Origin of the sequence: Alcanivorax sp. IL2 (assembly GCF_047495475.1) — a bacterium.
Lineage (GTDB): Bacteria > Pseudomonadota > Gammaproteobacteria > Pseudomonadales > Alcanivoracaceae > Alcanivorax.
The window spans coordinates 1,937,124-1,994,794 of the sequence record NZ_CP179932.1 but is presented as its reverse complement, the minus strand read 5'-3'; the positions used below and the strand labels follow the sequence as shown (position 1 = coordinate 1,994,794).

Below are 57,671 nucleotides of genomic sequence, written 5' to 3'. Positions count from 1 at the left end.
CTTCCTGCCACTCTTCCAGGCATTCCATCAGCTGCTTCTCTTCCAGTCGCTCTTCCAGATAGTCTTCCATTTGCTTGCCCTCCTTGTCTTTTTCAGTGTTGTGGGCCTGAAATTAGACAGGGTTTAGGTGACAAGTTCATGAAATAGAACGCATCACGCCTGATGCTCGACGTCGAATGCAATAAAACAGAGCAAGGCACAACGCACAGCCGCAATAGATCAGGCGTCAGACAAAGGATGACAGGGGAGCAGAAACAAAAAAGGCCCCCATAAATGGGAGCCTTTAATGCTGAATAGTGGCGGAGCGGACGGGACTCGAACCCGCGACCCCCGGCGTGACAGGCCGGTATTCTAACCAACTGAACTACCGCTCCACTTTTCCTTACGGAACTCTTCACTTACAAAATATGGTGGGTGGTGACGGGATCGAACCGCCGACCCTCTGCTTGTAAGGCAGATGCTCTCCCAGCTGAGCTAACCACCCGCATCGCGCTGCGAAGTGGGCGCCATTTTAGGGATTGGGCCGGGGGTGTCAACGGCTTTTTGCAGAAAAAAGTCCGTTTGCCTAGAAAATGGGCGGAACGGGCAAATCTTGCACAGAATAGCCAGAACAAAGCCGCTGCAGCTTGCCGTTTCAGCTTTCTTCCGCCTCCAGCGCCTCAATCTTCGCCTTTGCCTGCTCCAGGGTGAATCTGCCCGGTACCGCCTGCCCGCTCGGTTTGGCAATCAGGTAATGATGCACATCCAGCGCCCAGGTCTGACGGTTAAGCTCTCCTTCCTCGATAATGGAGTACCCGCTCTGTCCCCAGCCGATGGCATTACCGATCATGCTCACCCACCACACGGGCCAGAATAATGTCCGCCAGGTCATCCAGGGTCAGGGAACCGTCCCGATCAAACCAGTTGGGCGCCCAGCCTGTCATACCGGTTAGCAGGCGGCGAACGATGAAGGGATCATCCCGGAACGCCCCCTGCGTATGTAGCGCATTGAGCGCATCAAGCCACAGTTGCTCATAGATGGCGCGCAACTCCAGGGCTTTGCGCTGCCTGTCCTCACCGAGACAACGCCACTCTGTCACCAGCACGGTCATGGCTTCAGCGGTATCGCCGACAATAGACTGCAGTTCCGCACGGATCAGTGCCCGCAGTTGCCCCTTCGGTGAGACTTCAGCTGCAATAGCCCGGCGCAGGCGATCCGTATTGAACTGGATCACCTCTTCCATCACCGCAAAAAGGATATCTTCCTTACTCTTGAAATGATGGAAGATGGAGCCGCTCTGGATGCCCACGGACGCAGCGATATCCCTTACCGTGGTGCGATCAAAGCCCTTGTCGCGAAACAGGTGGGCCGCCGCACTGAGCAGGCGCCCGCGGGGAGAATCATCGATTCCATTAATTGCCAGTGACTCAGCCATTGGTATCCTCTTTTTTGTATCCCCGCATTATCCCGAGTCTGCCCTGCAAGCTGCAAGCACAGCACAATCACCATGCGCCCACTAAAAACCCCGTAGGAGCGCCGCTTGGGGCGCGAACCACACAGGTTCGAATTGCAGGAAGCGAGTTCCGCCATTCGCTGCTCGCGACTCGCATCTCTGCAAAGCCCTTCGCGCCTCAAGCTGCGCTCCTACAGCGGCTTCGAATAAATGCTCAGCAAGACATCTGGCTCTTTACAAACCAAGCGCTTGCTTGGTAGCTTACGAGACCACGCTTATACACGCAAATGGAGCCACCATGACCGAGCCCGTTCGCATCGGCTGTGCCGCCGGATTCTGGGGCGATACCAACAGCGCCGCTTTCCAGTTGGTCAAGCAGGCCGAGATCGATTATCTGGTGTTCGACTATCTGGCCGAGGTCACCCTGTCGATCATGGCCGGTGCCCGCATGAAGGACCCCAGCGCCGGTTACGCCCACGACTTCGTCAATAATGTCATGGCGCCGTTGGCCAAGGATATCAAAGCAAAGAACATCAAGGTGGTCAGTAATGCCGGTGGGGTAAACCCCCGCGCCTGCCGGGAGGCCCTGGAGAAGGTGTTCGAGGCCGCCGGGATCGAGATGAAAATCGCCCTGGTAGAAGGCGACGACCTGAACCCGCGCCGCAACGACTTTGCCGATGTGACGGAAATGGACACCGGCGCTCCCCTGCCCCCCATGACAGTCACCATGAATTCCTACCTGGGCGCCCTGCCCATCAAGGCAGCTCTGGATGCCGGTGCCGATATCGTGCTCACCGGCCGCATCGCAGATTCCGCCGTGGTACTGGGCCCCCTGATGCACGAATTCGGCTGGGCTGAAGACGATTACGACAAACTGGCCCAGGGCTCCCTGGCCGGCCATGTGATCGAATGCGGCGCCCAATGCACCGGCGGCAACTTCACCGACTGGCGCGATGTGCCTGACTTCCACAACATGGGCTTTCCCATTGCCGAATGTTTTGCGGACGGTCACTTCGTCATTACCAAGCCTGACAATACCGGTGGCCTGGTCAACACGGCCACCGTCGGAGAGCAGATCGTTTATGAAATCGGCGACCCCCGTGCCTACATGCTGCCCGACGTGGTCTGTGACTTTACCCAGGTAGAACTGGAACAGGTCGGCGACAACCGGGTTCGCGTCAGTGGCGCCCAGGGCCTGCCCCCCACCGACAGCTACAAAGTCTCCGCCACCTACCCGGACGGCAATCGCATCACCGCCTCCTTCCTGATGGGCGGCATCGACGCTCCGCAGAAAGGCCAGGTGGTCGCCGACGCCATCCTGAAAAAGGTGGCCGGCCTGTTCAAGCAACTGGGCATGGCACCCATGCGCGAGACCAGCGTGGAAATTCTCGGCAGCGAAACCACCTATGGCGCCCAGGCCCGTCGCGGTGACACCCGCGAAGTGGTGGTCAAGATCGGCGCTCTGCACGATGACAAGAAAGCCCTGGGGTTGTTTGCCAGAGAAATTGCTCAGGCCGCCACCGGCATGGCACCGGGACTGTCCGGCCTGGTAGGCGGACGCCCCAAGCCGTTCCCGCGCATTCGTCTGTTCTCCACCCTGGTCAGCAAGAACAGCATTCCGGTTACCGTGGACCTGGGCGGCGACACCTTGCCGGTGACCATCCCGGCCGGTACACCGTTTGATGCCAACACCCTGCCAGAAGACAACCGGGGCGACATCGCTACCGGCGAGGTGGCCGTGCCACTGATCAAACTGGCCTGGGCGCGAAGTGGCGACAAGGGCAACCACGCCAATATTGGCGTCATCGCCCGCCAGCCGGAATACCTGCCGTACATCAATGCCGCCCTGACGGAAGACGCCGTGGCCGACTATATGCAGCACGTGCTCGACCCGGACACCGGCAGCGTCAGCCGCTGGTCACTGCCGGGCATGAATGCCTTTAACTTCCTGCTGAAGAATGCCCTGGGCGGCGGGGGCATTGCCTCCCTGCGCATTGACCCGCAGGGCAAGGCGTTTGCGCAGCAGTTGTTGGATATGCCGGTGAAAGTGAGTGAAGAAATCGCCAAGACACTGACTGACAATTGATGATGTTGTGGGAAGTCATGCTGTGCATGACGAATCGGCGTTAACAGCAGTCAACGTTATTCGCGATGCAAGCATCGCTTCCCACAAGGAATGAACAAACCAAGGATTAACGACAATGTCATACCGTTCCGTATTCAAGCCCGACCTGTTTGCCGGCCAGAACATCATCGTCACCGGCGGTGGCTCCGGCATCGGTCGCTGCACCGCCCATGAACTGGCTTCCCTTGGAGCCCGCGTGGTATTGGTCGGTCGCAAACAGGAAAAACTGGATGCCGTGGCGGCGGAGATCGAGGAAGACGGCGGCCAAGCCATCGGCTTCACTTGCGACATCCGTGACGAAGAGGTGGTCAAGGCCACCGTTGCCGAGATCTACAAAGCCGTGGAGGTAGTTCACGGCCTGGTCAACAACGCCGGCGGCCAGTTCCCCTCGCCACTGGCGCTGATCAACCAGAAAGGCTGGGAAACCGTGGTGCGCACCAACCTCACCGGCGGCTTCCTGATGGCCCGGGAAGTGTTCACCCAGGGCATGAACCGCAACGGCGGCGCCATCGTCAACATCGTCGCCGACATGTGGGGCGGCATGCCCGGCATGGGCCACTCCGGCGCCGCCCGGGCCGGCATGGTCAACTTCACCCAGACCGCTTCCTACGAGTGGGGCAGCTGCGGGGTGCGCGTCAATGCCGTGGCACCGGGCTGGATCATGTCCAGCGGTATGGACACCTACCCGGAAGGCTTCAAGCAGACCCTGAAAACCCTGCGTGCCGCCGTACCGCTCAAACGCATGGGGAACGAATCCGAAGTGTCCGGTGCCATCTGCTTCCTGCTCAGCGATGCCGCCGCCTTTATCAGCGGCGACACCCTGCGCATCGACGGCGCCGCCAGCCAGGGCAATGTGGCGATCTTCCCGCTACCCGACCACGACAAGAGCGAGCCGTTTGACGGCTTCCACCGTGCCACCACCCCCGATGTCTTCAAGGACCTGTAATGTCAGTCATTGAATCCGCACTGGACCCGAACAGCGAGGAATACCAGCAGAACCGCGACGCTCTGCTGGCAGCCGTGGAAGAGTTCCGCGCCATTGAGCAGGCCGTGGTGGATACCGCTGAAGGCAAGCGTGCCAAATTCGAGAAACGCGGCCAGCTGCTACCCCACGAGCGTATCTCGCGCCTGCTAGACACCGGCTCGCCATTCCTGAGCCTGATGAACCTGGCCGGCTACAAGATGCACGACGACAAGGACGGCACAGAAGCCGGCGGCGGCACCATTGCCGGCATCGGCTATGTGTCCGGCGTGCGCTGTCTGGTCACCGCCTCCAATTCCGCCATCAAGGGCGGCACCATTTCGCCCTCCGGCCTGCACAAGACCCTGCGCCTGCAGCGCATCGCCATGGAGAACAAGCTGCCGGTAGTCAGCCTGGTGGAATCCGGCGGCGCCAACCTGAACTATGCGGCAGAAGTATTCGTGGACGGCGCCCGCACCTTTGCCAACCAGGCACGACTGTCCGCTGCCGGTATCCCGCAGATCACAGTGGTTCACGGCAACGCTACAGCCGGTGGCGCCTATCAGCCCGGGCTGTCTGACTATGTGGTGGTAGTACGCGAGCGCGCCAAGATGTTCCTGGCCGGCCCGCCCCTGCTGAAAGCTGCCACCGGCGAAATCGCCACCGATGAAGAGCTGGGTGGCGCCGAAATGCACGCCGGCACCGCCGGCACCGCCGAATACCTGGCGGAAAACGATGCGGACGGCATTCGCCAGGCCCGGGATCTGGTCAAGCTGCTGGGCTGGCGCCGGGCAGCACCGGATAGCGACGACATTGCGCCGCCCCGCTACGCAGCCGAGGAATTGCTCGGGGTGGTGCCCGCCGACGCCAAGAAACCCTACGACGTGCGTGAGATCATCGCCCGCATCGCTGATGGCTCCGACTTCCTGGATTTCAAAAACGACTGGGACAGCGCCACTGTGTGCGGCTGGAGCACCATCGAAGGCAAGCCCGTGGGCATCATCGGCAACAATGGCCCGATCACCCCGCGAGGCGCTGCCAAGGCCGCCCAGTTCATCCAGCTCTGCGACCAGACTCGCCGACCATTACTGTTCCTTCACAACACCACCGGCTTCATGGTGGGCACCGACGCGGAACAGAACGGCGTCATCAAGCACGGTTCAAAAATGCTGCAGGCTGTGGCCAACGCCCGGGTGCCGAAAATCTCCATTGTCGTCGGTGGCTCCTACGGCGCAGGCAACTACGCCATGTGCGGGCGAGGCCTTGATCCGCGCTTCATCTTTGCCTGGCCCAACTCCAAGGTTGCCGTCATGGGCGGCCAGCAGGCCGGCATGGTGCTGCGCATCGTGGCTGAGGCCAAACAGCGAGCCAACGGCATTGAGCCTGACGAGAAGGTGCTCGACATGCTTCAGCAGACCACCGCCCAGAAACTCGACAGCCAGTCCACCGCGCTCTACGGCACGGCCCGGCTATGGGACGACGGCATCATCGACCCCCGCGACACCCGCCGCGTGGTCGCTTATGCCCTGGACATCTGCGCCGACGCTCAGCAGCGCGAGCTGCACCCGAATGCGTTCGGGGTGGCGAGACTTTAGAGGCAATTAATAATTAAGAATTAATAGTTAATAACGTGAAAACCACATCCCGTTTTCACCAAACGAAAGGCCTCAAAGGGGTCTCGTTATTAACTATTCACTATTAATTATTAATTCACGCACCGGCATCGCCAGGTAGCACAGGCACAACAGAACACAACGTACTTCATTGAACAAAACAGGACGCTTCCCATGCTTTTCACTCAAGAACACGAAGAACTGCGCCGCACAGTACGCAACTTTGTCGAGAAAGAACTGAACCCCCACGTCAAGGAATGGGAAGAAGCCGGGCGCTTTCCCATCCATGAGGTGTTCAAGAAAATGGGCGATCTGGGTCTGCTCGGGGTGACCAAGCCGGTCGAGTTTGGTGGCATGGGGCTGGATTACTCCTATGGCATGGTGATGGCCGAAGAAATGGGGCGCACTCACTGCGGTGGTGTCCCGCTTTCCACCGGGGTGCAGACCGACATGGCCACCCCGGCCCTTGCCCGTTTCGGCTCCGACGAGCTGCGTCAGAACTACCTGGCCCCGGCCATTGCCGGTGACATGGTGGCCTCCATCGCCGTATCCGAACCTCATGCGGGCTCCGATGTGGCCGCCATCAAGACTACCGCCACCAAGGACGGCGACGACTACGTGATCAACGGCACCAAGATGTGGATCACCAACTCGCCCAGCGCCGATTGGTTCTGCCTGCTTGCACAAACCTCAGACGGCAAGCCGCACATGAACAAGTCATTGATCATCGTGCCGAAGGACGCCGCTGGCATCACCGTGGACAAGCCCCTGCACAAGCTGGGCATGCGCTCCTCGGAAACCGCCCAGGTGTTCTTCGACAACGTGCGCGTGCCCCAGCGCAACCTGATCGGCCAGGAAGGCATGGGCTTCATGATGCAGATGATGCAGTTCCAGGAAGAGCGCCTGTTCGCCGCCGCCAACAGCCTGATGGGCATGCAGCACGTGATCGACGAAACCATCGCCTATGCCAAGGACCGCCAGGTGTTCGGCATGCCACTGATCGACAACCAGACCGTGCACTTCCGTCTGGCGGAACTGCAAACCGAAGTGGAATCCCTGCGCGCCCTCACCTACCGGGCCTGCGAAATGTACATCAGCGGCAAGGATGTGCTGCAGCTGGCGTCCATGGCCAAACTGAAAGTCGGTCGTCTGAGCCGAGAAGTAGCCGATGGCTGCCTGCAGTACTGGGGCGGCAACGGCTTCATGTGGGACAACCCCGCCGGCCAGCTTTACCGCGATGGCCGTCTGGGCTCCATCGGCGGCGGCGCCGACGAAGTCATGCTGGGCATTATCTGCAAGACCATGGATATCCTGCCAGGCAAGAAAAAATAACAGGACACCCCGGCCCCGGAATACTGCCCGCTGTAGGAGCGGCGCTTAAGCCGCGAAAACCCAGGAGCGAGAAGCGAGTTACGAGAAGCGAAATGCACAACCGAACCATCGTGTTTCAGGTTTTCGGGCCTCGTAACTCGCGCCTCGCAACTCATATTCTGTTCGCGCCTCAAGCGGCGCTCCTACAGCGGCCCTGTAGACATGTTGAGAGGAGCGCATGATGACGCTACCGAAAACAGACACCTTACAGCTGAACCAGGACGGCCCGGTTCTGCATATCACCCTGAACCGCCCCGACAGCCGCAACGCCATGAGTCTGACCATGGTCAACGAGTTGATGGCGGTGTTCGAAGCGGTGAAGGATGACACCGGCGTGCGCGCTATCGTGCTGCGTGGCGCTGGAGGTCACTTCTGTGCCGGCGGCGATATCAAGGATATGGCCGGCGCACGCCAGCAGGCTGCCAGCGGCGACAGCGATGCCTTTGAGAAACTGAATCGCCGTTTCGGGGAAATGATCACCGCCGCTAATCATCAGCCCCAGGTGCTGATTACCGTGCTGGAAGGCGCGGTACTGGGCGGCGGGTTTGGTCTGGCCTGCATCTCCGATGTGGCCATCGCCCACAGCGGCGCCACCTTCGGCCTGCCGGAAACCGGCCTGGGGGTGATTCCCGCCCAGATCGCCCCCTTTGTCGTAGAGCGTATCGGCCTGACCCAGGCCCGGCGGCTGGCCCTCACCGGCATCCGCTTCCAGGGCGAAGAAGCCCGGCGACTGGGCATCGTTCACGAAGTGGCAGCTGACGCAGACGGCCTGGATGTCCTGCTGCAAGACACCCTGAACGCGGTGCGCAAATGCGCACCCCATGCCAACCGGGTGACCAAACAGCTGGTGCTGAACGTGGGCCATGAACCCATGGAGGTGTTGCTGGACCAGGCGGCGAAGGATTTCGCCGCCGCCGTGAACAGCGAAGAAGGCCAGGAAGGCACCATGGCGTTCGTACAAAAACGCCCTGCGTCCTGGAACAGTTAAGTGCTTGCCTCCAGAGAAGCACTGTCTTTGTGGGAAGCTATGCTTGCATAGCGAATGAGGGTGCCACCCGCTTCATCATGCAAGCATGATTTCCCACAAAAACCAGAGCCTCCCGGCCAACATGTTTTCTCCGGGGCCGCCCGGATTACGGTAAGGAACCACAATGAGCTTTGAAAAAATCCTGATTGCCAACCGTGGCGAGATTGCCTGCCGGGTCATCGCCACCGCCCAGTCACTGGGCTACCGGACCGTGGCGGTCTATTCCGAGCCGGATGGCGGTGCCCGTCACGTGCAACTGGCCGACGAAGCCGTCTGTGTAGGCCCGGCACTGGCCAGCGCCTCCTACCTGAATGTGGATGCCCTGCTGGATGCCTGTCGCAAGACAGGCGCCGATGCGGTGCATCCCGGCTATGGCTTTCTGTCTGAAAACGCCGGGTTTTCCAAGGCCTGCAAGGATGCCGGTATCACCTTTATCGGCCCCGATGAAGATGCCATCCACTTGATGGGCTCCAAGCGCCTGTCCAAGATCGCCATGATCGAAGCCGGCGTGCCCTGCATTCCCGGCTACGAAGGCGAAGACCAGAGCGACGCCACACTGCTCAAGGAAGCCGAACGCATCGGCCTGCCGCTGATGATCAAGGCCAGTGCCGGCGGTGGCGGTCGCGGCATGCGCGTGGTCACCGATGCCAGCGAGATTTCCGCCCAGCTGAAAAGCGCCCGCCAGGAAGCGAAAAGTGCCTTCGGCAGCGACGAGCTGATTCTGGAGCGCGCCGTGATGCAGCCACGCCATGTGGAAATCCAGGTATTCGGCGACCGCCATGGCAACGTGATCCATCTGGGTGAGCGGGACTGTTCGGTACAACGTCGCCATCAGAAGGTGGTGGAAGAGGCCCCCTCTCCGGCCGTGGACGAGGCCCTGCGCCAACAGATGGGCGAAGCCGCGGTCAATGCCGCCAAGGCCTGCAACTATGTGGGGGCCGGCACGGTGGAGTTTCTGCTGGCGCCGGAAGGTGATTTCTTCTTCCTGGAAATGAACACCCGCCTGCAGGTGGAGCATCCGGTTACCGAGTTGGTCACCGGCCTGGACCTGGTGGCCTGGCAGATCAAAGTCGCTCGCGGCGAGCCCCTGCCCTTGAGCCAGGACCAAGTCACGCTCACCGGCCATGCCATGGAGGTGCGCCTGTACGCGGAAGACCCGGCGCAGAATTACATGCCGCAGACCGGCCCGGTACTGTGCTGGCAGCCAGCCAGCGGCGATGGCGTGCGCATCGACCACGGCCTGACGGAAGGCTATGAGGTGGGCAGCCACTATGACCCCATGCTGGCCAAGATCATTGCCGTGGGCGATAGCCGTGAAGACGCCCGGCGACGCCTGATCCGTGCTGTGGAGGACACCGTATTGATGGGAGTCCGGGATAACCGGACCTTCCTGGCCGCTATTCTGCGTCACCCGGTATTTGCCCAGGGCGAAGCGACCACGGCATTCATTGGGCAGGACTTTGCCGACGACGCCAGCATGGCCGGCGAGGCTCCTTCCAGCCAACTCTGGGCCCTGGCCGCCCTGCTCCGCTGTGAAGTGGAGACACCGGCAGCCGAGCTACGTGGCTGGCACTCCAGCACCCTGGGGGCTCAACCGGTCCAGCTTCGCTGTGGTGAACACGAACAAACCGTATATATCCGCTATCGCGATGACCATGCCGAGCTGATGGTCGGCGAGAACAACCACCACATCGAGCCTCTGGGCCCGGGCCTGGCCAGCATTGACGGCATTCGCCAGCGCTACCAGATGTTCCAGGATGGCAAGCAAAGCTGGCTGCAATGCCAAGGCCACAGCGTCTGTTTCGAGGATGCTACCCATAGCGCAGCGGGCGCCAGCGATCAGGCCGGCTCCGGCCAGATCCGCGCGCCCATGGATGGCGCAGTGATCGAGGTATGCGCGAAGGCCGGTGAGGCCGTGCAGCGGGGGCAAGTGCTGGTAATCATGGAAGCCATGAAGATGGAGCATAGTCTCAAGGCGGACTGTGATGGCACCGTGGAATCAGCGGATCTAGCGGTTGGCAGTCAAGTGAAACGCCAGCAACTACTGGTCAGCATCAAGGCGGACAACCCGGAGTCATAATCCGTCAATGACATTTTACGAACGGAGAGGGACACTCCACTGTGATTCAATAGTTTGCACCGGGCAGATAAGGCCAAAACGGACCGCCGCAATCTGCCCTGGCACTGCGGCCGGGCAAGGCTCTTGCCCTGCCCTGGTGCTACGGTTAAGGTAAGCGCCCGCTTGCCAATACTGGGTTCCCGGCTGAACAGCCTTCGGATAACCGCTTACATGCCGTGATCGAATGACTGGCCTGTATCGACTCATCCTGTGGTGTTTTGTGCCTGGGCCTTCCAAGAACACAGACTAATGGAGATCCTATGAGCAACGCCGACATCATCACGTTGCCCAAGCTTCTGTCCAAGGTTCCCGAGGTGGTCAGCAATCTGCCAGGCCTGATCAAGGGCTCGCGGATGGCCAAGATCACTGACACGACCAAGCCTCTGGGGCTGGGCATGGCCATCGAGCGAGCCACCGGCATGAACCCCAACGGCGCCGCCCTGATCTACGAAGACACCGAGCTTACCTACAAGCAGTTCAATGCCTGGGCTAACCGACTGGCAGATTACCTGGCCTCCATCGGCCTGAAAAAAGGCGACACTATCGCCGTCAACATCGAAAACCGCCCGGAACTGCTCGTCACTGTAGCCGCCTGTGCAAAACTGGGCGTCTGCGCTGCGCTGATCAATACTTCCCAGCGTGGCAAGGTACTGGTCCATTCTTTCAATCTGGTGAAACCCAAGGCCGCCATTATTGGTGAGGAATTGGTAGACGCCGTGGAAGAGATCCGTGGCGACCTGGACCTGAAGGACAATTTCTTTTTCTTCGCCGACCAGGACACTCTGGAAAACCCGGGTGAGGCTCCCGCCAGCTACAAGAACCTGGCCAGCGAAATCAAGGACTGCTCCAGCGAGAACCCGGCTTCCAGCAAGCAGACTTTCCTGCGCGATCCGCTGTTCTATATTTATACCTCCGGCACCACTGGCCTGCCCAAGGCCGTGGTGTTCAACCACGGTCGCTGGGAAAAAGCCTACGGTGGCTTCGGTTATTCAGCGGTGCGTCTTAACGCTGACGATCGCCTTTACACTACCCTGCCCTTCTACCACGCCACCGGCATGGTCATCTGCTGGGCGTCTGTGCTGGCCCCTGCCGGCACACTGGTACTGGCGCGCAAGTTCTCCGCCAGCGGCTTCTGGGAAGATATCCGCCGCCACGGCTGTACCGCGTTCGGTTATGTGGGCGAACTGTGTCGCTACCTGCACGAACAACCGGAAAAGCCCAACGACCAGGACAACAAGGTTCATACCATTGTCGGCAACGGCCTGCGCCCGAGCATCTGGAAAGAGTTCAAGGATCGTTTCGGCATTGACCGCGTGGTAGAGCTGTATGCCTCTTCCGAAGGCAACGTGGCCTTTACCAATGTGTTCAACTTCGACAACACCGTAGGTTTCTCTCCGGTCAGCTATGCCATCGTCAAATACGACAAGGAACGGGACGAGCCGGTACGCGACAGCAATGGCAACATGATCAAGGTGGGCAAAGGCGAATCCGGCCTGATGCTCGGCGAGATCACCGACAAGACGCCGTTCGACGGTTACACCGACCCGGAGAAGACCGAGAAGTCCATCTTCCGTGACGTCTTCAAGAAAGGCGATGCCTGGTTCAACACCGGTGACATGATGCGCGATATCGGCTTCCGCCATGCGCAGTTCGTGGACCGTCTGGGTGACACCTTCCGCTGGAAAGGCGAAAACGTGTCCACCACCGAAGTAGAGCAGATTCTGGATGGCTATGACGGCATTCAGGAGTCCGTGGTCTACGGGGTAGAAATCCCCAACACCAATGGCCGGGCCGGCATGGCACAGGTTCGTCTGACCTGCCATCACAGCGAATTCGACTTCCAGGGGCTGTGTGCCTACCTGAAGCGTGAGCTGCCCCATTACGCCATTCCCGTGTTCCTGCGGATCAACGAGCAGGCCATGGAGACCACTGGCACCTTCAAGCACCAGAAGAACAAACTGAAAGAGCAGAAGTACGACCTGAGCCAGCAGGACAATGCGGTCTACGTATTGCTTCCCAAGGCCAACTGCTACCAGCAGCTGGACAAGGAGAGCCAGGAAAGCATCGATAACGGCGAGCACCGTTTCTGATCTTTCTCTTGCTGAAAAAAGGGTGCCTTCGGGCACCCTTTTTTTTGTTCATCATGGACTAGCGGGAACGCAAACGACCCGCTCCTGGGTAAGAATTCGAGCGTCTTGCCCCTCGCCCCCTTTCGGATACCGAACCTCAGATCTGGATCACCGACGCCACGCATTGCGTAGTGTGCACTGGGCCCAAGGCGAACTGCACACCACATCCAGGAAGCCGCCGGTGCTTGCGGCCATTTAGAGACTCATCTCGGCCTTGAGGGAGAGGAATCATGCAGCACGTTATTCTCCTCGCTCACGCGGCACCCGGGAGAGCAATTTGCCTTTGGTAGACGTCTCGCAACACAAACCCCACCCCCATAACCAGCCGCGCTGGACAACGTCCTGCACCAACGCACAACAGAGATAATTCTTCCACACCCCAACAACTATCCCCATGCTCTGTGGACAACTCTGTGCAGGACCTCAGGAAAACACTCTACAGCCCTCTTATAGCAAGCACTTCAGCTGTTTGCATGATTTTCCACCAGGACAGGGATTGACACTTTCCTCAACTCTCGGAGCGCATCAGCACAATCACAGGGGATTACTCACAAATTCTGTGGATAAAATTGTGGAAAAGCTGAGAAGAACCGTCTGTAGCCCCCGGCAAAAGGCCTTTCTCACTTAATGGTGGATAATTACACATATCGTAAATCTTATTATTCTCAGCAACTTAGCGGTGATTTTTTAGCCATGCCAGGTGACAACCGGATGACAGCCAGTTGCATGCGTCCGATAACAGCCTTGTGTAAAAACGCCATTTTCTTGTCGTAAGCAGGCCGTTCAGCTAGCCGATCATTACCACACATCGGCACAATCCTAACTTCTGAATTCTTTTCCACAGAAGCTGTGGATAACCCTGTGCATAGCCGGTACACAACCGCCCTATCTCACCGGTTTTTCACGGCTATTGACGACATGCCTATTTTTTAACCAATCAATAAATTCATTATATTTCATGTAGTTACGCTGTTTTTTATGAGCTATTCACGGGTTTGTCATATTTTATTGCAGAAAAAGCCCATTGACAGAAACCTGTGAACAAAATTGGGGCATGAAGACGTTACCAAGGGTGACAGCGTGGCACAGTCGTTCCGAGTCAATCAGGGCCGCACCCGCGATGAAAGCATCCCTCACCAACGGTCACTGAGACAGAGCGTCTGTACCTATGGATATCCTGCCTGGGCGACGCTTCGTCGCGAGAGAGCTTATTTCGAACATAAAAAAAACGGGTACCAAGGGGGTACCCGTCAAAAGACACCACTAAGGGGTTAGCGGTGTGCGCTACAACACTGTTTGGACGCCTCAGCTCTTCTTGCGGCTGCGGCGTTTTGGAGTGTCGGATTCAGAGGAAGCACTGACATCTTCCTCGGCTTTGCTCAGTGCACTGGTAAGCTCGTGAACCCGTTTCTCCAGCTCTTCGACTTCCCGTTTGTTGGGGAGCCCCAAGCGGGACAACGCCTTGTTCAGGCGATCGTCGAAGGCCTTCTCCATCTTGTCCATGGTCTCGCCGGTATGATGGCGAACCCGTTCCTTAATCTCTTCCACCCGGGACTCGGTCTTGTCCTTGGTGTGACGTTCCACTTCTCGGCCTGCTTCAACCAGGGCATCAAAAAAGCCGCTACCCTCTTCCTCGGCCCGTGCGAACGCCCCCAGACCGGCAAGCCAGATCTGGTGGGTATACTTGCGAATATCTCGTGAAGCTCCACTAAGAGCCTTCAGCGGGCTAGGATTCCGCTCTTCTTTTTCGTTCTGCTTATCGTCGGACATGATCCAAACTCCGAAGGTAATTCCACGAGCAGATGCAGCGCAGCAACAAGCAACGGCATCAACGCGAGGGAGTAAATTATAGGGGGGTAGTAAAGCAGGTTTGCACAGGTTTGTCTGACAATTGCTCAATGATCGTTTATGTGATCAATTTCTCATCAGATCAGGCTACTGTTCATCCAGATCATCATTATCATCCGGCCGCCGATTGCCGATCAGGCCCATGCCCCGGGCCAGATCCCGGGCGCTGTTGCGGATCACTTCCCGGGAGCGGCCGGTAAGCAGATCGACAATCCGCTTCCTCAGGCGCTCTTCCAACTGGTTGGCACCCTCTTCAAGACGGCGATCCACCTTGCGTTCAATTTTGGGCCCCAGATAAAAATGGCCAATCAAGCCCATGAGGGCCAGGGTCAGCAGAGAAGACGCTCCCGCCGCTGCAAACAGCAGCCACCCCAGAGTGGCTATATCTATCTGCAGCGTTTCCATCAGGCCGCTCCGAACATGAACAGCAGCTGCCCGACCCCGGCCATGGCACCCAGAAAGCCGCCTACCACGATCAGAATCCACTCATCTTCCTGGAAGGCCGGCCGCAGCAGGTCCTGGAATTCTTCCGAGCTGAGCGCCTGCATCCGTTCAGCCATGAGCCTCTCGACAATCAGGCCCCGCTCTTTGTTGAAGCCCTGATCTTCAAACGGCTCCACGGCAAGATCCACTGCTTTGTCTTCCACCGCTTTCTTGAGATCCGCGTAACCCTCAGGGCCCACCGTCAACTGGGCAGCCGTGCGCACCACACCACCATTGAGCAGTGGTTTGAGATGGCGTTTGATCAGGGCCTTGGTGCGATCTCCACGGGGACCGTTAACCACCTGGTACATGATATTGCGTAGGGTGATCACTTCATCCGTCGCAAGGCGCGCGAAGGATTCGGCCACATCCTTCTGCCGCTTCAGGAACAGCCCCTGAATGCGGAAAGGGCCGATTTTTACCGGATTGAGCGGCCGGAAAATCAGGTTGAGAGCCAGCCAGTTGGTGGCAATACCAACGATAAAACCAAAGAACGGCAGCACCCAGTTTTCCGGCACAAAGATGAACACCGGCACCTGAATCAGACCGAACAGGAAACCGAAGTAGAAACCGGAATTGGTAATGAAACGAAATTCAGGATCACCCACTTCCTGGAACATCTGCACCATGAGCGCTTTGTCTTCGCTCATCTGCGTGATGACCATGTGCTTCATGTCCACCAGGCTGTCCAGATTGCGGCTGATGTCATCAACCACATTGTCCATGACCGCTGGAATTGCCCGGCGTGCGCGGGCGTAGACACGCTTGCGCACCAACAGAGGCAGATTCTCCCAGAGCACAGCATTGCGCTCGGTCATCACCTCGTCGGTGTACTCTTCAATTCGTAGCTGGATGGTGCGGGTGAGGTGGGCGGATATCTTTTCCGGCTCCATCTCGCGAAAGAACTCGTCCAGACTGCCCAGTTTGGAAAGGGCCTTGTCGACAACTATACCTGCCATCTTCTCGACCTTGGAGGGAATGATCCCCTGCCAGCCGAAAATGGGCCGAATACCAATGAATTCCAGTGGATAGAACGTCATTTTGACGGCCATCCAGTTGGTGATCCACCCTACGGCACCGGCGATAAAAGGTATACTGACGTACTTCCAGAAGTCCGGGTACGAAAGCAATGATTCCAGCATTGAAAAACAACTCCCCTCCAAGGGCTTATGCACTGTAACGCGACAGTGCCAAGACAAACATATCCCGCTTTCGCCAATCCCGGTCTAAAAAGCCAATGTCGTTTTAAGGCAGCAACCTATCATGGGAGGTGCCCTTTATTATAAAAGTGCCTAGTATAGGTAGCTGGCACCCTAAATATAAGCAAGATAACGTAATTTTTGGCAACAAATCGGGACCCGAAGCGACAGCGCGGCCCCATTTCAGGACAGGATTTTCCGTCACTTATGCCTCAGACCGGTAGTTTTCCCCAGCTGATTGTGCTTGGTGGTTTGGAGAGCGCGCTCAATCAAGCGCTCACAGGTAGCCAGCCCGGCCGCGACAGGTTAGCCGCTCTGCACGGCACTGTCGTGCGGATTCGTGCTGAGCGCCCGCTCTGGGTGCTCTATGTGCTGATCTATGAAGATGGCGTGGAGCTGCTGACCGACTACGAAGGCAACGTGGATATCCGTGTCCGCGGCCCTATGGGAGCTATGGTGCACTGGCTGTTTGCCAGCGAGCCACTGACCGATCATGAATCCCTGCGCGTTACCGGCAGCGACAGGCAAATCGCCCAGCTCACCGACCTGATTGAAAATTTCAGCCTGTGGCCACTGGTTCGCAACTGGCTCGACGACCATGTCCGGCTCAAGGAGTTGCTCGACCTGCTGCGCCGTGAAGACCCGGTGTGGCTGGAGAAACTGGCCACCCTGCCTCAGCAAGTCGGAGAACTGGCAGAACAGGTGGCTCGTCAGCAGCTGATTCAGGAAGACATCCTCGAGGAGCTGCGTCACCTGCGCGGCGAATTACGACGAGCTCGCAAGCTGGACCAGTTCTTCACCCTCACCGGTACCCTGCTGATTCTGCTGTCGCTACTCAAGGCCTCCTCACTGTGGGAAACCACCTTGCAGGCATTGCAGCAGGATGTGTTGTCCCTCGCCATGCTCAGCCTTGGTATTGCCTTCCTGCTGGCTCGACTGCTTCCCGCCAGGGGCAGGCTGTAGCACTGAACGATGAGCTGCGAGGCGGGTTAGGCCAAGGCCTATCGTTCTTTCTGGAACCTGTCGAGCGCAGAGATTCCTGATCGCCCTGCGGGCGATATCCTTGCTGTGCAAGGTTCGCGGCTCAAGCGCCGCTCCTACAGCAGCTTCGTAGATATCTCTGGCTTGCCCTATCCAACCCGTGTAGCTCGTAGCTATCGATTCTTCTTCGGTGCACCAAAAATCTGCCCGAGGCGTTCGCCGACCAGCTCCGCGCTGGAACGGGCCAGGCTGCGGCTGGCGCCTTCCAGCACTTCCCGGGTATCAAGATTACGGACGCCATCCACCAGGCCGCGGCGCACTCCCTCTTCCACCCGCGAAGAAAGCACCTCAGCGGCTTTTTCCACCTGCTCATCCAGCTCTTTTTGCATGTTGTCACGCAACCGCGGCTGAAAGTAGAAACGCCCCCAAAGCGCCACCACCGCCAGTGTCATGGCCGAGCTCAACACCGCCGTCGCGATCACCAAGATTATGGACATGTCCTCACTCCTTCTTTCCATCCGCTCTAATTGGCTGATTAACAACCGGTTTTGGTAACAGAGCAAGACAATGTTGTTAAATAAAGTATGCGCGCAATGCCCACCCCAAGGGAATTGATTAGAGTAAAAACCAAGGGAAAGGATGCCCACTGTTAAGAGCCCGTACACGCTCCCACGAATGGAACGTCATCTTAATGTGTGGTCCCGAGGTACCCAATGACTGCCGTGACAACCAGCAGCAGCACAAGCAGCCATAGCCAGCAGATGATTCACCAGGCGATGTCTCTGTGTCGGCGACATCAGCAGCCCCTCAGCATTCTCGCTATCCGATTTCAGGAGCTGGGATCCGTCAAGGCGGATATCGGTGCCGAGCGAATTCAACGCCTGCTTGCAAAAGTTCTGCATCAAATGCATGCCACCAAACGCTGTGAAGACGGTCTGGTGAGCTGCCAGTCAGGGCAATCCCTGTTCGTAGTCTTGCCGGCCACCGCCGTGGACGGCGCCATGGCAATGGCGCAACGCCTACAACAGTGGTTCAGCAGCCAGGAATTCGAGCTGGATGAGTTCTGCATTTCCCTGCCGACACGCATCGGCGTGCATTGTGCCAGCCAACGGGAAGAGGAAGGCGTGGTGCAGCTGCTTAATCGGGCATTCAATACCCTGGAAGACACCACGGAAACGACTCATATTGCATTGAGTGGATCAGCACACAAACAACTGGCCGCGCTGCAATCCGCCCCCGAGGCAACCGGCCAACTGTCCCGGCAGCTGCTCGAGTTGGCCAATGACACCGATCAGACCTCGCTCATGGAAGTGCTGTCTCCTGCCTTATCCGTTCTGGATGAACGTCTGAGGCTAAAGCTGGTAGATCAGTTACTGGAAGCATCGACCCAGGCGAAGGCGATCTGAAAAGAGTGACAATATTGCCGCTGCGCTCATCGCGCCCTGCAAAGACCGCCCCTCCTGCCTCAGTCATTGGGCAAAGAATGCTATGCGCTTTTATGGTAAGGATTTTCTCTATCTCTGGCTTGCACAGCAGGTCAGGGTTTGCGGGCAATGAGCACGGCCCGGCGAGGCGCTGGATAACCTTCCCGGGTCAGGGTCGGGTCGTCCGCGTCCAGAAAATCCGGTAACGACTGGAACCGCATCCAGTCCGTGGCTCGCTGCTCTTCAACCGTAGTATCGCTCTCATCCACACAGCGAATATCCACAAAACCACAGCGCTGTAGCCAGCGCTCGAGCATCGCCACGGAAGGCAGGAAAAACACATTGCGCATCGCCGCGTAACGGTCCTCGGGCATCAGCACGGTCTGTGCATCACCCTCCACCACCAGGGTTTCCAGCACCAGCTCTCCCCCTTCGCTCAACACCGCTTTCAGTTCCAGCAGGTGATCCAGCGGGGAACGGCGATGGTAGAGCACGCCCATGGAAAACACCGTATCGAAATTCTCCGTCTGCGTCGGCAACTCTTCCATCCGCAACGGCAGAAACCAGACCGCGGTGGAAGGCGAAAAGCGGCGCACCGCTAGGTACTGCACCAGAAACAGGATGGTCGGATCGATTCCCACCACCTGCTGCGCACCGGCCGCCGCCATTCGCCAGCAGTGATAGCCGCTGCCACAACCCACATCCAGCACACGCCGCCCGGCCAGGGGTGACAAATGCGGCGCCACCCGCTGCCACTTCCAGTCAGAGTGCCACTCGGTGTCGATCTGCACGCCGAAGAAATTAAAGGGCCCCTTACGCCAGGGAATCAATCCCTCCAGGGCGCCTTTCACGACTGCCGGATCAACCTCACCGGGCTTTCCAATGCGCAGGGTATCCGCCGCGAGATCACAGTCCGCCGGCCCCTCGGGCAGCGCGTTGAGCGCTGCCATCCAGCGGGGCAAATCACCATGGGGCTTGTCCAGCAGGCGCTGCCGGCACAGGGCCATTAGCGTGTCCCGCTGGGGCTGGGCATAGAGTTCCCGCAGCGCGGTGTCGCACTGCTGCAGATAATCCTTCAGCATCAGCGCACCGCCAGCAGAGAGATGAAATTGAAGCAGCGGAACCAGACATGGATCTCCCGATAACCCGCCTGGCGCAGGCGTGCTTCATGATCCGCCAGGGTTTCCGGTATCAGCACGTTTTCCAGCGCGGTGCGTTTCTGGCTGATCTCCAGATCCGAATAACCATTGTTACGCTTGAAGGCATGGTGCAGCTCGGTCTGCAGGGCATTCTCCGCATCATCGGCAAAGCGGATCTTTTCCGACAGCACCAGAATCCCGCCAGGGACGGTAGCGTCGGCAAGGCGCTGGATCAGGGCGTCGCGCTTGTCCGGTGCGATGAACTGCAAGGTGAAATTGAGCACCGCCATGGAGCACGGCTCGAAATCCATGCTGGCCACATCGCCCTCCAGCAGACTGACCCGCTCGCTTTGCCCGGTTTGCGCAATCAGTGTGCTGGCCTGACGAATCATGGCCGCAGAATTATCCACGGCAATCAACCGGTTGCCCTGATCTGCCGTTAGCGTTGCCATGGCCGTGGTCGCTGCACCCAGAGAGCAGCCGAGATCATAGAGGCAGGTATCCGGCTGGGCATAACGAGCCGCCAGCACCCCTATCATGTCAATGATAGTGGGGTAGCCGGGCACAGAGCGGCGAATCATGTCCGGGAAGACACGCACCACGGTGTCATCGAACGAGAAACGGGTCACCTGCTGGTGCGCCGTGGCGTAAATGCGATCCTGCTGATCAGACATAGGGGTTCCGGTATCACAATGCGGGGCGAATTATAGCGGGTGATACCGGTGGGTAGAAATGGGGACAACACAGATCGCAATCAGTGCAGCCCCTTCAGTTCTCTGTGGGAGCGGTCGTTCGACCGCCATAGCTTCGGGCAAGGGTCGCGGTCGAACGACCGCTCCCACAGCAAAGCCAGAATTTGCCTTACTTCAGGCTGATCCGCAGGTTCGGGTTGAAATCTTCGTCGGCCAGGTCGCTCAGGTAGCTTTGCACAAAATCCTGAACGTCGCTGTCACCCTGCTCGCCAAGGCGCCGAAGGGCTTCTTTCAGGGGCAGGGTCTGCCCATGGAGCGCTACCTGGGAGGCGCTCAGGTTAAGGCCCAGGTCAATCACTGCGTACTCCAGATTCTCTGCCTGACGGGCCAGCACCATCTTTTCCAGCACGCTGCTGCCATCTTGGCAGGACAATGAGAGCACTTGCTCACCGGAGGTTAGCGCCAGCTCATCGCTTTCAATCAAATCATCGACCAGGGCGCCGAAAGCACTCTCCTGGCTCGCCGCCAGACACAGCCGCTCGCTCATGCCGCTACTGATTTGTGCATGGGCCGGCAGCGCCAGCACGACAAACAGGACAAAAGACAAATAACGCATGCAGGAACCCTCTATCCCAAAACCCGGAAGACACAATCGTCAGAGGCGGATTATACGAATTAAACACTACATAAGTTAACCACCCTCACACATAAAGATGGCAAAAAAGTGACGAAATGCAATATTCTGGCTTCATACGGCAGTCATTAATCCTTCCTAGAATCTCTGACAAAACAGGCATAACTATTGCTTAGGCTATCAAACAAGATCACTTGCACGATTGGAGATATCGATATGCCCGCTTTCCGCAAGCATGACTCCGCCAATGCCCTGACCTGCGGAGCCCTGCTTCTGATGCTATGTGGAGTGATGCTGGCTTTACAGGATGTGCAGTGGCAACTGGTGAGCATGGCCAGTTTCCATGCCGGCGTGATTCTGACCGCCGTGGCTCTGTGTTTTCATGGATGGCGGCGTCATCGGGCCTGGCGCCTGGAACTCCTGGTGCTGATGACACTGGGGTTACTGGTAACAGTGGCACCCTTGATGCCTCTTCCCTTTCAGGATTTTCTCGAATACCTCACGCCTTGATGTCCATGTACCGAGAAATGGCATCGCGCATAGCGGTCAAAGAAAGCGGTTTGATCAACTGGCCGTTCATTCCTGATCGCTGTACCCGCCCTCCCAGCTCGGATACCGCATGGGCGCTCAGCGCAAGAATCTGGCAAGGAGGCCAGTGTTCGCGTTCTTCACAATCGCGCATTCGCCCGGCACTGGTGAACCCGTCCATCACCGGCATGTCCAGGTCCATCAGTACCAGGTCATAAGCACCCGCAGCGTCCTGGAACATGTCCAGCGCACGGGCGCCATCCTCGGCAATATGAATCAGGCTGATTCCCAGCCGCTCCAGATACCCCTTTGTCACCATCTGGTTTACCGGGTTGTCCTCCACCACCAGCACCCGCAGTGCGGCAACGGCTTCTTCCCCTTCCACCTGTGAAATAATCGGAATACTACTGGGCATCTGTCGACCCAGTAACTGCTTGAGTTCATTGACTGTAAGCACCGACCGCCGCAGCAAATGCACCTGTGGGGGCAGCCAGTCGGGAGCGTGCGAGCGCATCCCGGTAAGCAGCAGAATCTGCAGTGGCACCTGACTGAGGCGCACCAGCTGCAGGGTTTCTTCCAACAGATCTCGGTCAGGCATACCGTTGATCAACAGAACCCCAGCCCCTTCCAGTGACCCCAGCGCCGCCAGTTGCGAGCTGTTACTGACCCGCTGAACCGCCTGAAACCGCCGGTCCGCCAGCATCCAGTCCGCCAGATTACCCTGCACATCCCACAACCAGGCCGGTGGCGCCTCCTGCTCCATCGTGGGCACATCCACCTTGTCCGCTGGCATCTGAACGCTGAAGCTGAAACGAGCCCCCTTACCGGGGGCACTTTCCACACGGATGTCTGCCCCCATCAGGGCCACCAGTTCACGGCTGATCGACAATCCCAGCCCCGTGCCGCCAAAGCGTTTCGCCGTATCCGCCGAGGCCTGGGCAAAATGCTGAAACAACCGGGCTTGCTCTTCCTGGCTGAGGCCAATGCCGGTATCGGTCACGGCAAAGCTGAACAAGGGCTGTTCATGACTCACCTGACGATAGGCCAGAGACAGTACCACTCTGCCGTTACGGGTGAATTTGACCGCATTGCCCAACAGGTTGATCAGCACCTGGCGCAGCCGGGTAGGATCACCCACCACCCGGGAAGGCGTATTGCTGTCCATATCGAGCAGCACCAGGGTACCGTTATCACTGGCGGGCAGATTGAACATCTGGGCGCACTCGGCCATCAGCAGGGGCAGATCAAACGGCTCTTCCACCAACTGCAATTTGCCGGCCTCAATCTTGGCGAAATCGAGTACATCATTGATCAGCGCGGTGAGGGTGCGCCCGGCACTGTCGATCAGGCTGATGTATTCCTGCTGTCGGGGCGTAGGGTCGGTTTCACGTAACAGCTCTGCCAGACCGATCACCCCATTGAGGGGAGTACGAATTTCATGGCTCATGCGAGCAAGGAACTGGCCCTTGGCCAGACTTTCTGCCCGAGCACTGATGGCGCGGGAATTGGAGCGGTAAACCAGCAGCGCCAAACCCAACACCAGGGCATAGAGCAACAGCACCGCCAGCATCAGGAAAATGCTGCCTCGCAGTTTCTCCTGGCGAGTGTGCTCTACCAGCTGTACTGACAGCTCTACCAGGTTGTCAGACAAGCCATCCAGGGACTGCATGGCGTGGCGGCTGCGATCGTAGGCCTGTTCCCAGCTTACCTGGACCCGGGGCGCCAGAATCAGCTCTTGTTCAGACCATAATAGAAACCGTTGCAGTTCGTCCTTCACCAGTCGCCACTGCTGTTGCAGCTCAATGGCGCCGGTTCTCGCGGACAGCGCCTTGATCTCGCTGTCGATGACCGAGAGCTGCTGCTGCAGACGCTGCCAGGCATTTTCCAGACGACGGGCGTCGTTATCCCCCAGGTATCCTCCACGCTGGCTGACATAAAGCGCCAGGGCACGAATCAACCCGATGTCATTTTGTGCCTGACGAAACGAGCCCAGCGTCAGGGACAACACTTCATTGGGCTCCAACCCCTCCCCCACAGACATATCCGAAGCGATCAGTACTGAGGAAAGGGCATTGCCCAGACGCTGGGCAATGCGATTGACGTTATCGTAGGGGCCCGCCACGTCTTCCAGGGGAATCCCGGTTTTCACCGTCAGGCCAGACCAGGTTTCGCTGAGCAGCCCTGCCTGATCATTCAGGCCGGGAATATCCCGTTCACGCACCTGCTCCAGAAAGGCCTGTAAGCGGCTGTCCGCTCTCGCCCCGCTAAGTTCAAAGCGGGACACGATCTCCGGATGCTGGGTATGAATCATCACCGGAGCCAGGTCACGCATGTCATCCAGGGGCGAAAAGGCAGCCAGACCACTTTCGAACAACCTGAGATCGCCCTGCATGGTCTTGTAACCCGACAGCAGATCCAGACGGTGTTGAACCATCAGGAAAGACGCAATCGCAAAGGGGACGGTAATAATGGCAAACAGCAATGCCATTGCAACGCCAGTGCGCATACCGTTATGTGATGGTTTTTCCATCCGCCTTTCCCTATAAAGGGTATCCTCATCGGGTAACTTGTATTGTGCCACCAGAAAATCGCCGCCACATCAGGAAAACCCGGAACACCTTGCCTCATGATGACAAAGATGAATGTAAAAGTTTGCTATCTGTTGCCGCTGATCGCTGTGCTGGGCCTGGTTTCTTGCGCCACACAGCCCAACCGGGAGCAACCCCCCACGGCCCTGAAGCTGCCAAAACTCAGCACTGAATCAAGCGACCAACAACGCCTGCCGGTGACGCCAACCGCCCAGGCCGTGGACCTGTCGCACTTCCAGGCTCCCCAGCACCTGGCCGGTCTGAAACTGGACGGGGAAATCAGTACCCAACGGGGTCGCACCCTGCACTATCGAAGCGAAGATAAAAAAGAACAGTTATCGCTGACCCTCAGCGGCCTGCCTGCGGGCTGGGATAACATGCCGGCACAGCGTGCTGTCGCCAGTTACTACAGCGAGGTACGACAAAGACGGGTGAACCAGGCCCTGCAAGACAGCGCCAATGCCTTGACCATCGTCAGCGAAACCCTGCTGGATCTGGAGGGTCAGCCCTCCGCCCAGGCACAAATGCGCTGGGTGGAAAAGGGAAGGCCGATCCAGAACCAGTCCCTGCTGGTAACGCTGATCGATGGTGTTTACATCCGCATCAACAATGCCAGCTACCAGCAGAGTCCCCGCTGGCTGCTGCAGCATGGCAAACGGGCGCTGGCCGAGTTCAAGGCGGCACAGAAGGCAGTTGGCAGCTGATAAACCCGGTCCGAGCCTGCGAATCGTTGCTGGCGCTATCTCACCCCAGCCTCCATGCCTGTTAATGGTGAGACCCGCAAGGTATCCTGCCTTCCCTACAGGCACCAACAGCAGACCAATCCCGGCTCGCGATGACACCCCCAACCTTCTCCCCCATCCAGCCGGCCACCGTTGACTGGCAAGAGACCACCCCGGTGGCGGTGGATTTTGACGATCCCTATTTCTCCCGTCAGGACGGCATGGCCGAGAGCGATTACGTGTTTCTGCAGGGCAACCGACTGCCGGAGCGCTTCCGGGCACTGGGCGCCGGCGCCACTTTCGTTATCGGTGAAACCGGCTTCGGTACCGGTCTGAATTGCCTGCTGGCAGCGCGGGATTTTCTGGAACATGCCCCGGACAGCACCCGGCTGCACCTGATCTCCGTGGAAAAGCACCCGCTACGCAAAGCGGATCTGGCCAGGGCCCTGGCTCACTGGCCTGCCCTCTCCTCTCTGGCAGACACCTTGCTGACAGAGTATCCGGCACCCGCACCGGGCTTTCACCGTCTTCAGCTGCACCCTCGTGTGCAGCTGACCCTGCTCCATGGCGATGCTCTGGCGTTGTGGCCACAATTCCACCACCCGGTGGATGCCTGGTTCCTGGACGGCTTTGCCCCGGCCCGCAACCCGGACATGTGGCAGCCAGAACTGTTCGCCCAACTGGCCAGACTGAGTCGGCCCGGCACCACCCTGGCCACTTTTACGGCCGCCGGGGTTGTCCGTCGTGGATTGGCCGAGGTCGGCTTTGTCATGCACAAGCGCGATGGTTACGGCCACAAACGGCATATGTTGGTTGGCGAGATCGAGGGCCTGCAAGCCCCCCACCCCGCACCGGCATCAGGGCACATCCTGGTCGTCGGTGCCGGGCTCGCCGGGTCCACCACAGCCCGGGCCCTGGCCGAGCGGGGCTGCCGGGTAACGGTGCTGGACCCGGATGGTGTCGCCAACCATGCGTCCGGCAACCTGGCCGGGGTGGTCTACAGCACCCCCAGCCCCCATCTCACCTCCCAGAACCGCTTCTATCAGCAAAGCTACGGCCACGCCCTGCGCTGGTTGCACCGCCACGGATACCCGGCACAACCGGAAGACGGCAACCTGAACGGGGTGATCCAGCACTACGTGGATGAGCGCCAGCGAGACAAGCTGGAGCAGGCCATGACAACCAGGGCCTGGCCACAGGAGCTGCTTCAGCCCCACGGCGATAATGCCGTGCAACTGCTCGGCGGCGGCTATCTGCGGCCGGACCGCTGGTGCCAGCATTTGCTGAACCACCCCGCCATCAGCCAGCTGTCAGCCCGGGTGGTGTCCCTGGAAGAAGGCGCCCCGGCGCGGGTGACGCTGGAACACGGGGAGACGCTCAGTGCCGATGCCGTCGTCCTGTGTACCGCCGGGCAAAGCGAGTCCCTGCCTGGCCTGGGCTGGTTACCGCTCAAACATATCCGGGGGCAGGTGAGCTATTGTCGGGCCACCGAGGCATCCCGGCGCTGGCAACAGGCCCAATGTCATGGCGGTTACCTGACCCCGGCCCTGAACGACCTGCACTGCGTCGGCGCCACCTTCAAGCTCCACGAAGATCACACCCATGCCACCGACAGCGACGATGCGGAAAACCTGGCCCAGCTGAAGCACTACCTCCCCACCCTCTGGCAGGAGCTGGGTGGCGACCACATCCAGATCGTCGACCGGCGTGTCGCATTCCGTTGCCAGAGCATCGATTTCCTCCCCCTATGCGGCCCGTTGCCCGTGGCCACGGACAATCCCCACCGCCCGGCACAAGGGCTCTACCTGAATGTGGCACACGGCAGCCGCGGCATTACCGGCAGCCCCTTGTGTGCGGAGCTGATCGCCGACATGATCTGTGGCCAGCCGCTACCGACGGATCAGGAAATGATTGACGCCCTGGCCCCGGCCCGGTTTATTGTCCGCAAACGCAAAAAACAACCCGAGTGGATGCCATGACCCTAGTCAGCTTGCCGATTACCGCCCTCTACGCCGCCCTCAGCGGCTTCCTGATCATCGCCCTGGCCGCCAACGTGGTGCGTCTTCGTCTGGGCAAGAAAGTCTCCCTGGGCGATGGCGGCCACAAGGACGTAAGCCGCGCCATCCGCGCCCACGGCAACACCATTGAATACATTCCGCTAGCGCTGATCCTCATGGCCCTGCTGGAAATCAACGGCGGCGGCAGTACCGCCCTGCACCTTTACGGCATCCTGCTGGTAGGCGGCCGAGCCCTCTACAGCTACGGCATGCTAATCCCCCGCAGCAGCGCCAACCTGGCTCGCCAGCTGGGCGTGGTGACCTCCTGGCTGGTGATACTGGGTGCCGGTATTCAGCTGCTGGTGATTTGAAGACCCTTTCCGTAGGAGCGGCGCTTGAGCCGCGAAGCATTTGGAGCAATATTGCCGAAGCACTCGCGGCTCAAGCGCCGCTCCTACGGAATAAATGCCTCAGTCAACATGGAATCTTATGCCTCCCATCATCGTCCCCTGGAAAGACCTCCCACCCGACACCCTCACCAACCTGATCGAAGAGTTCGTCACCCGAGACGGCACCGATTACGGTGATCAGGAAATCCCCACCTCCACCAAAGTGGAGCAGGTCCGCAATCAGCTAAAGAAACAGGAAGCGTTTGTGGTATTCGATGAGGTGACGGAGAGCGTGTCGGTGATGGGCAAGGAGCAGGCTAATGAGGCAGTTAACAGTGAATAGTGAATAGTTAACAGCTACGCGAAACCGCGTTTATTGTTCTGAAACGAAAGAGGCCGCGCCCAAAGTCTGGACGCGGCCTCTTGCGCTTCAAAAACCTGAAAAACCAGCCCGCGACGCTACTAACTATTCACTATTCACTGTTAACTGCCTTCAAGCGATCGCCCCTTCACGCGCCCACTCACAGCGCACTCTCAGCGGCGCCTCGGACGGTTCGTGGCAGACTTCTGCACTGTCCCAGACAAAGGTGTGGAAGCCGGACAGCTCGGTTTCCAGGTGTACCACCGCATTCACCCAGTACATGTTCTTGAGCAGGGATTCGAACTTGGCGATCCAGTGCTCCCACTCATACTCCACCGCCCGGTAGGACATACCGAAGTGGATCACCTGGGTCTGGAAGGTACCTCCCATCAGGTCATCGCCGGGTACAGAGAACATTTCCCGGCACAAGAACGGCCATTCATCGGCCTGCGGGAGCTGGCGAACGGCCCGGCGGTTATGAAAGCAATGGGTCTTGCGTTCCTGCAAGCTGCCAAACGGCAAATGTTTTATACACCCGTAAACGATGGATTCGTTATCCAAGCTGCCCCCTGACTGCACTGCTCATCTGACCCGCACTTTAGCAAAGCCATCCGCTTTTGTGAGCGGTAAATCGTTGAAACACGTGAAATTGCTGTACTGAACGCAAATCAGTAAAGCAGAGACACCGCCCATCGCATAAATAACGAGATGCAGATCACATTCCACTGCACACATGGCAGTATCGCTTTCAATATAAGGCCTGAGGCGCGATTGGGGTTGTCCAGGCTTACATAACACTCTTGTCCATCCGCTTAAGGGAATGACACCATGACAATCAAATTCTTTGTACCGGCTATCTTCTCCAGCGCCCTGCTTGCCTCCGGCCTGGCCATGGCTGCATCCGATGGCAGCATGGGAACCGGCGCCAGTGCCTCGTCCACTGGTACTGCCGTGATTACCCTGAACGTGCCAGACCTGATCAAGATCAGCGACATGAACGACATGACCATCAACCAGGGAAACAGCTTTTCCGCCACCGATAACGTGTGCGTGTTCCGTAATCTGGCCGGTGGCTATGGCGTCGTGGCGCAGAGCAGCAATGACGCTAACGGAGCCGGTACCAGCGGCGCTTTCACTCTGAGTGACGGCGGCACCAGTGAGGTCAACTATTCTGTAACCTGGGATGGGACTACGCTGACCGAAGATACCGCCGAAACAGGCCTCACGAGCAGCAATACCACCGAAGCCAACTGCCAGACCTCTGGCCCCAATGTGGCCCTCGGCGTCAGTGCTACGGAGAATCAGGTGGGTGCAGCCACTACTGCTACCGATCACACCGATACACTGACCGTGATCATCACTGCGGAATAAGCACCAGACAGATGGGCCGGAAACCCCGGCCCATCTGCTATAGTGCTAATTTTACGATAAAGAGAACCCTATGTGGTTGCGTATTATCGCAAGCAGCATGCTGCTTTTTTTCACAGCACATGCTCAGGCCCACATCCGCACCGATCCAAATGCCTTTACTACCACCTTTACCTGGAACGGCGGCGATCTGAATCACAGCTTTGAACTGTGTGTCAGCTCCGTGCAGCAACCCAATCCGCAAGGCAACACACCGATTGATTATGCCGTCGAGGCTCAGGGCCCTTTTGAGGTAGTTTCCGGCGCCGACAGCATTCCGGTTACGCTGTCGTGGGACGACCTTGTCGGTGGCCAAGCAGCGACACTGCAACCAAACCTCTCTACCGCAGAAATCTTTACTGGTGCTGCGCGTTACTGCCCCGGCGGCAATAACGCCCGTCTGGACGTATATGCCAGTGGCACAGACATCCAGGCCGTGCCCCCTGGTACCTACACTAGCCAGTTCAATTTCACCGCCACCAACTCAGGCAGGGGCAAGTCTTCCGCCAACTTCACCGTCAGCGTGGATATCACCATCCCCAACTCCATCCAGGTCACCCAGATCGATGACATCGCCCTGGGGACGTTCGATGGCAACAACAATATTACCCGCTCCGAAACCCTTTGCGTTTACCAGGCCAATGGCGGCCAGTACGCGGTTACCCTCACCGGCAGCGGCAACGGCGGCGCCTTTGAGCTGATATCCGCTGGCAGCAGCGTGCCCTATGCGGTGAGTTGGAACGATGGCAACGGCGCCCAGACCGCCACCGCCGGCATCCCCCTGCCCGGCATGGGTAACAGCCGCAGCGGCGACCCACAATGCAATGGTGGCGCCAGCAACAATGCCACCGTCAGCGTTGACGTACTCGCTACCGATATGAGCGCCGCCACTGCATCCGGCACCCACAGCGGCGTGCTGACGATCATGGTTGAAATGCAGTGAACAGTTAACAGTGAATAGTGAACAGCTTCGCGGGACCGGCTTGTTGGTTCTGAACGCCAAGAGGCCGCGCCCAAACTCTGGACGCGGCCTCTTTGTTTTCAACACACAACCAATTTTCACGCGCAGCTATTCACTGTTAACTATTCACTGTTAACTGAACAAACCACCGCCCCCAACCGCGCCACCCCGTGCTGGATCTGCGCCGCCCCGGTCTGCAGGGTGCAGCGACCTTCAGCGGTTTCCACATAAAGGCTGCCCAGACTGGATTCCGGGAGTTCCAGCTGGAAGTAGCCATCCTCGTCGGTGAATACCAGATTGTCGAAACCGGGACCCTGAATGCGGGCACGGGAAAGGATATTGCCTTCGCTATCCTGCAGACGCCCCAGGGCCACCATCACTCTTTGCAGCTCCCAGGCCAGCATCGCCACATTGCCCGGGTACAGCACCACGTCGCGGGGCGTGCTATCCAGATTCACAAAGTCGGTACCGCGATCACGCAGGGCGATCTTGTGTACCTGATAGGCCGGTAACGTCAGGGTGGCCGAGCTCCCCCCCTTCACCACCATCTCCGGATTTCCGTCGACCAGCACGTCGAATAACGCGCCGTCGGCGCCATCGAGCTTCAGCAGCACCGCCGAATCATTCAGCTGTTCACCACCCAGAGCGGCACCATCACCAATCACCAGACTGGTGTCATAACGCACGCTGGTCAGGGTATCGCGGCCACCACGGTCGGAATCGTTAAAGGCCACATCGGCCCGACCACGTCCATGGCGGGAGCCGTATTCACTGTTGAGCAGCACGGACTGACGACCCGGATCAAAGTTGACCCCCGCCCCCAGCGTCAGGTCCGCATCAAAACGGTCCCGGTCATTCCAGGCACTGGCCCAGGCGGCATTCACCCCATCCTCGGTACCGGGCGCATCGTCCTGAACCCAGCCCAGGTTGGCCTGATGCTGCCAGTCCGGACGGGTCATCAACCAGTTGGCGCCAAGCAGAATCTGATTGTCACCGTCGTTTCGCGTCAGGCTTGCAGACAGGTTGACCACCTGACCACTGCCCACCCGAAAGGTATGCAGATAGGCTGCCGAACTGATGGTCTGTTCGTTGGCACGACCCAGTCGCTGGCGACGATGGGAAAATACCAGCTGCCCTCGCCCTGCCGGCACCCAGAGCTCGGCGCTGTCACGGCGCACAGAGCGAGGCAGCAGCCGATACTCCTCTACATCAAACTCAACATCGAAGACGGCCGGATCGTCAGTCCAGACCCGCTGGCTGTCGAACTGGAAGCGCAAGTCCCTGAAGTTGGCATTACCGCGCAGGGTAAAACCACTGCCACCCTCACTTTCCACAAAGGTGCTGGCAAATAGCTGGGAATAACGGGAAAACCAGTCACCACTGACTTCCAGCAAGGCCTGCTCACCGGTAGCCGCCATCGCCACCCCGCCACCCCAGGAATCCGCGAAACGCTGGCGCAAACCCGTCATAAAGAGGGCGGTCTGTCTGTCTTCCGGCAACACCTGGTCACGGGCGAAGGCCGTTGCCTGGCCGAGCTGGGCGAACCACAACTTCTCGCCCTGCGGCGCCAGACGGCGACTTTTCACAAAAAACTGTTCTTCCACGCGGGTGTTGCCATTGGCATCGGTGATGCGCAATTCCAGCGTGTAGGCCCCGGTGGGCAGACGGGCGGTCTCCAGGCGGCGGCGCCCGGATTCCAGAAACTGGCTGCCGTAAAGGCGGCCATCCTTGTACACCTCAATGCGGCTTCGCGATGACAGGAACACTTCCACGGACGTGGCAAAGGCTTCCTCAAGGTCCTGACGGCGCACCAGCGAACGGGACACACCGACCCCGGCGATCGGCTGGCGGTCAATCACCGTCAGCATGTCACTGTTGGGCTGAAACAGGCCGGCGGTGACCTGGTGATCCGGGTAGTTGCGCTGCCAGCCCAGCTCATCAATCGACAGGGACTGCTCATCGGTGCTGACCCAGTTGGCAAAGCCATACTGGGCCCCCCGGCCTACCAGGCTACGGCCAAACAAACTGGTGTTGTTCTCCCCTTCGGCACTCCCTGCGTGACTGAAGCTCAGATTCTGCACACCGCCCCAGCGGGTTTCTGTGGGCTCAGGCAGATAACGGGGCGCCAGCGCTTCCGGGGCGTCCAGGTAGTTGGGGTGGATAAACAGGTCTGCCCGGAAGCGCTGCTCGTCGAAAATCACACCGGCGACTTTCGGCTCGATCAGACCGCAGTCCTGCTGGTGTTCGCTGACACAAACCTTGTCACCGTGGGGGTCCAGCGGCGTGGACAGCACCGCCAGCAGCCAGGGCTCCGGTTTCACCTGAGGCATGGCGCCGATCAACGCATCCGGCTCCAGGAAGGTGATTTCCTCAGGGGAATAACGGGCAGGGGTAGACATCACCAGGCGATCGCCGAAGTACACATCCACCAGGGTTTCCTGCGGCTCCATTAGCGTTTCGAACCCGGGCGGCACCGCATAATCCGCCGCCATGGCCTGTCCTGCCAGCACAGCAACCAGCAGGGCAATCCACCCGACCTGCCAACGCTTGCCCATGACGACCGTTCCGATCAGGGGTAACGCTGCTGCCGGGTCTCACCGGCAGTGGTGAGATTGAAACGCACCGGCGCATCCATGGGTAATGCCAGGGTAACGCTGTTACCCGGATAGAGGCGGCGCCCCTGCACTGGCTGACAGGGCTGGGTCGACGGGCTCGGTGGGCACTGCTCCCCTTCATGCAGCAGCACATTGACGTTGCCCTTGTTGGTCAACGTCAGGGACTTGCCATCGCGCTGGCCTTCCAGCGACACCCCGCTTTGCGACGGGGCCACAAACACCAGCAGCTGGTAACCCACCAGCACCCGTACTCCGGTGCCCTCCATCTGCTCCGGCGGCGCCACAGGCTTCAGATCTACCCGGTAGACCTTCTCCATGTCGCCATTACCATCCAGATTCACCAGTCGCACCCGGCGGCTTCCTCCCGGCGGCACCATCAGCCGTCGTGGCGTTGCAATTAAAGGCGCAGACTCCGGATCCTTCACCGGCAAGCGCTGCTCACGATCGGTACCGGGATCACTCACGGTAAGAATGCCCACATCCACAAACAGGGGCTCCTCACCGGGATTACCGATGACCACATCCTGACGCGGTGATTTGTCGGCGGGAAAATGAACAATGGCCTTGTCCACCTGCATGGCATACGCGGCCATGGCCCCACCTGCCCACAGCAGCAGACCGAATACAAAACGCAAAGTGTGTTCCCCTTAATCCATCGGTCCGCAAAGACCTTTTTTGTGCTTCTGATCACATTTTCACAGCGAACCACATTCAAACCGACCGGATTCCGATAAGACCGGAAAAACGGCAGTTCAGCGGTAAAAGGCAGTGACTAGCTGCGAGCGGCTAGCGGCAACGCGGGCAAGTTTGTTGCTAAATGAATCAACTCGAAACAGCGCCGGAAGGTTTTGATTTAGCTTCCAGCTCGTAGCTAGACGCTGCATTTTCAACGCCCGCAGCTATTCATCTGCTGCTGATAGCGGTTAGCCATGCTGGCGGTGCGCTGTGCCGCGCCCTTCATCCATTTATTGTTCTTCCAGGTGCCACGGGCATAACCGCCGTGACCTGCATAATAATTGAGGTACAAGTTGTAGGTATCGTTACGGGCGACGCCGTTTTTCCTGTGGCTCTGATAGTGATACCAGCCCACAAACCGCACCGCATCCTTGAAGTCATCGCGATCTGCACCATGGCGACCGGTGTCATCCTGATACCATTGCCAGGTGGAATCCAGCGCCTGGGGATAACCGTAGGCCGAGGAAGGCCGCTTCCAGGGGATAAACCCCAACAGCTTGGTACGGGGCGGTTTGGCCCGGGCATTGAAGCCGGATTCCTTGTAGATGGTCGCCATTAACACCGGTACCGGCACGCCGTATTCCTTTTCCGTGTTCTTGGCGTACTTGTACCAGTTGTTGAACCAGCCACCCCGCTGGTCGAACACCGCACAGACATTGTCTGTCTGGGTCGGGGTGCCAGCGCAGCCACCCAGAAGCAGTGCCGCCAACAGCAGGGTAAGCCTGATTCTCATAATGCTCCCGGATCAATACCGTGTTGTTCGAATACGGACAGTAGCGCGGCCTCATCACAGACCTCAACCCCCAGGGACTCCGCCTTGGCAAGCTTGGAACCGGCGGCAGCGCCGGCCACTACCATGGATGTATTCTTGGACACCGAGCCGGACACTTTGGCTCCCAACTGCTGCAGGCCCTGCTTTGCCTGGTCACGGGTGAATTGTTCCAGAGTGCCAGTGAGCACCCAGGTCTGCCCTTCCAGGGGGCGACTTTCCGTCTGCGCCGGAGCGCGGGCGACCAGCTCGGCCACCATGGCTTCAGCGTCCTGCAAGCGGGCCTGCCAGCTGTTGTCCGCCAATGCCTTGGCCAGCTGCGTCATCACACCGGAGCGTACCCCTTTGGGTTCTGCACCGGCGCCTTCCGCAGCCCCGGCACTCAGCTCGGTAACGCTGCGGTAATGGTTGCCCAGCGCGTCCAGTGACTTGTCACCGATACCCTCAAGGTTCATCCCCAACCGCTTCGCGGATTTCAACAGCTGCGCCAATGTCAGGCCGTTCACAAACGCCGCAGACGGTTCACCGCTGGACTGCGGGTTCACCCCGGCGGCCAGCAGGCCATCAATCACTGCCTCGTTATCGGCTTCGGCAAAGAAGGCGCCAATGGCCTTGGCCACTTCCATGCCCACATCCGGCACCGCCAGCAGCAATAACAACGGGGCCCGACGAATCGTGTCCAGGTCACCAAAACAGTCCGCCAGGCTTTTGGCCGTTTCCTCGCCAATCTGCAAAATGCCCAGGGCAAACAGAAAACGCCCCAGGCCCACCGTCTTGGAATCTTCCAGCGCGGCGATCAGGTTATCCGCAGACTTTTCGCCCATGCGCTCAAGGCCAGCCACCTGCTCCGCCTTCAGCCGGTAAAGATCGGCCACGGTGGCAATGAGCTGCTGATCCACCAGCGCATCCACCAGCTTGTCGCCCAGGCCATCGATATCCATGGCCCGGCGCGAGGCAAAATGCTTGATCGCCTCACGCTGCTGAGCGCCGCAGATCAGGCCACCGGTACAACGGGCCACCACCTGGTCATCACCACGGAGAATCTCGCTGCCACACACCGGACAGCTCGGCGGCAGGGAAATACCCTGTGCCTCCGCCGGGCGCCGTTCCGGCAACGCCCGTACTACCTTGGGGATCACATCCCCGGCCCGGTACACCACCACGGTATCGCCAATGCGAATATCCAGCCGCTGGATTTCGTCGATATTGTGCAAGGTGGCGTTGCTCACGGTAACGCCGCCCACCTGCACCGGCTCCAGCCTCGCCACCGGGGTCAGGGCACCAGTGCGCCCCACCTGCCAGTCCACGCCGTTGAGCACAGTGAGTTCTTCCTGGGCAGGAAACTTGTGGGCAATCGCCCAGCGCGGTGCCCGGCTGACAAAGCCCAGGTCCCGCTGCCAATCAAACCGGTTGACCTTGTAGACCACACCATCGATGTCGTAACCGAGGCGGTCACGCTTTTCCAGAATACCGTGGTAGAAATCCAGCAATGCCTCCACCCCTGCACACACGCGCACTTCGGGGTTGACCCGCAGGTTCCAGCTGCGCATGGCATCGAGCATGTCAGCGTGGGTGGCTGGTTCAGGCACACCTTCCAGTTGCGCCATGGAATAGGCGTAGAATTCCAGCGGCCGGCTGGCAGTGATGCGCGAATCCAGTTGCCGCAGGCTGCCGGCGGCGGCATTGCGGGGGTTGGCGAAGACCTTCTGCCCCGCCTCTTCCTGTCGGGCATTCAACGCCGCAAAGCCCTCATGGGGCATAACGACTTCGCCCCGCACCTCAAGCCGCGACGGCACCGTGTCACCCCGCAATGTCAGGGGTACCGAACGTATGGTGCGGGCATTAACGGTGATGTTCTCACCGGTCTGGCCATCGCCGCGTGTTGCCGCCCGAACCAGTTCGCCGTCCAGATACAACAGGGAAATCGCCAGCCCGTCCAGCTTGGGCTCGGCCACATAATCGACAGTGTCCGACACATCCAGCCGCTCACGCACGCGCTTGTCGAAGGCACGCAACTCGTCATCATCAAAGGCGTTGTCCAGGCTGAGCATGGGCACTTCGTGCTGCACCTGATCGAACGCTTCCAGCGGCACATCGCCTACCCGCTGGGTGGGTGAATCCGCAAACACCAATGACGGATGCGCCGCCTCCAGGGCCTGCAATTCGCGATAAATACGATCGTACTCCGCATCCGGCACCGCCGGATCGTCGAGCACATAATAGCGATAGGACCAGTCATTGAGCTGATCGCGGAGGTGCTGGGCTTTGTGAATGATGTCTTGGGAAGGCTGGCTCACGGGACGGGGATTTCCTGTGTCTTATCTTTTTAGGAGGCGGGTTGCCGGCGCGAACCGGTGTTGCCTCCTTTCCACCGGTTCGCGCCTCGAGAGGCGCTCCTACGGTGCCATATCAAAGGGAGGGTGCACTGAGCCTGGGCGAACTGCACCTTTCCGGCCTTTGCATGGTGCAGTTCGCTTAGGCTCAGTGCACCCTACGTTCCAGCCCGCAACGGTGCGGCTTTTCCTCGCAGCTAGCAGCTCGAAGCTAGTAGCTGCTTTTTACGCGCTCGGCACCCGCTGGCGGCGTTCGAATTCCTGCACTCGCTGGCGCAAATGTTCCATGGTCTGCGGGGTCAGCACACTGTGCTGTTCGTCTTTCAGGTCACCGTCCAGTTCACTGGCCAGGCGACGGCAGATGGACAGCATCTTGTCCAGCGCACCCAGAGCGTCCGTGGCACCCGGCAGTTTCAGGAAGAAGGTCACCCCGGCAAAGGTCTTTTCTTCCATGGTGTCCAGGTCGAAGGTGCCCGGCTCTACCGCATTGGCCATGGAAAACTGCAGCTCATCGCGGCCATCCAGAGTGACATGCCGATGGAAGATGTTCATCTGCCCGTAACGCAGGCCGGATTCCAGCAGCAATCGCAGCAGATCGTTACCGGCAAAGGGCGCGCCACGATGGGCAATCAGGTGCACCACGATCACTTCCAGCACCGGCTGGGGTTCGCGGTGGCGCTCCGTCTTTCTTTCCTGCGGTCGCTCGACCGGTTTCTTCTCGACAGGCCGTTGCTCCACTGCCGGTTTCGGCGGCTCGCGGGGCGGTTCCGGTTGTTTCGGCGGTTCCCGGTATGTCTTGGGCTCGTCCACCGGCTCGGGCTCCCTGTCGCCGTCGAACAGGTTCTGTTGTTCGGCGGTGGGGATCTCCTCGGTAACGGCTTCGTCCGGCTCCATCATGGTGGGCGGCGCGTCAGCCCGCTCCTGCGAGTCCATTTCCATGGCCCGACGTACCACACGGGCGGTGCCAATCAGCTCCGGGTTGTAATCGCTTTTCTCGGGTTCGTCTTCCTGAGCATCCCGGTAACGCGGGTCGATACGCATACGCAGCCGACCCTGCCGTTCCTTGATCATACGACGGACACCGTCCGCCAGGATCAGCAGGATCAAAATAACCAGAATGCCAATCAATGTTTCCAGATTCAGGCCCATTGCCTCATCTTCCTTGCTTGCGCTGAAGTGCCACCATTACGGAGAGCACCGGATTGCCTTACATAGCCGCCATTTCGGCAGCTTCTTCCACATCGACCGATACCAGACGGGACACACCAGGCTCGTGCATGGTGACCCCCATCAGGGTAGCAGCCATCTCCATCGCAATCTTGTTATGAGTAATGTAGATGAATTGTACTTTTGCGGACATTTCCGACACCAGGTTACAGAAACGCCCCACGTTCGCATCGTCCAACGGCGCATCCACCTCATCGAGGAGACAGAATGGCGCCGGGTTGAGCTGGAAGATACTGAATACCAGGGACAAAGCGGTCAACGCCTTCTCCCCCCCTGACAACAGGTGAATGGTGCTGTTGCGCTTGCCCGGGGGCCGCGCCATGATCGTGACACCGGTATCGAGCAGGTCGTCGCCGGTGAGCTCCAGGTAGGCATGACCGCCACCGAACACCTTGGGGAACAGTTCCTGCAGGCCCCGGTTGATGCGGTCGAAGTATTCCTTGAAGCGCGCCCGGGTTTCCCGGTCGATCTTGCGAATGGCGTTTTCCAGGGTGTTGAGCGCGTCTTCCAGGTCCGCGTTCTGGCTATCCAGGTAGTTCTTGCGCTCGGACTGCTGCTGGTATTCGTCGATGGCCGCCAGGTTGATCTGGCCCAACCGTGAAATACGCTGGCCGATCATATCCATTTCCCGGGCCCACTCCTGCTCGTTGGCTTCCTCGGGCAGGTTTTCCAGCACGGTGTCCAGGTCGAAGTTGTGCTCGCCCAGCTGCTCGGCCACGGTCTGGCGGCGGGTGGTCAGGTCCTGCCACTGCATCCGCTTCTGATCCATGGTGCTGCGGATTTCCTGGGCCTGGCGCTCGAACTGGCCGCGCTGGCCTTCCAGGTTACGCATCTCGTGGTCCACCGCTTCCAGTTCACGGCGGGCCTCGGTGAGCTTGTGCTCCGCTTCCAGGCGCACTTCCAGTTTCTCTTCCAGCTGCATCTGCAGCTCGGTGCCCGGCTCGTCGCCCTCGTTGGTCTGCTCTTCCAGCAACGCCTTGCGCTCGGCCAGGGCCTGCACCTGGGATTCCAGGCGGCTCAGATTCTGGCGCAGGGAATCCGCCTGGGTGCGGGCGCCCTGCACTTCCATGGCCAGATGGTGGGACTGGTCACGGGCATGGCGGGCTTTCTGGCGTGCCTCATCCAGACGCAGGCGCAGCTCATCACGGCGGGACAGCAAGGCTTCGCGCTGACCGCTGTCGGCCTCCATGGCGTCCAGCGCTTCTGCCAGCACACCCCGAGCCTCTTTCATCTGTTCCTGTTCCTGGGCGTGCTGCTCATTGGCTTCTTCCAGCTCACGGCCCAGACGCTCACGGCGCATGGTGATCTGCTCCAGACGCACCTGGCGGGCGCTGACCTGGGCATTGATCTCACCCAGCTCCCGGTTGATGCGGCTGGCCTGGCGCTGTACGTCCTCGCGCTCTTCTTCCAGTTCACCGATCTGTTCCCGGGTGCTGTCCAGTTGTTCTTTCAGGTCATCCACGGTGGCCTGCAGGGTCTCGATCTCGCCCTCCAGTTGCTCCAGCTCGCGACGGCGCTCGAGAATACCGGCTTCCTGATCTTCCTCTTTGGCCACCTTCAGCCAATCCGGGCCCAGGCAGATGCCGTCACGGGTGACCACGGATTCGTAAGCGTCCAGTTGCCCGCGCAGGGCCAGAGCGGCGTTCAGGTCATCCGCCACATAGACGCCGGCGAGCAGGCCTTCCGGTACCTGGCCCTGTACATGATCTCGGAGCAGTTTGCCCTTGCTGCCTGAGCCCTTCACCGAGGCCGGGCTGAACAGGGCCAGGCGGCCATGGGACAGATCGCCCAGCCAGTCGCTGACCTGGTCCAGGCCGCTGATCGCCACCGCCTGGATGCTGTCACCCAGCACCGCTTCCAGGGCCTTTTCCCACCCTTCGTCTACCTGCACCTGATCGGCCAGGCGCGGTTCGGCATCCAGCTCGTGACGGTTGAGCCAGTCGCTCACCGCCCCATCATCGCCCATGGCGGCTTTTTGCAAGGCTTCCAGAGAGGTACGACGGCCCTTCAGGGTTTGCAGCTTCTCGCGGGCCTCGTCCAGCTGACGGCCCCGGTCGCCGTTTTCCCGGCGCATGCGGTTGATGTCTTCCTGCAGGGATTCGCTGCGCAGTTCGTTTTCTTCTGACTGGCCGCGATATTGTTCCACCTGCTCTTCCAGCTGGCGCATTTCCTGGGCCAGCGGACCGGAATCCAGGGATTCCTGTTCTTTCTTGAGGCGCTCAATCCGCTCTTTCAGGCGATCCTGGGATTTTTCCAGATGCTGAATGCGGGACTGCTCCACCTCGGCCTGGCGGCGGGATTCCCCGGACTGGCCGTTGAATTCTTCCCACTCCTGCTGCCAGTTCTGCATGGTTTCTTCGGCCAGGGCCAACGCCTCGGCGGACGCTTCCTGCTGCTCACTGATCAGCTCCAGCTCCGGCTCACGCTCGGCGAGGATGGCATCCAGTTCCGCCACCTTCTCGCTGTCCACCCGCAGGTGTTCATCGGATTCCTGCCAGCTGGCCTTGATCTGGTCCAGCTCTTCGTAGAGCTGCTGCTTGCGCTCGCGCTGGTGTTGAATGCTCTGTTCCAACCGCGCCACTTCCGCGCCCAGGGCATAAAAGTGCTGCTGCACCTGGTTGAAATGCTCCTGCACCTCGTGGTGTTTCTCGCGCAGGCGCTCCACTTCTGCATCCACGTGGCGCTGCTCGGCCACCTTGGCTTCCATGGAGACATCCAGCTCGCCAATCACGTGGTCGAGCTGCTTGACCTGGCCATCCAGCCCCTTCCAGCGCAAGGCCTTGAGCTGGGCGCCCTTGAGGCGCTCCTCTTCCTTGTACTGCTTGTACTTTTCCGCCGCGCTGGCCTGACGGCTGAGGCGCTCCAACTGGCGCTCCAGCTCGTCACGGATATCGGTGAGGCGTTCCAGGTTCTCCCGGGTGCGGCGGATGCGGTTTTCGGTCTCGCGACGGCGGGCCTTGTACTTGGAAATCCCTGCCGCTTCTTCGATATAGACCCGCAGCTCTTCCGGCTTGGCTTCGATCAGCCGGGAAATCATCCCCTGCTCGATAATCGCGTAGCTGCGCGGGCCCAGGCCGGTGCCCAGGAAGATGTCGGAAATGTCCTTGCGCCGGCACTTGGTGCCGTTGAGGAAATAGTTGGACTGGCCGTCGCGGGTCACCTGCCGCTTCACCGAGATTTCGTTGAACTTGCCGTATTCGCCGGTAACGGTGGCGTCGGAGTTGTCGAAGATCAACTCGATGGAGGCCTGGGCCACGGGCTTGCGGGCATTGGAGCCATTGAAGATCACGTCCGCCATGGACTCACCACGCAGGTGCTTGGCGGAAGATTCCCCCATCACCCAGCGGACCGCATCAATGATATTGGACTTCCCACACCCGTTGGGCCCCACCACGGCGGTGAGATTCTCCGGGAAATTGGTGGTGGTAGGGTCCACAAAGGATTTGAACCCGGCCAGTTTTATGGATTTCAGTCGCATAGTGTCTGCTTAAACTCGGGCCAACAGGCCAAAAATTGGGCGAAAACAGGGATTTTCGCCGCCCCCTGAAGCGATTACGGCGCACCGTGGGCATTAAAAGGGGTAAGTCTAGCGACAACCCGGACTGAATTCATCAGCCGCAACGCCCTGTTTACAATAAGGCCAAGAATGCCGAGCCCCTCCGGGCGCTCTGGTTACATGGCGATAATGCCGTCGCCGGGCGGTTCGCCATGCAAGCATGGGCTCCTGCAAAGTCGGAGGCGAATTGAAAACAAGTGCAAAAGCCGGGCCCGGTTCACACGCTCTGCCCAGCCCTTGCCTGCACCGACACCCGGTGGAGCCTTACTCGCAAGGCAAAGAGCTCCCGGTCAAGGCGTTCGCCTTGCAAGCAAGGCTCCAACAGTGGACCGGTGACCCGGAAACGGTGGCTGGCTGACCCTGATAGCCCTTTACCTTACCAGCAAGGCTCCAACGAGCACGGGAGGATGAGACTTGCCGGCAGGGGCTTTCCCTTTTCACTTTCTGCTTGTAGCTTGTAGCTGCTTTCTCACAGCCAAGGATTTGCCGTGTCTCAAGTTGCCGACGCCATCAGCTATCTCAAACGCAGTGTCACCATGGCGAAAAGCCGGGAGCTGCGAACCTATGTGATCATTCCTCTGATCTTCAACATCCTGGTGTTCGGCGGCCTCTACTGGCTCAGCGGCAGCTGGATCGCTGGCTGGATCGCTGCGGCCACAGCGGACTGGGCACTGACCGGGTCGTTGAGCTTCCTCAACGGGGCCCTGCATTTCCTGGTCGACGCCGCCATTCTGCTGGTCTGGGTCCTGCTGCTGGCACTGTTTGCCAGCGTCTTCTCCATCGGCGTGCAGTTGATCGCCGCCCCCTTCATGGGCTTTCTGGCGGAAAAGGTAGACATCCAGACCACCGGCCACCCCATGCCCGACGAATCCATCCCGGCCATGATCCTGCGGACTTTCAAGCGCGAACTGCGCAAGACCTGGTACTGGCTGTGGCGGGCAGTGCTGATTCTGTTTGTGGTGCTGGTGGTCTACTTCATCCCGGTAGTGAACGTGTTCGCCTCGGCCATCTGGTTCCTGTGGTCCGGCTGGCTGCTGGCCATGCAGTACATCGACTTCGGCGCCGATAACCGCCAGGTGCCCTTTGAGGTAATGCTGGAGCGCCTGAAAAGCAAACGCTGGCTGGTACTCACCTTCGGCGCCGTAGTCATGGGCCTGACCATGCTGCCGCTGGTGAACCTGTTCATCATGCCGGTGGCGGTGATCGCGGGGACGCTGATCTGGGTGGAGGAATTGGCACCGCAAACAACGGATCAAGCCCCCCTGTAGGAGCCCATGCTTGCATGGCGAACCGAGCCCCGGCGAGGAAACGGCGGTGAGGTTTGCTCCCACTCTTATCAGAAAGACCTGCAGAGCGCCGATACACCTGATCGCCCCCGGATCAAGCCCGGGGCAGGCTCTGCGGGCGATTTCCTCGCTTCGCGAGGTTCGCCATGCAAGCATGGGCTCCTACAGCGGCGTTGTAGCCAGGTCTAGCGCATGAATCCAAGCTCGCGCAGCTGATGAATCCTGTCCCGTGTCGCCGCCGCGTCCTCGAATTCCAGGTTCTTGGCGTGCTCCATCATCTTGTTTTCCAGGGCCTTGATCTCACGGGCCACTTCCGCCGGGGACATGGCTTCGTATTTCGAGGCTGACTCGGCCACCTTCTTGCCCTTGTCGCCCTTGTATTTGCGGTCGAAACGGCTACCGCCGCTGTCGTCCATGATGTCGCGGACCTTCTTGTTGAGCTTCTGCGGCGTGATGCCGTGCTCCTTGTTGAAGGCTTCCTGCTTCTCGCGGCGTCGATTGGTCTCATCGATGGCCCGTTCCATGGAGCCGGTCATCTTGTCCGCATAGAGAATGGCACGGCCATCCACGTTCCGCGCTGCCCGGCCAATGGTCTGGATCAGCGAGCGATCCGAGCGCAGGAAGCCCTCCTTGTCCGCATCCAGAATGGCCACCAGTGCCACCTCGGGCATATCCAGACCCTCACGCAGCAGGTTGATGCCCACCAGCACGTCGAATTTGCCCAACCGCAGGTCGCGTATAATTTCCACCCTCTCCACCGTGTCGATGTCCGAATGCAGATAGCGCACCTTGATGCCGTGTTCGTTCAGGTATTCGGTGAGATCCTCGGCCATACGCTTGGTGAGCGTGGTCACCAGCACCCGCTGTTCCTTGGCGATGGCCTCCTTGGCCTCGCCCAGCAAGTCGTCCACCTGGGTAATCGCCGGGCGGATTTCGATCTGCGGGTCCACCAGGCCGGTAGGCCGCACCACCTGCTCCACCACCTGGCCCGCGTATTTTGCCTCGTAGGGGCCCGGCGTGGCCGACACGAACACCATCTGCGGCGCCAGACGCTCCCATTCCTCGAATTTCAGCGGCCGGTTATCCATGGCAGACGGCAGGCGGAACCCGAAGCTCACCAGGGTTTCCTTGCGCGAACGGTCGCCCTTGTACATGGCACCCAGCTGAGGAATGGTCACGTGGGACTCATCCGCGATCAGCAGGGCATTTTCCGGCAGGTAATCAAACAGGGTCGGCGGCGCATCCCCCGGCGCCCGGCCGGAGAACAGGCGGGAATAGTTTTCCACCCCGTTGCAGTAGCCCAGTTCCTGCAGCATCTCGATGTCGAAACGGGTCCGCTGTTCCAGCCGCTGGGCTTCCACCAGCTTGTTCTGTTCCTTGAGCTCGGCCAGCCGTTCAGTGAGCTCTTCCTTGATCATCTCGATCGCCTTGAGCACGGTCTCCCGGGGCGTCACGTAATGGCTCTTGGGATAGACGGTAATGCGCCCTACCCGTTTGAGTACCTCGCCGGTGAGCGGATCGAAGATGCTGATGGTTTCCACCTCGTCATCGAACAGCTCGATGCGAACCGCCTCTTTTTCCTCTTCCGCCGGAAAAATATCGATCACATCGCCGCGCACCCGGTAGGTGGCACGCCGGAAATCCATTTCATTGCGGGTGTACTGCAGCTCCGCCAGCCGCCGCAGCAGCTCGCGTTGGTCGATGCGATCACCGCGCACCAGGTGCAACACCATGGCGTGGTAGCTGGCCGGGTCACCCAGGCCGTAGATGGCAGACACGGTCGCCACGATAATGGTGTCCGGTCGCTCCAGAATGGCCTTGGTGGCGGACAGCCGCATCTGCTCGATCTGCTCGTTCACCGAGGCATCCTTTTCGATGAAGGTATCCGAGCTCGGCACATAGGCTTCTGGCTGGTAGTAGTCGTAATAGGAAACGAAGTACTCCACCGCATTCTCCGGGAAGAACTCCTTGAACTCCCCGTACAACTGGGCCGCCAGCGTCTTGTTGGGCGCCATGATGATGGTGGGCCGCCCGGTCTGCTCGATCACGTTGGCCATGGTGAAGGTCTTGCCGGACCCGGTTACCCCCAGCAGGGTCTGATGACCCAGGCCGTCGTCGATCCCTTCGATCAACTGGGCGATGGCCTTCGGCTGGTCACCGGCGGGCTGGTAATCGGAGTGAAGCTTGAAAAGGCTGTCGGACATGGAGATATCCTGGTGGCCGCCTCCCGAACCAGGAAGGCAGCAAAATCATGGTTTTAAAATCGGCAAATAGTGTAGCAGAGCCGGCGTGAATGCGCGGTGGAATAACAGCGCCAGAAACACCGGATTTCCCCCGTAGGAGATGCAGCTTGCTGAACGAATCGAGGCCGAGACCCCTGTAGGAACGGAGCGTAGCGGAGTAACGCACGTAGTTCCGTGCGGCCCGAAGGGTGAGCGTAGCGAATAATTCCTCTCGAGGGACGAACCGCGCGCAGCGCGAAACGCCCAAAGGGCGAAGGTTTTGGATGATGGCAGAGTGTCCGGCCGGTATTCACCTGGCCTGAAAGGCCCTGCGCAGATTCGTCCCCTGGAAGGGAACTCCTACAGAGGCTCTGTAGAGAGCTCGTGCCCTACAAGCCGCGCCCCGGTTGACGCGCCACCTCTCACCGGCTCCACAAGGAAATACGGGACATTTCAGCCCTGACCCGCTAAAATGCACGCCCCTTTCTGCGCCAAAAACGCAGCCAATACGACTCTTTAGACGAATGAGGAGTGCATGTCCGATATCAGCCTTTCCGACCGCGTACAACGCATCAAGCCGTCCCCTACCCTGGCCATCACCGCCAAAGCCGGTGAACTTCGCGCACAGGGAAAAGACATTATTGGGCTGGGTGCCGGTGAGCCGGATTTCGATACCCCGGATCATATCAAACAAGCCGCCATTGAAGCGATCAACGCCGGCAAGACCAAATATACCCCGGTAGACGGCACTCCCGGCCTGAAAAAGGCCATCATCGACAAGTTCAAGCGCGACAACAGCCTGGACTACGAGCCCAACCAGATCCTGGTGTCCAGCGGCGGCAAGCAGTCCTTCTTCAACATGGCCCTGGCCCTGCTGAACGACGGTGACGAAGCCATTATTCCTGCTCCCTACTGGGTCAGCTACCCGGACATGGTGCTGGTTGCCGGCGGTGTTCCCAAGGTTATCGAAACCGACGTGAACAGCCGCTTCAAGATCACCCCGGAACAGCTGGAAGCGGCGATCACGCCGAAAACCCGCCTCTTCGTGATCAACAGCCCGTCCAACCCCTCCGGCATGGCGTATTCCGTGGAAGAGCTGGCGGCCCTGGGTGAAGTGCTGAAAAAGCACCCGGACATCATCATCGCCACCGATGACATGTACGAGCACATCCTGTGGACCGGCAAGCCGTTCGTGAACATCGTCAACGCCACTCCGGAGCTGTACGACCGCACCGTGGTAATGAACGGCGTTTCCAAGGCCTACTCCATGACCGGCTGGCGCATTGGCTATGCCGGCGGCCCGCAGAAGCTGATCGCGGCCATGAAGAAGGTCCAGTCCCAGTCCACCTCCAACCCGGCCTCCATCAGCCAGGCAGCGGCAGAAGCCGCGCTGGCCGGCGATCAGGGCTGCGTGGACGAGATGGTCAAGGCATTCAAAGAGCGCCACGACTACCTCACCGCGGCACTGGATGCCCTGCCCGGCGTGAAATGCGCCCAGGGTGACGGCACCTTCTATGCCTTCCCGGACTTCTCCGAAGCGATTGCCAACCTGGACGGCGTGGAATCCGACACCGACCTGGCCGCCCTGCTGCTGGAAACCGCGGAAGTGGCGCTGGTACCCGGTTCCGCCTTCGGCGCGCCCGGCTGCATGCGCCTGTCTTTCGCCGTTGGCATGGACACGCTGAAAGAAGCCATGCGCCGCATTGAGCAAGCATTGGCTAAATAAGCAACAAACGCGCCTCCGGGGTGTTGACGACCCCGGAAGGCGTCACTAATATACGCGCCTCAAGACATTCCGCCTTAGCTCAGTTGGTAGAGCAAATGACTGTTAATCATTGGGTCGCTGGTTCGAGCCCAGCAGGCGGAGCCAAATAAGAAAAGGGCCTACCCATCGGGTAGGCCCTTTTTCTTTGCACCAATGATTGGTCGCCCTGCGGTCGACGGTTAATCATTGGTGAATTCAGCGAATTCACCTGGTTCGAGCCCAGCAGGCGGAGCCAAATAAGAGAAGGGCTTATCCATCGGGTAAGCCCTTTTTTTGTCTCAGGGTTTCAGCAATCGCGGTCGAACGACCGCTCCCACAGTGACTCTGCAGCCTCAAGCCTTGCTGGGGGAGCGGTCGTTCGACCGCGAAACCCGCTCAGCCCTTAAACCCCTCCGGGTTTTGCTCCTGCCAACGCCAGTGATCCTGGCACATAGCTTCAATGCCACGCTCGGCTTTCCAGCCCAGTATGTTTTCCGCGTAGGCGGGGTCCGCATAGCAACTGGACACATCACCCGGCCGACGCTCGACGATGTCATACGGCACCGCTTTCCCTGAGGCCTTTTCAAAAGCTGCGATCATTTCCAGTACGCTGTAACCTCGCCCGGTGCCCAGATTCACCGTCAGCAAGCCCCCCCTGTCTTCCAGCGCAGTCAACGCCGCCAGATGGCCCTGAGCCAAATCCATGACGTGAATATAATCACGCACACCGGTGCCATCCGAAGTGGGGTAATCTCCGCCAAACACATTCAACTTCTCTCGCTTGCCAACCGCCACCTGGGCAATAAAAGGCATGAGGTTATTGGGGATTCCATTGGGATCTTCCCCAATTTCACCGCTTTCATGGGCACCGGCAGGATTGAAGTAACGTAGCAGCGCGAGCCGCCAGCGGGGATCGCTGCGATAGAGATCACGCAACATATCCTCGATGTGCAGCTTGGTCGCCCCATAAGGGTTGGTCGCGCTTAAAGGAAAATCTTCCAGTATTGGCACGCTGGCCGGATCGCCATAGACCGTTGCCGAGGAGCTGAACACCATGGTCCTCACGCCGGCAGCCTCCATGGCATCCAGCAATCGCAACGTACCGGTGACATTGCAATCGTAGTAACGCAAGGGCTCGTCAACAGACTCGCCCACCGCCTTCAGCCCTGCAAAATGAATCACCGCACCAATATCATGATCAGAAAACAGGGTTTTCAGGCAATCTTCGTCACGAATATCGCCCTCAATCAGAAGCACTTTTTTGCTGGTCAGCGCCTCCACCCTTTTCAGGCTCTCCACACTACTGTTGCTGAAATTATCCAGCACCACCACATCGAAGCCTGCTTCCAGTAGCAGGAGCACGGTATGAGAGCCGATGTAACCGGCGCCGCCGGTAACCAGAATACGTTCCATGGTCTCGTCCTTAAGTCAGGCTGCAAATCAGGGCTATGGTCACACAAAGCGGAAGGAGAGTCAGGCAGGAAGGATGTAGAAACGTTGCCGTCGCAGGTGATAGCAAACAACCGCTCCCACAGAAGCCATGAATCTCAGAATCAGGCTTTGCTGTGGGAGTGATCATCCTGTTGCGATCAACCCGGAACGTTAGACAATAGCCGCGATCAGTTGCTTCACGCAGGCTTCGATATCGTTCTCGGCGGTGTTCACCACCAGCTCCGGCTTCTCCGGCGCCTCATAGGGGCTATCGATACCGGTGAATTCCTTGATGATGCCCTGGCGTGCCTTCTGGTATAGGCCCTTGGGATCGCGCTTCTCGCACTCTTCCAGCGGTGCATCCACGAACACTTCAACAAATTCGCCGTCTTCGAACAGCGCACGGGCAGAATCACGGTCAGCGCGGAACGGGCTGATAAACGCCGTCACCACGATCAGGCCTGCATCCACCATCAACTTGGCCACTTCAGACACACGACGAATATTCTCGGTGCGGTCTTCATCGCTCATGCCCAGATTCTTGTTCAGGCCATGACGCACATTATCGCCATCCAGCAAATAGGTATGCTTACCCTGCTCAGTCAGCGCCACTTCCAGCGCATTAGCCAGCGTAGACTTGCCGGAACCAGACAGACCGGTCAGCCAGATACACTTGGGCTTCTGGTCCTTGACCTTGGCACGGTCATCCTTGGTCACATTGGACTCATGCCACACCACGTGGGCTTTGGATTCGTTCGCTTTCTCTTGGTACGGGGAAGACATAATTACCTCTCTGTTCAAAGGGCAGCTACAAGCCTCAAGCTACAAGCTGCAAGGAAAAACACACCGGACTGCAAGCCCGGCACCACTATTCAATCATTGCATCGTTCGGATAATCGCGAACAACATTCTCGACAGTTGCTCTACTTCATCAATCCATCGACTACCGACATCTTCAGGGATGTACCCGATTCGACTGCCAATATGTACTTGTGTCCGTAATTCGCCAGCGGAACCCTTTGCGTAATTCAGAAACAGGGCTTTCTCTCGATCAGAGTGTCGCTCATAACCCTCAGCAATGTTCGAAGGCAACGATAGCGACGATCTTGTTATCTGATCTCGGAACCCAAAATCACGGTGACCCGCAAAGTGTTCATAAACCTCAACGCTCAGCTCCACCGAACGCTGCCATACCTCCAACTTTTCAAACCGCATCCTTGCTCCTTAAAACTCCCGTCCCTGGGAACTTTCCAGATTACCCCAATCGAATTTTGTAGCTTGTAGCTTGTAGCTTGTAGCTTGTAGCTTGTAGCTTGTAGCTTGTAGCTTGTAGCTTGTAGCTTGTAGCTTGTAGCTTGTAGCTTGTAGCTTGTAGCTTGTAGCTTGTAGCTTGTAGCTTGTAGCTTGTAGCTTGTAGCTTGTAGCTTGTAGCTCGTAGCTCGAACCTCGCGACTATTAAAACCCCCAGACAAGGGGAATCACCGTCAACGTAATCACCGCCACCACCACACTCATCGGAAAGCCGATCTTCAGGTAATCGCGGAAGGTATAGCCGCCTGGGCCCATGACCATCAGATTGGTCTGGTAGCCCAGCGGGGTCATGAAGCTTGCTGAAGCAGCAAACATTACCGCGACAATGAATGGCATAGGGCTCACGCCCAGTTGTTCCGCAACGCCCAAAGCGATGGGGAAAACCAGCACGGCGGCCGCGTTATTGGTGATCATCTCCGTGAACATGGCGGTCAGCAGGTAGACAATCACCAACGCCATCCACGGGGAAAGGCCACTTTCCGGTATCACCTGCTCCACAATCCATGCGGCTGCGCCACTGCTTTCCATCGCTCGGCCCAGCGCAAAAGAGGCACCGATTACCACCAGTACCGGCAGATTCACGCTCACGTTCATGCGTGAGCGGTTTACCGTCACACAGCGTGTAACCAGTAGCAGACCTGCGGCGAGCATGGCCGCTTCCAGGGTCGACGCCAGCCCCAGTACATTCGCCATCACCATGGCCACCAGCACGCCGACCGCAACCGGCGCGCGGCGGAAATCCGGTGGCGTGGAATCCTTGAGCGGACTGACCAGCATGAAATCCCGGCGGTAACGATACTGCTCCACAAACTGCTCGCCGGTTTCCAGCAGCAGGGTATCACCCACCTTCAACACCAGCTCCCCCACCTTGCCAGGCAAGCGCTGGCCGCTGCGGCTTATACTGAGAATGGCGGCCTGGTACCGGGTACGGAAGCCCGTTTCCTTTACCGTCTTACCGATACCCGGGAACTCCGGGCTCAACACCACTTCCACCAGATGCCGCTGGTGATTGTTCAGCGCCAGCTTGTGCGCCCCACCATGGGCCGACTGCAGGCCATTGATTCGCTGCAATTCCCGGGCACACTCCGGCACCCCCACAAAGGCCAACAGATCCCCTTCCTGCAGGGTCATCTCCGGGCCTACCGCCGGAAACAGACGCTCGCCACGCTGGATCTCGGTGAGATAGCCATAAGTCAGATTACGCAACCCGGCGTCCTGAATGGAGCGCCCCGCCAGAGGGCTACCCTTCGCTACCAGCATTTCCACATGGTATTCGCGGCCATGCTCCCACTGTTCCACCATGCCCTCACGCTCAGGCAGGAGAAAACGACCAACCAGCAGCAGAAACAGCGAGCCACCCAGCAATACCGGGATCCCTACCCAGGCCACATCAAAGATCCCGAACGCCTCCATGCCTCTTTCCTGGACCAGGCCATCCACAACAAGGTTGGTGCTGGTGCCGATCAAGGTACAGGTGCCACCAAGAATGGCCGCATAGCTCAGCGGCAGCAGCAGCTTAGACGCAGACAGGCGCAGGCGCTGGGCCCATTCCTGCACCGCCGGAATCATCATCGCCACCACAGTGGTGTTATTCAGGAAAGCACTCAGCAGAGAAGCTGGCGCCACCAGCCGCAACTGGCTGGCAAACACGGATTTCGGCTGGCCCAGCAGTCGGTGCGCCACCCAATAAATGGCACCGGTATCACGCAAGGCGGCCGCCACCACATAGAGCGCGGCAATGGTCATCAACCCCGGGTTGGCAAAGCCGGACAGCGCCTCGCCGGGAGACACCACCCCGGTCACCAGCACCATCACCAGCGCAGCCATCATGGTGATATCCGCAGGCACCCGATTACTGGCCAGCGCTCCCAGCACCGAAGCCACAATCAGCAGCGTTATCACGATATCCATATTCACGGGGCGAATTCCCTCAGAAGGCCAACGGGGCCATGGGTTGCGCAGAAAAAGGGCATTTTACAGGGAAAAGGACATATAAAAAGGGGCGGGCTAGTTCAAAATCTTATAAGGAAAGAGGCCCGGAGTCCGCCAAACTAACCCGTTGGAGCCTCTCTCGCACGGCGAAAAGGTCATCAACCTTGTGCCTTCGCCTTGCGAGCGAGGCTCCAACAATGTGAAAAGCCGACTAGTCCGCCAGAGCCCGGTTATCCGACACCAGCCTGGGCAACTCCCGGGTCTGCATGCTTTCCAGCGAACGACTGCCATTAGTACCCGGCTGGTAGCCAGCCACATAACTGCGCAGCAGCGCTTTAAGGGCGTTCTTGTCGCCTTTCTCCAGGGCCTTGCGGAACGACTCCAGCGCAAACTGGATTTCATCCCAGCTCAGCCTCTCTTCGGTGGCCTGCATGATCATTTCATGCTCCGTGCCCACACTACACTCACCGATCAGCAGCTCCTCATAGAGCTTTTCGCCCGGGCGCAGGCCGGTAAAGGCAAGCTCGATATCCCCGTTGGGGGTCTCGTCGTCCTTCACAGACAGCCCCATCAGGTGAACCATGGTCCGCGCCAGATCCACGATCCGAACCGGCTCCCCCATATCCAGCACAAACACCTCGCCGCCTTTAGCCATAGCACCAGCCTGAATCACCAATTGGGAGGCTTCGGGGATAGTCATGAAATAACGGATCACGTCCGGGTGTGTCACCGTCAGCGGCCCACCGCGCTGAATCTGGTCACGGAACAAAGGCACCACCGAGCCGGAGGAGCCCAGCACATTACCAAAGCGCACCATGGAAAAAACCGTCTCGGAGCCCCGGTCCGCCATGCCCTGCAGCACCATCTCGGCAAAACGTTTCGTCGCCCCCATCACGTTGGTGGGGCGTACTGCCTTGTCAGTAGACACAAGAATAAAGTGCTTCACCCCGGCCGCTTCTGCGCCCTGGGCTGCTTCCAGCGTGCCGAGAATATTATTACGCACCCCCGCCGAGGGGTTCGCTTCCACAATCGGCACATGCTTGTAGGCCGCAGCGTGGTAAACCGTATCCACCCGGAACTCCCGGCACACCCGCTCGATATGCCCCCGGTTCACCACCGAGCCCAGCATGGGAAACAGGTCTACCTGAAGCCCTTTGGCGTCGATATACGCCGCCATCTCTTTCTCAATGGCGTACAGGCTCAACTCGCTCTGCTCAAACAGAATCAGGCAAGAGGGCTTCAATTTCAGAATCTGGCGACACAACTCGCTGCCGATAGAACCACCGGCACCGGTGACCAACACATGCTTGCCGCTGATACAGCGATGCAGCAACTCCTGCTTGGGCGGCACCGAATCCCGACCCAGCAGGTCCTCAATGGACACATCCTTGATTTCTTCGATACGCGCCTTGCCGCTGGCAATATCGGAAAAGGCAGGCACCGTCTGCACCTTCACGTTCAGGGTTTCCAGCCAGCGCACAATAGCCATTCGCTGAGAGCGGCTCAGCGAGGGCACCGCCAGCAATACCGATGTCACCTTGCCGCGACGGCAGGCCTTCTCCAGCGCCTTGCGATCCACCACCGGCACCCCAGCCAGCAGGGTGCCCTGCTTGTTGTAGGCATCATCCACCACCATGGCGGCGAACATCTCGGCGCTGGACTGCAAACCCGCAACAAGCTGGGCACCAGCCCCACCGGCACCAAACACGGCCACAGGCTGACGATTCAACGCGCCGCCCAGCACATACACCAGGAACCGGCGCATCAAGAAACGGCTACCCCCCAGGTACAACAGGGCAAGCATACCCCAGATCAGGAACACTGATCGGGGTACCGTTGCATCCGGAATCATGTAGGAGGCAGCAGCCAGCACGACCACAGAAGCAAACACCCCGGTCAGCATTGACCACGCCACTTCTGCCCCGAGATAGCGCACGATCGACTTATAGAACCCCGACAAATACAGCGCCGGAATCAACACCACCGGTGCAGCAAAGGAAAGCCAGAAATCATGAATCGGGGGGGCGAATGCGTTGAAACGAAGCGAAAAGGCCAACCAGACCAGCAAGGGAGCTGCCACCAGGTCAGACAGCAACATCACGGCACGCTTGGAGCGGCGAGAGAGGGAAATCAGTCGGTGAACTGAAGGGTACAATAACTTAGAAGGCATCGGGTCCATCCATGTGACCAAGAAGGCCAGCGGCAGCGCAAATTCTAGCCGATCTAATGTGACAGAAATCACACTCCTGAATCGGGAGAGCATTATAAGCGCTTTTTAGCATTATCCAATGGTCATTGGTCTTGTGAATGCAGTTCAAAGCGGGAATTTAACGTCTATCTAATCATTTCGAGCCAGAAATATCCCTGAACGCATCGACGATATCGCAGGATTTTGCGATTGATTACAACCAGTCGAGCCGACTCAGTAGCCGAGGCAGAGGCAAACGCTTACAAAAGCACGCGCTCTTGGCTGACAGTTATCGCACCAAACGCACGCTAGCCTAAGCAAAAAAACACGTATTTATTTGTTGCGCAACAAGCCAACAACTCAGATAAGGCCAAACCCATTCTTTGAGGCCCTCTCATGCCCTTGTATCGTGCCAGCTTCCGCCATACCTTTAGCAACGGAGATACCGTGGAGCTCACCTCCTCCCCCTACCCCGCCAATAGCTGGGACAATGCGCGCCAGCTGGCAGAGGCCTTCGGCTATGAAGATGTGCGAATTGCAGTTGCTGACCACCACCAACATGGCACCCGAACGGAATATCCCATGCTGACGGCAGTGGAATAAAGCCTTCATGGCAAAGCACGACACTCTAATGCCCTTGGCAAGATCAGATTAATCCTCACTATCTAAGAGCCATTACCACCACGGATTCCCAGAAGTGCCAACCAGTTAGGGCCAGGCAAAGTCCAAATTCCAAGCTTCAACCAGACAAAACACATCGCTGCGAGATTCTGAGCTACCAACACAAAAGCCAATGCCAATGCTGCCCCCAGTGCACCGAACAAGGGTGTCAGGCTAAAGAAACCCAGTAAGCCCATGGTGCTACAGACAATCGCGATGTTTCGCATGTAGCGCTCATAACCGGTCATGTTGAGGAGAAAACCCACCGAGCCCGTCGCCACATTCACCAACTGTGCCAAGGCTATGATGCGCAGCAAAGTAGCGGCAGGAGCAAACCCTTCGCCCAGCAGACCCAGCACCCATTCGGGCACCAACAGGCATAGCAACAGAAATGGTGCCGCCAGCACGATACCAAGAAGAGCACCACTACGGGCCAGCTTGCCGAGACCATCCATCTTTCCCTGGTGATAGAGACTGGCAAAACGAGGAGGAAAAATAGCGTTGATAACCATCAGCACAAAGCCAACGGAAATGGCTATTTGCTGCGCTGATTTGAACAGGCCCATTTCCTCGCTACCCAGGAACTTACCCGCAATCATGATACTGAGCGCCGACTGCATAAATGCCGCCAACCCCATAATGAAAAAAGCTTGTGATGTGACACGAAATTCCGTCTTATCAGCAACATCAAGCCCCCTGACACCTTGCTCTCTTTGATGGCTTCTTAACCAAAAAACGGCATGTAAGCCACCATGCAGGGCTACCAAAACCGCAGCCACAGCATACGCCCATCCAATATAAGCAATATCTTGCTTACCACCAGGGAGAACATAAGGAACAAGTAGAATCAGAGCACCAGCGACAAGAGAGATTGAACCATTTTCAAGAAATGCGGCCGTTGCGGGTTTGCGAATACCTTTGAAGAACCCAGTCAGTAAAAACGCCCAAGTGTAGAAAGGAACCGCCAATCCGATACCCAGCAAAACACTTGCCAGAGACGACATAGCAAAGAAATGCTCTATCGGGTAGCGAAAAACAATCAACAGGATAGACAATGGAAGACTAATCACCAAGCTTCGCCGGACTGCCCAATTGAGATAGCTACGCACCTGGGGAGAGTCTGCTTCACGGCCAACAAAACGCATGAGGGCATTGTCCATACCCCGCCTGCCAATGATCCCTGAGCCCAACAAAATACTCTGGGCCAACGCGAACACCCCAACCCCTTCAGGCCCATATAACCGGCCAACAACAACGACTAAAGCTAATGCACCAAGAGCAGACACAGCTTTCGCCAGGAAGGTACGAATCAACGCCCTACCCGTATCGCTACGCAAACGACTCTGAAAGGAAGACAACAAGGGGCGGATAACGAAGTCCTCTAGAAAAACGGGGGGAGTACAGCATCCCCATAATGTTATGGGGTTATCGAAGCTGACTTATATGCATACTAATGAAAAACTGCGGCGCCTCTGAACCATATTATGGCTTGAGCCCGTCGACTTTACTCCTTTTTATCCGCTAACTGCATAACCGATTTTAAAGCATCAATTGTTTTGTCAATTTCATCTTGTTCAAGTGTGGGATGAACCAGAAACATCAGGGAATTTTCTCCCAACTTACGTGCCACTGGTAAACGTTCCTTTGGTGCAAGACCTCGATCACTAAAAGCCTTCTCCAGATAAACCTCTGAACAGGAGCCAGAAAAACACGGAACACCCTCCGCAACAATCGCATTCATAATGCGGTCTCTGTCCCAGCCATCGGACAGCTTGCTCTCTTCCACGAAGACATAACATTTATACGCAGCATGGCCAATGTGCGCAGGCACAGAAGGAACATACAGTCCCGGGAGGGCTGCCGCAGTTTCCCAGACAGCGGCACAATGTTCCTGGCGTGCTGCTGTCCAATCCGGCATTCGCGAAAGCTGAATTCGACCAATTGCCGCCTGCAACTCCGTCATTCGCCAGTTTGTACCCACAGACTCGTGCAACCAGCGAAACCCCGGAGGGTGCTCTCGTTCATATACGGCATCCCAGCTCTTGCCATGGTCCTTGAAGCTCCACATGCGAGACCATAAGTCGCGGTCGCTAACCGTAACCATGCCACCCTCACCACCGGTGGTCATGATCTTGTCTTGGCAGAACGACCAGCAGCCTACATGGCCAAGGCCGCCAACAGGCTTGCCCTTATAAGTCGCACCATGGGCCTGAGCACAATCCTCAATCACAAAAAGCCCGTGCTCATCGGCTAAATTCATCATGCCATCCATGTCACAAGGCCAACCTGCCAGGTGAACACAGATAACCGCTTTGGTCTTGGGCGACAACACTGCCGCTACGGTTTCCAGGGTGATGTTTTGGGTGTCAGCATCCACATCGGCAAAAACAGGAGTTGCCCCGGCGTTGATCACCGCTGTTGCTGACGCCAGGAATGTGCGGGGAGTCACCACGACTTCATCCCCTTCGCCGATACCCAGCCCTTTCAAGGCAAGATCGAGAGCCACGGTGCCATTGGCCACAGCAATGGCATATTCTGTGCCGGCGAAGTCCGCAAATTCCCTCTCGAATTCACGACATTCCTGTCCCGTCCAGTAATTCACCTTGTTGGAAAGCAACACACGCTGTATCGCATCAGCTTCTTCCCGGGTGTAAGAAGGCCAGGGAGAGAAAGGACCGTTAAGCATAAAATTGTCTCTGTTGTGCAATCAGTAAGTTATGGCCGTCAGCCCGAAACAGTCACAAGTATGTAACGCAAATCGCCAAGAAAAGACCACTCACGAATATACTGCAGATTAATCTGTACCTTATCGGGATAAATCACTTCGCGGTTATACTGCTCGGGGTCGTCCTGCGCAGCCAGGATTTCCTCTTCATCACGATATTTCAACGTCGCAGGCCCAGTGATGCCGGGGCGTAAAGACAGTACAGCCCTCTCCACACCAGTCAGCTTGTCAGCATATCCGGGCACATCCGGGCGCGGCCCGACAAAGCTCATGTGACCCAGCAGAACATTCCAAAGCTGCGGCAACTCGTCAATTTTGGTTTTTCGGAAAAAACGTCCGAGGGGCGTAATCCGGGGATCACCGGAACGCGTCACTGTAGTAGTGGTTCTGCTATCCGGCCGCATGGTTTTGATCTTTACCACACGAATGATATTGCCATCCTTGCCCACGCGGTTCTGAATAAAAAACCCGTTGCTGCGTGTATCCAGCGACGCCGCCAGGAAAGCAATCAGGATCAACCACCATGAAACGAGAAGCCCCAGCAAGGCCGCGGAAAAGTCAAAAGTACGCTTTATCATCGCCTGCGAAGGTGTCAGTGAAGGCGCCATATATTCCATTTCAGAGATAGCCATAACGTTTAAGCGTTTCACCCGTTAATGCTTCCAGGCGAGCCACTTCCTCCTCACCCAACGCTTTTCGCCCTTTACCAAGGCTGCCATTGGAAACTCCAGCTACAGCAGCCTGAATCAAATCTGACGGAGCCTTATAACCAAGAAAATCGAATATTCTCTCTAATTCCGGAGCCG

General features: G+C 58.5%; 46 protein-coding genes and 3 tRNA genes (1 of these 49 only partly in view). 20 read left to right on the top strand and 29 right to left on the bottom strand.

What is annotated here, in order from left to right:
• Positions 1 to 297: 297 nt before the first annotated feature.
• The 4 genes from ACMG4N_RS09330 to ACMG4N_RS09315 all read right to left on the bottom strand — a co-directional run bounded on the left by ACMG4N_RS09330 (position 298) and on the right by ACMG4N_RS09315 (position 1,415).
• Positions 298 to 374: transfer RNA gene (locus ACMG4N_RS09330), tRNA-Asp, on the bottom strand.
• 34 nt (positions 375 to 408) lie between these two features.
• Positions 409 to 484 (bottom strand) — tRNA-Val (locus ACMG4N_RS09325).
• A 150-nt stretch (positions 485 to 634) separates the two neighbouring features.
• Entirely contained in the window at positions 635 to 829 is a 195-nt protein-coding gene (locus tag ACMG4N_RS09320) for a hypothetical protein (protein ID WP_273008811.1), read from the bottom strand.
• Positions 819 to 1,415 (bottom strand): TetR/AcrR family transcriptional regulator, encoded by a 597-nt coding sequence (locus tag ACMG4N_RS09315; RefSeq protein ID WP_273008812.1) that lies wholly within the window; start codon positions 1,413 to 1,415, stop codon positions 819 to 821. Before ACMG4N_RS09315 ends, ACMG4N_RS09320 begins: the two co-directional genes overlap by 11 nt.
• 316 nt (positions 1,416 to 1,731) lie before the next feature.
• Here ACMG4N_RS09315 and ACMG4N_RS09310 point away from each other — a divergent pair, with 316 nt between their 5' ends.
• From ACMG4N_RS09310 to ACMG4N_RS09280, 7 genes are all read left to right on the top strand, one after another.
• Complete coding sequence (locus tag ACMG4N_RS09310) at positions 1,732 to 3,519, top strand: acyclic terpene utilization AtuA family protein (protein WP_414431378.1); 1,788 nt, start codon at positions 1,732 to 1,734, stop codon at positions 3,517 to 3,519.
• A 115-nt stretch (positions 3,520 to 3,634) separates the two neighbouring features.
• Entirely contained in the window at positions 3,635 to 4,504 is an 870-nt protein-coding gene (locus tag ACMG4N_RS09305; RefSeq protein WP_414431376.1) for an SDR family oxidoreductase, read from the top strand.
• Positions 4,504 to 6,114: an acyl-CoA carboxylase subunit beta gene (locus ACMG4N_RS09300; RefSeq protein WP_414431375.1), complete on the top strand. Its 1,611-nt coding sequence runs from the start codon at positions 4,504 to 4,506 to the stop codon at positions 6,112 to 6,114. The genes ACMG4N_RS09305 and ACMG4N_RS09300 overlap by 1 nt, the downstream gene beginning before the upstream one ends.
• A 192-nt stretch (positions 6,115 to 6,306) precedes the next feature.
• Complete coding sequence (locus ACMG4N_RS09295; protein WP_414431373.1) at positions 6,307 to 7,464, top strand: acyl-CoA dehydrogenase family protein; 1,158 nt, start codon at positions 6,307 to 6,309, stop codon at positions 7,462 to 7,464.
• 220 nt (positions 7,465 to 7,684) lie between these two features.
• Positions 7,685 to 8,491 (top strand): enoyl-CoA hydratase/isomerase family protein, encoded by an 807-nt coding sequence (locus tag ACMG4N_RS09290; RefSeq protein WP_414433311.1) that lies wholly within the window; start codon positions 7,685 to 7,687, stop codon positions 8,489 to 8,491.
• Positions 8,492 to 8,654: 163 nt separating this feature from the next.
• Positions 8,655 to 10,610 (top strand): acetyl/propionyl/methylcrotonyl-CoA carboxylase subunit alpha, encoded by a 1,956-nt coding sequence (locus ACMG4N_RS09285; RefSeq protein ID WP_414431372.1) that lies wholly within the window; start codon positions 8,655 to 8,657, stop codon positions 10,608 to 10,610.
• A gap of 299 nt (positions 10,611 to 10,909) precedes the next feature.
• Positions 10,910 to 12,739, top strand: coding sequence for a long-chain-acyl-CoA synthetase (locus tag ACMG4N_RS09280; RefSeq protein ID WP_297762747.1), 1,830 nt, complete (start codon positions 10,910 to 10,912; stop codon positions 12,737 to 12,739).
• Between the two features lie 1,344 nt (positions 12,740 to 14,083).
• On the opposite strand, the gene ACMG4N_RS09275 is transcribed toward ACMG4N_RS09280, so the two are convergent.
• The 3 genes from ACMG4N_RS09275 to ACMG4N_RS09265 form a co-directional block, all read right to left on the bottom strand.
• Positions 14,084 to 14,548, bottom strand: coding sequence for a phasin family protein (locus ACMG4N_RS09275; protein ID WP_297762745.1), 465 nt, complete (start codon positions 14,546 to 14,548; stop codon positions 14,084 to 14,086).
• Positions 14,549 to 14,713: 165 nt separating this feature from the next.
• Positions 14,714 to 15,031: a hypothetical protein gene (locus ACMG4N_RS09270; protein WP_414431370.1), complete on the bottom strand. Its 318-nt coding sequence runs from the start codon at positions 15,029 to 15,031 to the stop codon at positions 14,714 to 14,716.
• Entirely contained in the window at positions 15,031 to 16,251 is a 1,221-nt protein-coding gene (locus ACMG4N_RS09265; protein WP_297762741.1) for a DUF445 domain-containing protein, read from the bottom strand. The genes ACMG4N_RS09270 and ACMG4N_RS09265 overlap by 1 nt, the downstream gene beginning before the upstream one ends.
• A 264-nt stretch (positions 16,252 to 16,515) precedes the next feature.
• Between ACMG4N_RS09265 and ACMG4N_RS09260 the strand changes: the two genes are divergently transcribed.
• Positions 16,516 to 17,271 carry a hypothetical protein gene (locus tag ACMG4N_RS09260; RefSeq protein WP_297762740.1) on the top strand — a complete coding sequence of 252 codons (756 nt, stop codon included), beginning with the start codon at positions 16,516 to 16,518 and terminating at the stop codon, positions 17,269 to 17,271.
• A 191-nt stretch (positions 17,272 to 17,462) separates the two neighbouring features.
• Here ACMG4N_RS09260 and ACMG4N_RS09255 read toward each other — a convergent pair whose 3' ends face one another.
• Complete coding sequence (locus tag ACMG4N_RS09255) at positions 17,463 to 17,786, bottom strand: hypothetical protein (RefSeq protein WP_414431368.1); 324 nt, start codon at positions 17,784 to 17,786, stop codon at positions 17,463 to 17,465.
• Between the two features lie 216 nt (positions 17,787 to 18,002).
• Here ACMG4N_RS09255 and ACMG4N_RS09250 point away from each other — a divergent pair, with 216 nt between their 5' ends.
• A complete protein-coding gene (locus ACMG4N_RS09250; RefSeq protein ID WP_414431367.1) occupies positions 18,003 to 18,695 on the top strand; it encodes a diguanylate cyclase in 693 nt (230 codons plus the stop codon).
• 131 nt (positions 18,696 to 18,826) lie between these two features.
• Here ACMG4N_RS09250 and cmoB read toward each other — a convergent pair whose 3' ends face one another.
• The 3 genes from cmoB to ACMG4N_RS09235 all read right to left on the bottom strand — a co-directional run bounded on the left by cmoB (position 18,827) and on the right by ACMG4N_RS09235 (position 21,160).
• Entirely contained in the window at positions 18,827 to 19,795 is a 969-nt protein-coding gene (gene cmoB / locus ACMG4N_RS09245; protein WP_414431366.1) for a tRNA 5-methoxyuridine(34)/uridine 5-oxyacetic acid(34) synthase CmoB, read from the bottom strand.
• Positions 19,795 to 20,526: a carboxy-S-adenosyl-L-methionine synthase CmoA gene (gene cmoA, locus ACMG4N_RS09240; protein ID WP_297762732.1), complete on the bottom strand. Its 732-nt coding sequence runs from the start codon at positions 20,524 to 20,526 to the stop codon at positions 19,795 to 19,797. Before cmoA ends, cmoB begins: the two co-directional genes overlap by 1 nt.
• 187 nt (positions 20,527 to 20,713) lie before the next feature.
• Entirely contained in the window at positions 20,714 to 21,160 is a 447-nt protein-coding gene (locus ACMG4N_RS09235; protein ID WP_297762730.1) for a hypothetical protein, read from the bottom strand.
• Positions 21,161 to 21,346: 186 nt separating this feature from the next.
• Here ACMG4N_RS09235 and ACMG4N_RS09230 point away from each other — a divergent pair, with 186 nt between their 5' ends.
• Positions 21,347 to 21,688 carry a DUF1275 family protein gene (locus ACMG4N_RS09230; protein ID WP_414431363.1) on the top strand — a complete coding sequence of 114 codons (342 nt, stop codon included), beginning with the start codon at positions 21,347 to 21,349 and terminating at the stop codon, positions 21,686 to 21,688.
• Here the strand turns inward: ACMG4N_RS09230 and ACMG4N_RS09225 are convergent.
• Positions 21,678 to 24,236, bottom strand: a complete 2,559-nt coding sequence (locus tag ACMG4N_RS09225; protein WP_414431362.1) for an ATP-binding protein — start codon at positions 24,234 to 24,236, stop codon at positions 21,678 to 21,680. The genes ACMG4N_RS09230 and ACMG4N_RS09225 overlap by 11 nt on opposite strands.
• Positions 24,237 to 24,344: 108 nt before the next feature.
• On the opposite strand from ACMG4N_RS09225, the gene ACMG4N_RS09220 reads away from it, so the two are divergent.
• The 4 genes from ACMG4N_RS09220 (at position 24,345) to ACMG4N_RS09205 (ending at position 27,745) form a co-directional block, all read left to right on the top strand.
• Positions 24,345 to 24,998 (top strand): hypothetical protein, encoded by a 654-nt coding sequence (locus ACMG4N_RS09220; protein WP_414431360.1) that lies wholly within the window; start codon positions 24,345 to 24,347, stop codon positions 24,996 to 24,998.
• Positions 24,999 to 25,129: 131 nt separating this feature from the next.
• Positions 25,130 to 26,995, top strand: coding sequence for a bifunctional tRNA (5-methylaminomethyl-2-thiouridine)(34)-methyltransferase MnmD/FAD-dependent 5-carboxymethylaminomethyl-2-thiouridine(34) oxidoreductase MnmC (mnmC, locus tag ACMG4N_RS09215; protein WP_414431359.1), 1,866 nt, complete (start codon positions 25,130 to 25,132; stop codon positions 26,993 to 26,995).
• Positions 26,992 to 27,384 carry an MAPEG family protein gene (locus ACMG4N_RS09210; RefSeq protein WP_297762720.1) on the top strand — a complete coding sequence of 131 codons (393 nt, stop codon included), beginning with the start codon at positions 26,992 to 26,994 and terminating at the stop codon, positions 27,382 to 27,384. The genes mnmC and ACMG4N_RS09210 overlap by 4 nt, the downstream gene beginning before the upstream one ends.
• 118 nt (positions 27,385 to 27,502) lie before the next feature.
• The gene (locus tag ACMG4N_RS09205) at positions 27,503 to 27,745 is read left to right on the top strand and encodes a YheU family protein (protein ID WP_366516894.1); all 243 of its coding nucleotides are present in this window, start codon (positions 27,503 to 27,505) and stop codon (positions 27,743 to 27,745) included.
• A 150-nt stretch (positions 27,746 to 27,895) separates the two neighbouring features.
• Here the strand turns inward: ACMG4N_RS09205 and ACMG4N_RS09200 are convergent, their stop codons facing one another.
• Positions 27,896 to 28,324, bottom strand: coding sequence for a hypothetical protein (locus ACMG4N_RS09200; RefSeq protein WP_297762718.1), 429 nt, complete (start codon positions 28,322 to 28,324; stop codon positions 27,896 to 27,898).
• Positions 28,325 to 28,591: 267 nt separating this feature from the next.
• On the opposite strand from ACMG4N_RS09200, the gene ACMG4N_RS09195 reads away from it, so the two are divergent.
• Both ACMG4N_RS09195 and ACMG4N_RS09190 read left to right on the top strand, forming a co-directional pair.
• Entirely contained in the window at positions 28,592 to 29,134 is a 543-nt protein-coding gene (locus ACMG4N_RS09195; RefSeq protein WP_297762716.1) for a hypothetical protein, read from the top strand.
• Between the two features lie 70 nt (positions 29,135 to 29,204).
• A complete protein-coding gene (locus ACMG4N_RS09190; protein ID WP_297762714.1) occupies positions 29,205 to 30,113 on the top strand; it encodes a hypothetical protein in 909 nt (302 codons plus the stop codon).
• A gap of 140 nt (positions 30,114 to 30,253) precedes the next feature.
• On the opposite strand, the gene ACMG4N_RS09185 is transcribed toward ACMG4N_RS09190, so the two are convergent.
• The 6 genes from ACMG4N_RS09185 to smc form a co-directional block, all read right to left on the bottom strand.
• A complete protein-coding gene (locus tag ACMG4N_RS09185; protein ID WP_297762712.1) occupies positions 30,254 to 32,686 on the bottom strand; it encodes a TcfC E-set like domain-containing protein in 2,433 nt (810 codons plus the stop codon).
• Positions 32,687 to 32,700: 14 nt separating this feature from the next.
• Positions 32,701 to 33,381 carry a fimbria/pilus periplasmic chaperone gene (locus tag ACMG4N_RS09180; RefSeq protein ID WP_297762710.1) on the bottom strand — a complete coding sequence of 227 codons (681 nt, stop codon included), beginning with the start codon at positions 33,379 to 33,381 and terminating at the stop codon, positions 32,701 to 32,703.
• A 251-nt stretch (positions 33,382 to 33,632) separates the two neighbouring features.
• Positions 33,633 to 34,214: a transglycosylase SLT domain-containing protein gene (locus ACMG4N_RS09175; protein WP_297762708.1), complete on the bottom strand. Its 582-nt coding sequence runs from the start codon at positions 34,212 to 34,214 to the stop codon at positions 33,633 to 33,635.
• Positions 34,211 to 36,547, bottom strand: a complete 2,337-nt coding sequence (gene ligA / locus ACMG4N_RS09170; protein ID WP_414431356.1) for an NAD-dependent DNA ligase LigA — start codon at positions 36,545 to 36,547, stop codon at positions 34,211 to 34,213. The genes ACMG4N_RS09175 and ligA overlap by 4 nt, the downstream gene beginning before the upstream one ends.
• Before the next feature lie 261 nt (positions 36,548 to 36,808).
• The gene (zipA, locus tag ACMG4N_RS09165) at positions 36,809 to 37,732 is read right to left on the bottom strand and encodes a cell division protein ZipA (protein ID WP_297762704.1); all 924 of its coding nucleotides are present in this window, start codon (positions 37,730 to 37,732) and stop codon (positions 36,809 to 36,811) included.
• A gap of 58 nt (positions 37,733 to 37,790) precedes the next feature.
• A complete protein-coding gene (gene smc, locus ACMG4N_RS09160) occupies positions 37,791 to 41,288 on the bottom strand; it encodes a chromosome segregation protein SMC (protein WP_297762702.1) in 3,498 nt (1,165 codons plus the stop codon).
• Positions 41,289 to 41,854: 566 nt separating this feature from the next.
• Between smc and cysZ the strand changes: the two genes are divergently transcribed.
• Complete coding sequence (gene cysZ / locus ACMG4N_RS09155) at positions 41,855 to 42,634, top strand: sulfate transporter CysZ (RefSeq protein ID WP_414431355.1); 780 nt, start codon at positions 41,855 to 41,857, stop codon at positions 42,632 to 42,634.
• Between the two features lie 203 nt (positions 42,635 to 42,837).
• Here the strand turns inward: cysZ and uvrB are convergent, their stop codons facing one another.
• Complete coding sequence (uvrB, locus tag ACMG4N_RS09150; protein WP_297762697.1) at positions 42,838 to 44,856, bottom strand: excinuclease ABC subunit UvrB; 2,019 nt, start codon at positions 44,854 to 44,856, stop codon at positions 42,838 to 42,840.
• Positions 44,857 to 45,409: 553 nt separating this feature from the next.
• Here uvrB and ACMG4N_RS09145 point away from each other — a divergent pair.
• Both ACMG4N_RS09145 and ACMG4N_RS09140 read left to right on the top strand, forming a co-directional pair.
• Positions 45,410 to 46,600, top strand: a complete 1,191-nt coding sequence (locus ACMG4N_RS09145; protein ID WP_414431353.1) for a pyridoxal phosphate-dependent aminotransferase — start codon at positions 45,410 to 45,412, stop codon at positions 46,598 to 46,600.
• 68 nt (positions 46,601 to 46,668) lie between these two features.
• Positions 46,669 to 46,744, top strand: a tRNA-Asn gene (locus ACMG4N_RS09140).
• A 270-nt stretch (positions 46,745 to 47,014) separates the two neighbouring features.
• Here the strand turns inward: ACMG4N_RS09140 and galE are convergent.
• The 5 genes from galE to ACMG4N_RS09115 form a co-directional block, all read right to left on the bottom strand.
• Positions 47,015 to 48,031 (bottom strand): UDP-glucose 4-epimerase GalE, encoded by a 1,017-nt coding sequence (galE, locus tag ACMG4N_RS09135; protein ID WP_414431352.1) that lies wholly within the window; start codon positions 48,029 to 48,031, stop codon positions 47,015 to 47,017.
• Between the two features lie 189 nt (positions 48,032 to 48,220).
• Positions 48,221 to 48,832, bottom strand: a complete 612-nt coding sequence (cysC, locus tag ACMG4N_RS09130; RefSeq protein ID WP_297762631.1) for an adenylyl-sulfate kinase — start codon at positions 48,830 to 48,832, stop codon at positions 48,221 to 48,223.
• 93 nt (positions 48,833 to 48,925) lie between these two features.
• Positions 48,926 to 49,264: a four helix bundle protein gene (locus tag ACMG4N_RS09125; protein WP_103916407.1), complete on the bottom strand. Its 339-nt coding sequence runs from the start codon at positions 49,262 to 49,264 to the stop codon at positions 48,926 to 48,928.
• Positions 49,265 to 49,504: 240 nt separating this feature from the next.
• Positions 49,505 to 51,271 (bottom strand): SLC13 family permease, encoded by a 1,767-nt coding sequence (locus tag ACMG4N_RS09120; RefSeq protein ID WP_414433310.1) that lies wholly within the window; start codon positions 51,269 to 51,271, stop codon positions 49,505 to 49,507.
• 232 nt (positions 51,272 to 51,503) lie between these two features.
• Complete coding sequence (locus ACMG4N_RS09115; RefSeq protein ID WP_414431351.1) at positions 51,504 to 53,390, bottom strand: polysaccharide biosynthesis protein; 1,887 nt, start codon at positions 53,388 to 53,390, stop codon at positions 51,504 to 51,506.
• 486 nt (positions 53,391 to 53,876) lie between these two features.
• Here ACMG4N_RS09115 and ACMG4N_RS09110 point away from each other — a divergent pair, with 486 nt between their 5' ends.
• On the top strand, positions 53,877 to 54,083 hold the full coding sequence (locus tag ACMG4N_RS09110) for a hypothetical protein (protein WP_414431350.1): 207 nt from the start codon (positions 53,877 to 53,879) through the stop codon (positions 54,081 to 54,083).
• 62 nt (positions 54,084 to 54,145) lie between these two features.
• Here the strand turns inward: ACMG4N_RS09110 and ACMG4N_RS09105 are convergent, their stop codons facing one another.
• From ACMG4N_RS09105 to ACMG4N_RS09090, 4 genes are all read right to left on the bottom strand, one after another.
• Entirely contained in the window at positions 54,146 to 55,453 is a 1,308-nt protein-coding gene (locus ACMG4N_RS09105; RefSeq protein ID WP_414431348.1) for a lipopolysaccharide biosynthesis protein, read from the bottom strand.
• Between the two features lie 191 nt (positions 55,454 to 55,644).
• Entirely contained in the window at positions 55,645 to 56,826 is a 1,182-nt protein-coding gene (locus ACMG4N_RS09100; RefSeq protein WP_414431346.1) for a DegT/DnrJ/EryC1/StrS family aminotransferase, read from the bottom strand.
• A gap of 38 nt (positions 56,827 to 56,864) precedes the next feature.
• Complete coding sequence (locus ACMG4N_RS09095; RefSeq protein WP_414431345.1) at positions 56,865 to 57,515, bottom strand: sugar transferase; 651 nt, start codon at positions 57,513 to 57,515, stop codon at positions 56,865 to 56,867.
• A protein-coding gene (locus ACMG4N_RS09090; protein ID WP_414431344.1) for a sulfotransferase family protein crosses the window boundary here: on the bottom strand, positions 57,484 to 57,671 show its 3' end. The gene runs 661 nt beyond the window's last position; 188 of the gene's 849 nt are visible here — the last part of the coding sequence; its start codon lies beyond the right edge, outside the window; its stop codon occupies positions 57,484 to 57,486. Before ACMG4N_RS09090 ends, ACMG4N_RS09095 begins: the two co-directional genes overlap by 32 nt.

What these genes read in the sequence shown, in the direction of transcription:
- ACMG4N_RS09320 (WP_273008811.1), bottom strand. Translation starts at nt 829, where the DNA reads ATGATCGGTAATGCCATCGGCTGGGGACAGAGCGGGTACTCCATTATC.
- ACMG4N_RS09315 (WP_273008812.1), bottom strand. Translation starts at nt 1,415, where the DNA reads ATGGCTGAGTCACTGGCAATTAATGGAATCGATGATTCTCCCCGCGGG.
- ACMG4N_RS09310 (WP_414431378.1), top strand. Translation starts at nt 1,732, where the DNA reads ATGACCGAGCCCGTTCGCATCGGCTGTGCCGCCGGATTCTGGGGCGAT.
- ACMG4N_RS09305 (WP_414431376.1), top strand. Translation starts at nt 3,635, where the DNA reads ATGTCATACCGTTCCGTATTCAAGCCCGACCTGTTTGCCGGCCAGAAC.
- ACMG4N_RS09300 (WP_414431375.1), top strand. Translation starts at nt 4,504, where the DNA reads ATGTCAGTCATTGAATCCGCACTGGACCCGAACAGCGAGGAATACCAG.
- ACMG4N_RS09295 (WP_414431373.1), top strand. Translation starts at nt 6,307, where the DNA reads ATGCTTTTCACTCAAGAACACGAAGAACTGCGCCGCACAGTACGCAAC.
- ACMG4N_RS09290 (WP_414433311.1), top strand. Translation starts at nt 7,685, where the DNA reads ATGACGCTACCGAAAACAGACACCTTACAGCTGAACCAGGACGGCCCG.
- ACMG4N_RS09285 (WP_414431372.1), top strand. Translation starts at nt 8,655, where the DNA reads ATGAGCTTTGAAAAAATCCTGATTGCCAACCGTGGCGAGATTGCCTGC.
- ACMG4N_RS09280 (WP_297762747.1), top strand. Translation starts at nt 10,910, where the DNA reads ATGAGCAACGCCGACATCATCACGTTGCCCAAGCTTCTGTCCAAGGTT.
- ACMG4N_RS09275 (WP_297762745.1), bottom strand. Translation starts at nt 14,548, where the DNA reads ATGTCCGACGATAAGCAGAACGAAAAAGAAGAGCGGAATCCTAGCCCG.
- ACMG4N_RS09270 (WP_414431370.1), bottom strand. Translation starts at nt 15,031, where the DNA reads ATGGAAACGCTGCAGATAGATATAGCCACTCTGGGGTGGCTGCTGTTT.
- ACMG4N_RS09265 (WP_297762741.1), bottom strand. Translation starts at nt 16,251, where the DNA reads ATGCTGGAATCATTGCTTTCGTACCCGGACTTCTGGAAGTACGTCAGT.
- ACMG4N_RS09260 (WP_297762740.1), top strand. Translation starts at nt 16,516, where the DNA reads ATGCCTCAGACCGGTAGTTTTCCCCAGCTGATTGTGCTTGGTGGTTTG.
- ACMG4N_RS09255 (WP_414431368.1), bottom strand. Translation starts at nt 17,786, where the DNA reads ATGTCCATAATCTTGGTGATCGCGACGGCGGTGTTGAGCTCGGCCATG.
- ACMG4N_RS09250 (WP_414431367.1), top strand. Translation starts at nt 18,003, where the DNA reads ATGACTGCCGTGACAACCAGCAGCAGCACAAGCAGCCATAGCCAGCAG.
- cmoB (WP_414431366.1), bottom strand. Translation starts at nt 19,795, where the DNA reads ATGCTGAAGGATTATCTGCAGCAGTGCGACACCGCGCTGCGGGAACTC.
- cmoA (WP_297762732.1), bottom strand. Translation starts at nt 20,526, where the DNA reads ATGTCTGATCAGCAGGATCGCATTTACGCCACGGCGCACCAGCAGGTG.
- ACMG4N_RS09235 (WP_297762730.1), bottom strand. Translation starts at nt 21,160, where the DNA reads ATGCGTTATTTGTCTTTTGTCCTGTTTGTCGTGCTGGCGCTGCCGGCC.
- ACMG4N_RS09225 (WP_414431362.1), bottom strand. Translation starts at nt 24,236, where the DNA reads ATGGAAAAACCATCACATAACGGTATGCGCACTGGCGTTGCAATGGCA.
- ACMG4N_RS09220 (WP_414431360.1), top strand. Translation starts at nt 24,345, where the DNA reads ATGAATGTAAAAGTTTGCTATCTGTTGCCGCTGATCGCTGTGCTGGGC.
- mnmC (WP_414431359.1), top strand. Translation starts at nt 25,130, where the DNA reads ATGACACCCCCAACCTTCTCCCCCATCCAGCCGGCCACCGTTGACTGG.
- ACMG4N_RS09210 (WP_297762720.1), top strand. Translation starts at nt 26,992, where the DNA reads ATGACCCTAGTCAGCTTGCCGATTACCGCCCTCTACGCCGCCCTCAGC.
- ACMG4N_RS09205 (WP_366516894.1), top strand. Translation starts at nt 27,503, where the DNA reads ATGCCTCCCATCATCGTCCCCTGGAAAGACCTCCCACCCGACACCCTC.
- ACMG4N_RS09195 (WP_297762716.1), top strand. Translation starts at nt 28,592, where the DNA reads ATGACAATCAAATTCTTTGTACCGGCTATCTTCTCCAGCGCCCTGCTT.
- ACMG4N_RS09190 (WP_297762714.1), top strand. Translation starts at nt 29,205, where the DNA reads ATGTGGTTGCGTATTATCGCAAGCAGCATGCTGCTTTTTTTCACAGCA.
- ACMG4N_RS09185 (WP_297762712.1), bottom strand. Translation starts at nt 32,686, where the DNA reads ATGGGCAAGCGTTGGCAGGTCGGGTGGATTGCCCTGCTGGTTGCTGTG.
- ACMG4N_RS09175 (WP_297762708.1), bottom strand. Translation starts at nt 34,214, where the DNA reads ATGAGAATCAGGCTTACCCTGCTGTTGGCGGCACTGCTTCTGGGTGGC.
- zipA (WP_297762704.1), bottom strand. Translation starts at nt 37,732, where the DNA reads ATGGGCCTGAATCTGGAAACATTGATTGGCATTCTGGTTATTTTGATC.
- smc (WP_297762702.1), bottom strand. Translation starts at nt 41,288, where the DNA reads ATGCGACTGAAATCCATAAAACTGGCCGGGTTCAAATCCTTTGTGGAC.
- uvrB (WP_297762697.1), bottom strand. Translation starts at nt 44,856, where the DNA reads ATGTCCGACAGCCTTTTCAAGCTTCACTCCGATTACCAGCCCGCCGGT.
- ACMG4N_RS09145 (WP_414431353.1), top strand. Translation starts at nt 45,410, where the DNA reads ATGTCCGATATCAGCCTTTCCGACCGCGTACAACGCATCAAGCCGTCC.
- galE (WP_414431352.1), bottom strand. Translation starts at nt 48,031, where the DNA reads ATGGAACGTATTCTGGTTACCGGCGGCGCCGGTTACATCGGCTCTCAT.
- cysC (WP_297762631.1), bottom strand. Translation starts at nt 48,832, where the DNA reads ATGTCTTCCCCGTACCAAGAGAAAGCGAACGAATCCAAAGCCCACGTG.
- ACMG4N_RS09125 (WP_103916407.1), bottom strand. Translation starts at nt 49,264, where the DNA reads ATGCGGTTTGAAAAGTTGGAGGTATGGCAGCGTTCGGTGGAGCTGAGC.
- ACMG4N_RS09120 (WP_414433310.1), bottom strand. Translation starts at nt 51,271, where the DNA reads ATGGATATCGTGATAACGCTGCTGATTGTGGCTTCGGTGCTGGGAGCG.
- ACMG4N_RS09115 (WP_414431351.1), bottom strand. Translation starts at nt 53,390, where the DNA reads ATGTTGCTGTCTGACCTGGTGGCAGCTCCCTTGCTGGTCTGGTTGGCC.
- ACMG4N_RS09110 (WP_414431350.1), top strand. Translation starts at nt 53,877, where the DNA reads ATGCCCTTGTATCGTGCCAGCTTCCGCCATACCTTTAGCAACGGAGAT.
- ACMG4N_RS09100 (WP_414431346.1), bottom strand. Translation starts at nt 56,826, where the DNA reads ATGCTTAACGGTCCTTTCTCTCCCTGGCCTTCTTACACCCGGGAAGAA.